The organism is Enterococcus crotali (assembly GCF_000633635.1).
In the GTDB taxonomy this organism is placed as follows: domain Bacteria; phylum Bacillota; class Bacilli; order Lactobacillales; family Enterococcaceae; genus Enterococcus_L; species Enterococcus_L crotali.
In genome coordinates this window covers 1-57671 of the sequence record NZ_AYPQ01000009.1, presented here as the reverse complement: position 1 = coordinate 57671, position 57671 = coordinate 1, and the positions used below count along the sequence as shown (strand labels likewise).

48 protein-coding genes, 8 tRNA genes, 2 rRNA genes and 1 pseudogene (1 of these 59 running past the window's edge) are annotated in these 57671 nt (G+C 38.5%); 18 read left to right on the top strand and 41 right to left on the bottom strand.

From position 1 onward, the window contains the following. The 3 genes in view from V192_RS0117395 to V192_RS0117385 are tightly spaced (at most 52 nt apart) and all read left to right on the top strand, a layout consistent with a single transcriptional unit that may run on beyond the window. Window positions 1-495 carry the 3' portion of a DUF72 domain-containing protein gene (locus V192_RS0117395; protein ID WP_025873554.1) on the top strand. The gene continues 339 nt to the left of window position 1, outside the view, so the window shows 495 of its 834 coding nt (coding positions 340-834); its start codon lies off the left edge, out of view; its stop codon occupies window positions 493-495. Window positions 496-532: 37 nt separating this feature from the next. Beyond that, a complete protein-coding gene (locus V192_RS0117390) occupies window positions 533-1372 on the top strand; it encodes a Cof-type HAD-IIB family hydrolase (RefSeq protein WP_025873553.1) in 840 nt (279 codons plus the stop codon). Window positions 1373-1424: 52 nt separating this feature from the next. Beyond that, window positions 1425-1952, top strand: a complete 528-nt coding sequence (locus tag V192_RS0117385) for a pyrophosphohydrolase domain-containing protein (RefSeq protein ID WP_082266066.1) — start codon at window positions 1425-1427, stop codon at window positions 1950-1952. Window positions 1953-2308: 356 nt separating this feature from the next. Here V192_RS0117385 and V192_RS0117380 read toward each other — a convergent pair whose 3' ends face one another. Genes V192_RS0117380 through V192_RS0117370 form a run of 3 tightly spaced genes read right to left on the bottom strand, consistent with a single transcriptional unit; the run spans window position 2309 to window position 4426 of the window. Continuing rightward, window positions 2309-2875, bottom strand: a complete 567-nt coding sequence (locus V192_RS0117380; RefSeq protein ID WP_025873551.1) for an NADPH-dependent FMN reductase — start codon at window positions 2873-2875, stop codon at window positions 2309-2311. A gap of 11 nt (window positions 2876-2886) precedes the next feature. Beyond that, the gene (locus V192_RS0117375; RefSeq protein ID WP_029948329.1) at window positions 2887-3966 is read right to left on the bottom strand and encodes an LLM class flavin-dependent oxidoreductase; all 1080 of its coding nucleotides are present in this window, start codon (window positions 3964-3966) and stop codon (window positions 2887-2889) included. Further along, on the bottom strand, window positions 3959-4426 hold the full coding sequence (locus V192_RS0117370; protein WP_025873549.1) for a MarR family winged helix-turn-helix transcriptional regulator: 468 nt from the start codon (window positions 4424-4426) through the stop codon (window positions 3959-3961). The genes V192_RS0117375 and V192_RS0117370 overlap by 8 nt, the downstream gene beginning before the upstream one ends. A gap of 224 nt (window positions 4427-4650) precedes the next feature. Here V192_RS0117370 and V192_RS0117365 point away from each other — a divergent pair, with 224 nt between their 5' ends. Continuing rightward, the gene (locus V192_RS0117365; RefSeq protein ID WP_025873548.1) at window positions 4651-5628 is read left to right on the top strand and encodes a tRNA dihydrouridine synthase; all 978 of its coding nucleotides are present in this window, start codon (window positions 4651-4653) and stop codon (window positions 5626-5628) included. 76 nt (window positions 5629-5704) lie between these two features. Here V192_RS0117365 and V192_RS0117360 read toward each other — a convergent pair whose 3' ends face one another. From V192_RS0117360 to V192_RS0117325, 9 genes are all read right to left on the bottom strand, one after another. Next, window positions 5705-6064: a winged helix-turn-helix transcriptional regulator gene (locus V192_RS0117360; RefSeq protein ID WP_025873547.1), complete on the bottom strand. Its 360-nt coding sequence runs from the start codon at window positions 6062-6064 to the stop codon at window positions 5705-5707. 84 nt (window positions 6065-6148) lie between these two features. Further along, the gene (locus tag V192_RS0117355) at window positions 6149-6790 is read right to left on the bottom strand and encodes a YbhB/YbcL family Raf kinase inhibitor-like protein (RefSeq protein WP_239644729.1); all 642 of its coding nucleotides are present in this window, start codon (window positions 6788-6790) and stop codon (window positions 6149-6151) included. A 421-nt stretch (window positions 6791-7211) separates the two neighbouring features. After that, a complete protein-coding gene (locus tag V192_RS20595; protein WP_275574558.1) occupies window positions 7212-7940 on the bottom strand; it encodes an ADP-ribosylglycohydrolase family protein in 729 nt (242 codons plus the stop codon). Then, window positions 7871-8194 (bottom strand): ADP-ribosylglycohydrolase family protein, encoded by a 324-nt coding sequence (locus V192_RS22675; RefSeq protein ID WP_275574557.1) that lies wholly within the window; start codon window positions 8192-8194, stop codon window positions 7871-7873. Before V192_RS22675 ends, V192_RS20595 begins: the two co-directional genes overlap by 70 nt. A gap of 1 nt (window position 8195) precedes the next feature. Beyond that, window positions 8196-10124 carry a beta-glucoside-specific PTS transporter subunit IIABC gene (locus tag V192_RS0117345; protein WP_025873545.1) on the bottom strand — a complete coding sequence of 643 codons (1929 nt, stop codon included), beginning with the start codon at window positions 10122-10124 and terminating at the stop codon, window positions 8196-8198. A 104-nt stretch (window positions 10125-10228) separates the two neighbouring features. Then, window positions 10229-11059, bottom strand: a complete 831-nt coding sequence (gene licT / locus V192_RS0117340) for a BglG family transcription antiterminator LicT (RefSeq protein ID WP_025873544.1) — start codon at window positions 11057-11059, stop codon at window positions 10229-10231. Between the two features lie 476 nt (window positions 11060-11535). Further along, on the bottom strand, window positions 11536-12255 hold the full coding sequence (locus V192_RS21695; RefSeq protein ID WP_239644735.1) for a DUF6287 domain-containing protein: 720 nt from the start codon (window positions 12253-12255) through the stop codon (window positions 11536-11538). Between the two features lie 144 nt (window positions 12256-12399). Beyond that, window positions 12400-13509, bottom strand: a complete 1110-nt coding sequence (locus V192_RS0117330) for an alpha/beta hydrolase (protein ID WP_025873542.1) — start codon at window positions 13507-13509, stop codon at window positions 12400-12402. A 26-nt stretch (window positions 13510-13535) separates the two neighbouring features. Beyond that, a complete protein-coding gene (locus V192_RS0117325) occupies window positions 13536-14453 on the bottom strand; it encodes an ROK family protein (protein ID WP_025873541.1) in 918 nt (305 codons plus the stop codon). 125 nt (window positions 14454-14578) lie between these two features. Here V192_RS0117325 and V192_RS0117320 point away from each other — a divergent pair, with 125 nt between their 5' ends. Next, window positions 14579-15679, top strand: a complete 1101-nt coding sequence (locus V192_RS0117320; RefSeq protein ID WP_025873540.1) for a helix-turn-helix domain-containing protein — start codon at window positions 14579-14581, stop codon at window positions 15677-15679. Between the two features lie 207 nt (window positions 15680-15886). Here the strand turns inward: V192_RS0117320 and rpsI are convergent, their stop codons facing one another. Further along, window positions 15887-16279 carry a 30S ribosomal protein S9 gene (gene rpsI, locus V192_RS0117315; protein ID WP_010762225.1) on the bottom strand — a complete coding sequence of 131 codons (393 nt, stop codon included), beginning with the start codon at window positions 16277-16279 and terminating at the stop codon, window positions 15887-15889. Between the two features lie 13 nt (window positions 16280-16292). Then, entirely contained in the window at window positions 16293-16739 is a 447-nt protein-coding gene (gene rplM, locus V192_RS0117310) for a 50S ribosomal protein L13 (protein ID WP_303393681.1), read from the bottom strand. Between the two features lie 363 nt (window positions 16740-17102). Here rplM and V192_RS0117305 point away from each other — a divergent pair, with 363 nt between their 5' ends. Next, on the top strand, window positions 17103-18305 hold the full coding sequence (locus V192_RS0117305) for an argininosuccinate synthase (RefSeq protein WP_025873539.1): 1203 nt from the start codon (window positions 17103-17105) through the stop codon (window positions 18303-18305). A gap of 295 nt (window positions 18306-18600) precedes the next feature. Further along, a complete protein-coding gene (argH, locus tag V192_RS0117300) occupies window positions 18601-19986 on the top strand; it encodes an argininosuccinate lyase (protein WP_025873538.1) in 1386 nt (461 codons plus the stop codon). Window positions 19987-20038: 52 nt separating this feature from the next. Here argH and V192_RS0117295 read toward each other — a convergent pair whose 3' ends face one another. From V192_RS0117295 to V192_RS0117285, 3 genes are all read right to left on the bottom strand, one after another. Further along, window positions 20039-20527 carry a Dps family protein gene (locus tag V192_RS0117295; protein WP_025873537.1) on the bottom strand — a complete coding sequence of 163 codons (489 nt, stop codon included), beginning with the start codon at window positions 20525-20527 and terminating at the stop codon, window positions 20039-20041. 121 nt (window positions 20528-20648) lie between these two features. Then, the gene (locus V192_RS0117290; protein ID WP_025873536.1) at window positions 20649-21386 is read right to left on the bottom strand and encodes a DUF5105 domain-containing protein; all 738 of its coding nucleotides are present in this window, start codon (window positions 21384-21386) and stop codon (window positions 20649-20651) included. A gap of 61 nt (window positions 21387-21447) precedes the next feature. Continuing rightward, window positions 21448-22977, bottom strand: coding sequence for a gluconokinase (locus tag V192_RS0117285; protein WP_025873535.1), 1530 nt, complete (start codon window positions 22975-22977; stop codon window positions 21448-21450). A 101-nt stretch (window positions 22978-23078) separates the two neighbouring features. Here V192_RS0117285 and V192_RS0117280 point away from each other — a divergent pair, with 101 nt between their 5' ends. Then, window positions 23079-23765, top strand: coding sequence for a prepilin peptidase (locus V192_RS0117280; protein WP_025873534.1), 687 nt, complete (start codon window positions 23079-23081; stop codon window positions 23763-23765). A gap of 45 nt (window positions 23766-23810) precedes the next feature. Here V192_RS0117280 and msrA read toward each other — a convergent pair whose 3' ends face one another. After that, window positions 23811-24344, bottom strand: a complete 534-nt coding sequence (gene msrA, locus V192_RS0117275) for a peptide-methionine (S)-S-oxide reductase MsrA (RefSeq protein ID WP_025873533.1) — start codon at window positions 24342-24344, stop codon at window positions 23811-23813. Between the two features lie 136 nt (window positions 24345-24480). Here msrA and V192_RS0117270 point away from each other — a divergent pair, with 136 nt between their 5' ends. Continuing rightward, window positions 24481-25200 carry a glucosamine-6-phosphate deaminase gene (locus tag V192_RS0117270; protein WP_025873532.1) on the top strand — a complete coding sequence of 240 codons (720 nt, stop codon included), beginning with the start codon at window positions 24481-24483 and terminating at the stop codon, window positions 25198-25200. Between the two features lie 49 nt (window positions 25201-25249). On the opposite strand, the gene rpoC is transcribed toward V192_RS0117270, so the two are convergent. The 4 genes from rpoC to V192_RS0117250 form a co-directional block, all read right to left on the bottom strand. Then, complete coding sequence (rpoC, locus tag V192_RS0117265; RefSeq protein WP_025873531.1) at window positions 25250-28903, bottom strand: DNA-directed RNA polymerase subunit beta'; 3654 nt, start codon at window positions 28901-28903, stop codon at window positions 25250-25252. 138 nt (window positions 28904-29041) lie between these two features. Then, entirely contained in the window at window positions 29042-32659 is a 3618-nt protein-coding gene (rpoB, locus tag V192_RS0117260) for a DNA-directed RNA polymerase subunit beta (RefSeq protein ID WP_035011569.1), read from the bottom strand. A gap of 345 nt (window positions 32660-33004) precedes the next feature. Beyond that, complete coding sequence (locus tag V192_RS21025) at window positions 33005-33982, bottom strand: S16 family serine protease (protein ID WP_025873529.1); 978 nt, start codon at window positions 33980-33982, stop codon at window positions 33005-33007. A gap of 99 nt (window positions 33983-34081) precedes the next feature. Then, complete coding sequence (locus V192_RS0117250; RefSeq protein ID WP_025873528.1) at window positions 34082-34654, bottom strand: hypothetical protein; 573 nt, start codon at window positions 34652-34654, stop codon at window positions 34082-34084. A gap of 515 nt (window positions 34655-35169) precedes the next feature. Here V192_RS0117250 and V192_RS0117245 point away from each other — a divergent pair. From V192_RS0117245 to V192_RS20580, 3 genes and pseudogenes are all read left to right on the top strand, one after another. Next, entirely contained in the window at window positions 35170-36147 is a 978-nt protein-coding gene (locus V192_RS0117245; protein WP_025873527.1) for an ABC transporter substrate-binding protein, read from the top strand. Window positions 36148-36218: 71 nt separating this feature from the next. Then, window positions 36219-37169, top strand: a complete 951-nt coding sequence (locus V192_RS0117240; RefSeq protein WP_035011567.1) for an ABC transporter permease — start codon at window positions 36219-36221, stop codon at window positions 37167-37169. Continuing rightward, window positions 37169-37971: pseudogene (locus V192_RS20580) on the top strand (ABC transporter ATP-binding protein). Before V192_RS0117240 ends, V192_RS20580 begins: the two are co-directional and overlap by 1 nt. A gap of 63 nt (window positions 37972-38034) precedes the next feature. Here the strand turns inward: V192_RS20580 and V192_RS0117230 are convergent. Continuing rightward, complete coding sequence (locus V192_RS0117230) at window positions 38035-38247, bottom strand: zinc ribbon domain-containing protein (protein WP_025873525.1); 213 nt, start codon at window positions 38245-38247, stop codon at window positions 38035-38037. Window positions 38248-38424: 177 nt separating this feature from the next. Here V192_RS0117230 and V192_RS0117225 point away from each other — a divergent pair, with 177 nt between their 5' ends. Both V192_RS0117225 and V192_RS0117220 read left to right on the top strand, forming a co-directional pair. Then, a complete protein-coding gene (locus V192_RS0117225) occupies window positions 38425-39411 on the top strand; it encodes a biotin--[acetyl-CoA-carboxylase] ligase (RefSeq protein ID WP_025873524.1) in 987 nt (328 codons plus the stop codon). Window positions 39412-39543: 132 nt separating this feature from the next. Continuing rightward, on the top strand, window positions 39544-40530 hold the full coding sequence (locus V192_RS0117220) for an LPXTG cell wall anchor domain-containing protein (RefSeq protein WP_025873523.1): 987 nt from the start codon (window positions 39544-39546) through the stop codon (window positions 40528-40530). Between the two features lie 83 nt (window positions 40531-40613). On the opposite strand, the gene menA is transcribed toward V192_RS0117220, so the two are convergent. From menA to pplA, 3 genes are all read right to left on the bottom strand, one after another. Continuing rightward, on the bottom strand, window positions 40614-41567 hold the full coding sequence (gene menA, locus V192_RS0117215; protein WP_025873522.1) for a 1,4-dihydroxy-2-naphthoate polyprenyltransferase: 954 nt from the start codon (window positions 41565-41567) through the stop codon (window positions 40614-40616). A gap of 11 nt (window positions 41568-41578) precedes the next feature. Then, entirely contained in the window at window positions 41579-42652 is a 1074-nt protein-coding gene (locus V192_RS0117210; protein ID WP_025873521.1) for an FAD:protein FMN transferase, read from the bottom strand. Between the two features lie 172 nt (window positions 42653-42824). Further along, the gene (gene pplA / locus V192_RS0117205; protein WP_025873520.1) at window positions 42825-43754 is read right to left on the bottom strand and encodes an extracellular electron transfer flavoprotein PplA; all 930 of its coding nucleotides are present in this window, start codon (window positions 43752-43754) and stop codon (window positions 42825-42827) included. Between the two features lie 266 nt (window positions 43755-44020). Between pplA and V192_RS0117200 the strand changes: the two genes are divergently transcribed. The 4 genes from V192_RS0117200 to V192_RS0117185 all read left to right on the top strand — a co-directional run bounded on the left by V192_RS0117200 (window position 44021) and on the right by V192_RS0117185 (window position 48061). Beyond that, a complete protein-coding gene (locus V192_RS0117200) occupies window positions 44021-45928 on the top strand; it encodes an NAD(P)/FAD-dependent oxidoreductase (RefSeq protein WP_025873519.1) in 1908 nt (635 codons plus the stop codon). A 108-nt stretch (window positions 45929-46036) separates the two neighbouring features. Continuing rightward, a complete protein-coding gene (locus V192_RS0117195) occupies window positions 46037-46459 on the top strand; it encodes a NusG domain II-containing protein (RefSeq protein WP_025873518.1) in 423 nt (140 codons plus the stop codon). A gap of 48 nt (window positions 46460-46507) precedes the next feature. Beyond that, window positions 46508-47035 carry a Gx transporter family protein gene (locus V192_RS0117190; RefSeq protein WP_029948326.1) on the top strand — a complete coding sequence of 176 codons (528 nt, stop codon included), beginning with the start codon at window positions 46508-46510 and terminating at the stop codon, window positions 47033-47035. Between the two features lie 39 nt (window positions 47036-47074). After that, window positions 47075-48061, top strand: coding sequence for a polyprenyl synthetase family protein (locus V192_RS0117185; protein WP_025873516.1), 987 nt, complete (start codon window positions 47075-47077; stop codon window positions 48059-48061). Between the two features lie 42 nt (window positions 48062-48103). Here the strand turns inward: V192_RS0117185 and gor are convergent, their stop codons facing one another. The 15 genes from gor to V192_RS0117110 form a co-directional block, all read right to left on the bottom strand. After that, on the bottom strand, window positions 48104-49456 hold the full coding sequence (gene gor / locus V192_RS0117180; protein WP_025873515.1) for a glutathione-disulfide reductase: 1353 nt from the start codon (window positions 49454-49456) through the stop codon (window positions 48104-48106). A 65-nt stretch (window positions 49457-49521) separates the two neighbouring features. After that, window positions 49522-50763 (bottom strand): peptidase U32 family protein, encoded by a 1242-nt coding sequence (locus V192_RS0117175; protein WP_025873514.1) that lies wholly within the window; start codon window positions 50761-50763, stop codon window positions 49522-49524. Between the two features lie 13 nt (window positions 50764-50776). Continuing rightward, window positions 50777-51697 carry a peptidase U32 family protein gene (locus tag V192_RS0117170; RefSeq protein WP_025873513.1) on the bottom strand — a complete coding sequence of 307 codons (921 nt, stop codon included), beginning with the start codon at window positions 51695-51697 and terminating at the stop codon, window positions 50777-50779. A gap of 240 nt (window positions 51698-51937) precedes the next feature. Further along, entirely contained in the window at window positions 51938-54427 is a 2490-nt protein-coding gene (locus V192_RS0117165; protein ID WP_025873512.1) for an ATP-dependent Clp protease ATP-binding subunit, read from the bottom strand. Between the two features lie 4 nt (window positions 54428-54431). Then, window positions 54432-54899, bottom strand: coding sequence for a CtsR family transcriptional regulator (locus V192_RS0117160; protein ID WP_025873511.1), 468 nt, complete (start codon window positions 54897-54899; stop codon window positions 54432-54434). A gap of 160 nt (window positions 54900-55059) precedes the next feature. Beyond that, window positions 55060-55133: transfer RNA gene (locus tag V192_RS0117155), tRNA-Pro, on the bottom strand. A gap of 85 nt (window positions 55134-55218) precedes the next feature. Then, window positions 55219-55292 (bottom strand) — tRNA-Arg (locus tag V192_RS0117150). Window positions 55293-55390: 98 nt separating this feature from the next. After that, a tRNA-Leu gene (locus tag V192_RS0117145) sits at window positions 55391-55476 on the bottom strand. A gap of 14 nt (window positions 55477-55490) precedes the next feature. After that, window positions 55491-55561 (bottom strand) — tRNA-Gly (locus tag V192_RS0117140). 8 nt (window positions 55562-55569) lie between these two features. Next, window positions 55570-55642 (bottom strand) — tRNA-Thr (locus V192_RS0117135). 33 nt (window positions 55643-55675) lie between these two features. Beyond that, window positions 55676-55757 (bottom strand) — tRNA-Leu (locus tag V192_RS0117130). A gap of 12 nt (window positions 55758-55769) precedes the next feature. After that, window positions 55770-55842 (bottom strand) — tRNA-Lys (locus tag V192_RS0117125). Window positions 55843-55848: 6 nt separating this feature from the next. After that, a tRNA-Val gene (locus V192_RS0117120) sits at window positions 55849-55921 on the bottom strand. A gap of 15 nt (window positions 55922-55936) precedes the next feature. Then, a 5S ribosomal RNA gene (gene rrf, locus V192_RS0117115) occupies window positions 55937-56052 on the bottom strand. Window positions 56053-56148: 96 nt separating this feature from the next. Continuing rightward, a 23S ribosomal RNA gene (locus tag V192_RS0117110) occupies window positions 56149-57671 on the bottom strand; the annotation flags it as partial.

Sequence of the window (57671 nt, the reverse complement as noted above, 5' to 3'; positions counted from 1 at the left end):
AGCTGCACAAAGGAGAATGTACAGTATCTAGAAAAGATTCGTCGGTGGTTTCCTGGACTTCCAATCGCGATAGAATTGCGCAATGGCTCATGGTATACAGCGAAATATATTAAGCAAACGGTATCATTTATGAAACACAACGAATTTTCACTTGTTGCAGTGGATGAACCGCAAATTCCTACCAATCCAGTCCCATTCTTCCCCTATGTAACAAATGATCGATTTGCGTTGTTCCGTTTCCATGGACGAAATGCTGCGGGCTGGATGGCAAATGATAAAGATTGGCGTAAAAAACGTACTTTATATCGTTATAATGCTGAAGAAATCGCAGAGTTAAGTGAAGCCGTAGAAAAAGTTGCTCGTGAAGCAAAAGAAGTTGGTGTGATTTTTAACAACAATTCTGGCGGTGATGCGGCAGGGAATCTACTTGAAATGAAATCAGCGCTTAAACTGGAATACGACAATCTAAATCCTAAACAAATGGATTTGTTTTAAATAGACTAAGATAAAATGAAACAAGGAAAGGGAAACGATGATAAAAGCTATTTTCTTTGATATCGATGGCACGCTAGTCAACAAAAACGCTAAAGCTCTAGAAACAACCAAACGAGCAATCAAATTAGCGCAAGCACAAGGCATCATTTGCGGTGTTGCAACGGGTCGAGGGCCTGTTCATTTAAGTCAACAGATCGATGAATTGAACTTGGATGTCTTTGTAACGTATAATGGTCAGTTCGTTTATACGAAAGACGAAACGATTCGAGCGGTCCTTTTCTCTGATGATGTGTTGAGAAATATTGTGAGATTTTCTGATACGCATCATCGCCAAATCATGTTTGGTTCTAAGGACAATTTCGAAGGCAGCTCGTTGATGCGTTTTGGGCAAAAAAAATGGGCCAAAAAGCTGACACGATTTTTACCTAAACGATTTCCTGTGGCACTTGCCAAAAATCTGATCAGTCGATTTTCGCTACACCGAAAAAATCAGCGGTACCATGATTTAGCCATTTTGCAAGAACCGATCTATCAGTGTGTTTTATTGAGCGCAAAATCAGAAGAACGTTTTTTAAAGGAACAGCTTCCTGATTGTCATTTGACACGTTCTAACCCATATACTGTAGATATTATTCCAATTGGTGGGTCAAAGCTAGTTGGAATTCAACAGTGTATTGACCATTTTGATATTTTATTAGAAGAAGTCATGGCCTTTGGTGATAGCTGGAATGATTTGGAAATGTTAAGCCATGTTGGTGTTGGTGTCGCAATGGGCAATGCGGAAGAAGAAATTAAAGAAGCTGCTAAGTATGTGACGAAAAGCAACGAGGAAGATGGCATTTATCATGCTTTGAGGCATTATGGCGTGATTAACTAGTTAGCAAACTGAAAAGTCGTATGAATACTTTATTAACAAGAGGAGACGTATTATGAAAATTGATAATCCATTTGAAAAAACGGAAGCCTTTCATAAAAAATTTGATAATAGAAAACCTGCAATTCCCACACCGTTTTCTGCTAAGCAAGCGTCAGATCGAGCTGGGTTTAAAGTAGAAGAATTAGTTGAATTTTTATATGGATCAGCAAATAATGATCCAGTAGTTTTTAAAGAATTAGTGGACCAACTGAAAGGATCAGTGGATCAAGCCGAAGAAAAAGTGCTTAGCAAACAAAAGGAAGTAACAGACCCTTTGGTAGAACAAGTGGATGCATTGATCGATCTATTGTATTTTACATATGGTTCATTTTCTTTATTGGGCGTTGATCCAACCGAAGTTTTTTCGATCGTGCATGAAGCCAACATGGGAAAAATATTCCCAGATGGAACGCCGCACTATCATCCAGTCACACATAAGGTGATGAAGCCAGATAATTGGGAGGCTGATTTTGCCCCAGAGCCTAAGATCAAAGCAGAGTTGGAACGTCAGAAAAAAGCGGCTGAAACAAACGAATCATGAGCATCAAAATAACGAGGCCGAGACAAAAGTGTTTAGCTCCGAGAACCAAGTAGGTACTGTGCAACATCAACTCGTACCTCGTTGTGTTTTACAGCAATAAGAGGGAATGTACGAAAATTGCCAAGAATCACAGTGATTTTACGAACTGATGATGATTGGTACCTACTTGGTGCTCTTCAAATTTTTGTGACCAAGTAGGTACTGTTTTACATCAGCTCATGCTTCGCTGTGTTTCATAGCAATTCCAGCTTATTTCCGAAGGAGCTGCTTTTTTCTCGCCGTTTATTCGGTTTTAGAGTGCATACCAAAACTGATTTTTAGTTTTGGTGTGCACTCATAAGTTCTATTATTACCTCTTAAAAATCATATTCCGCTTCTTTTTGCTGAATCATTGTTTGATAGGTATCCAACAATAAGAAGAAATCATCCACGAATCGATCTAAGCGAAATTCAATATCAGGATTCTTGATTTCTTGCCGAATAATATCCTGATCCGTAATAAACACATAATTCGGTACTAAATTAGCCTTCATATAACTTAAAACAGGACGGATTTGTTGTTCAGGGATCAAAAAGTGTTTTTCTGATCCGGCCGTAACGATCATCCCTGCCACCTTATTTCGAAAAGCATTGACTGGCAGCATATCAAACAAATTCTTCAGCGTTCCAGGCATCGATGCTTGGAAAATCGGTGTACCAATAATCAAGCCATCTGCCTCCATGATTTTTTTCAAGGCTACACCGACTTCACCTTCGTGTTGAAGATATTCCCGTCCATCTGCAAATGGAAATTGTATTTCAGAAAAATCAATCACGTCTACTTCAGCATCTTCTCGTACTTCTTTTATTTTATTGATCGTATAATTGACAGCCACTCTTGATTTACTACCAAAAGCTGACCCGATTATCGCAACTATTTTCATAAGGCACTATCCTATTCTTTGGTGTATTTTTTAACTTCCGGCATCACTTTTGTCGCAATCAATTCAATGTTTTTCTTCACCAAATCAAGTGGCACACCACCAAAATCGATTTGCGCCATAAAACGTTGATGTCCATATAATTCATATTGGTAAAGCATCTTCTCGATAATTTCATTGACGCCTCCGACCATTAGCGTATCTCTGGTATCTTGTGATTGAGCAAAATGTTGTTTTGGATATGTTCCACCGCGAATCGCCGACCAACCAGCATTTAAGAATGGATACATTTCTTTGCGCGCTTGACTGCCTGTCTCTGCAACATAAAATAAACTTGTTGTCGCAAGTGGAAATTCTTTTTCATCATAGCCTGCTTCTGTCAACGATAACCGATACGCATCCACTGCCCGTTTGAAAATAGGAGCCGGTCCTGCTAACGTTGTCAACATCATGGCAATTCCATCTAATCCAGCTTTGATCGCACTATCTGCTGGTCCGCCCACTGCTCGCCACACAGGTAGATGCCCCCGAACGGGCTGAGGCAAGATTTCTGCATTTTGTAGCGGTGCACGGAATATACCTTCCCAGTTCATTCGTTCATTTGGCGCAGCTTCATTTAATAATTTTAACAAGTGCATTTTTTCTTCAAATAATTCTTCATAATCTTTTAAATCAAATCCAAGTAGTTCATACACACCCACACGGGAACCTCGACCTGCAACGATCTCAGCACGGCCATTTGAAATTAAATCTAATGTAGCATACTCTTCATAAACACGGACTGGATCATTGGTGCTTAAAACGGTGACTGAACTAGAAATTTTGATATCTTTTGTTTGAGCTGCGATTGCTGATAGAATCACTTGGTTGGCTTGTCCGATAAAATGACTTTGGTGGCTTTCACCAACACCAAACACATCGATTCCTGCTTCATCGGCAAATTTTGCCGCTTCGATAATATCATTGATTCGTTGTTGCTCACTGATTAGCTTCCCTGTCATCGGATTTTTCACGTGATCTCCTAGTGAATATAACCCGATTTCCATGCCTTTTGAAGAATTGATACCGAATTTTTCATTCATTTTTTTATTCATTTTCCTGCACTCCTTTTTCATTTTCTATATATTGTTGTGAGTTCATGAGTTTTTTACTGATTTTAGCTAATTGAAGGACTTCTTGTTTCGTCAAATTATCAAAAGCTGAAGCTTGCAATTTACTTTGTGCAACAAAGCAATTATCTAGCTGCTGTTGTCCCATAGCTGTCAGGGAAATATATTTTTCCTTCCATTCTTGCTGGCGTGTGATCCAGCCATCCGATTCAAATTGTTTGATCATTTGAGAAACGCCACCTTTAGAGATAAGCAACTTTTCGCCCAGCTCTTTTTGGGTAATCGGTTGATTTTCTTGAATCCGATGAAGCATATCAAATTTTGAAACGTTTAAGTCGTATTGCTTTAGAAATTCATTGGACTGAATATTACTTTTTTGAACAAACTGCAAAATAGACAGCCAACAACTTAATTTTACTTTTTCTGTAAGTGATAACTTCTCCATTAGTTAAACCTCCTCTTTAGTTTAGAACTAAACTGATAACGCTAGTATAATATACTTACTAAAAATAAGCAAACTATTTTTACTTACCGCTCATAACTTATATTGCTACTAACAATAAGTTTATCCGAGGTACAAATCTTCCCTTTGATTCTTTTTAGTATTATTAGTATAATGAGTATGATTTTTTAGAAACTAACAAAGAACACTAGAGTGGAGATTATATAATGAGTAATAATTTTTGGGCAGAATTACCGAAGCCTTTTTTTATTTTAGCACCAATGGAAGATGTGACAGACGTAGTTTTTCGCCATGTTGTCAAAGAAGCAGGCGCACCTGATGTCTTTTTTACTGAATTTACAAATTCAGATAGTTATTGCCACCCCGATGGTATAGAAAGTGTGCGCGGCCGTTTAATGTTTACGGAAGATGAACAGCCAATAGTCGCTCATATTTGGGGCGATAAGCCAGAATTTTTCAGGAAAATGAGTCTTGGATTAGCCGAAATGGGCTTTAAAGGCATCGATATCAATATGGGGTGTCCCGTTCCAAATGTTGCAGGTCGCGGAAAAGGGAGTGGTCTTATTTTACGACCGGACGTAGCAGCTGAATTGATTGAAGCGGCCAAAGCTGGTGGTTTACCAGTCAGTGTTAAAACACGGATCGGGTATGCAGAAATTGCTGAACTGGAAAACTGGATCACGCACTTATTGAAACAAGATATTGCTAACCTTTCTGTTCACTTGCGCACACGAAATGAAATGAGTAAAGTCGATGCCCATTGGGACCTGATTCCCCAAATCATGGAAATCCGAGATCGCGTTGCACCGCAAACACTGATTACGATCAATGGCGATATTCCTGATCGTCAAATGGGTTTGAAGCTCGCGGAACAATATGGGGTAGATGGGATTATGATCGGTCGCGGCATTTTTAAGAACCCTTATGCGTTTGAAAAAGAGCCAAAAGAGCATTCTACTCAAGAGTTGCTTGGTTTATTAGAGATGCAGCTTGATTTACAAGATCAGTATGCTGAAATGGTGCCACGCTCAATCGTTGGTTTACATCGTTTCTTTAAGATTTATGTAAAGGGATTCCCCGGTGCCAGTGATTTACGTGTACAATTAATGCAAACAAAATCAACGGATGAAGTCAGACAAATTTTAGCTAAATTTGATGAAAATCAAGGGATGATCGCAGACTAAACGCTTTATAAAACCATCAAAAAAGGTGATGCAACTACTTACGCATCACCTTTTTCTCTATGTTAAATCAAACTGATTAGATAATCCCTTTTTCTTTTAAAATATGCTCATTTCCAGCATTTTTCATATGATCAATCCCAATTTGTTGCATGATTTCAAGCGCCGCAATGATTTTGTGCCCTTTAGGATAACTCAGAAAATACTCTACTTTCAATGGATAGCCTGTATATTCTTTTTTTTCCACAAAGCCAAATGCAATCAATTCTTTTAACTGAGATAACAGCATTTTTTGAGTGATTCCTTCAATTCTTCGCTCAAGATTTGCAAGCGAAATAGGCCCCGTTCTTAAGAGCCACAAAATAATTGGCTTCCATTTTCCTTTTATCATATCATGAGTCAATTCAACAGGACAGGTGAATTCTTCCCTCAACTTCATTTTGGTTTGATCCTCCATTTCTTTATACGTAACAGGCAAATGACAACCTAAGCATAAAAATCCGTGAGTGATCGTCAAAACTGTTTATTTTTTTTCGTTTGCATATGATCCTTTTAGGGTATAAGAATCTAAGATATGCCCTTCCATTTTCCAATATAAATCATTCAATGTAAAGCCGTTATCTAATGCTAATTCTTTATCTAATGCAAAAACATGTAATTCGTAGGTATGAGGCTTATCCGGTGGTGCCATTCCGCCGTAAAAACTTGAAAGCTCTCTACTTTGCTGTCCCCCTTCAAGTGTCATCCAGCTATTTGCTCCTTGAACAAAATCGGTCGCAGACTTACTTTCATTTTCAAGTACTTCATCTTTTGTAATATTTGCCGCCAGCCAATGCGTCCAGGTGATCCCATTTGTAACTGTATACGCATCTTTATCTTCCAATATAATAGCATACGATTTAGTCTTTTCAGGTGCATCTTCTATTTTAAAAGGAATCGAATAATTCGGCACCTTATTTTCATTAAATTGCGTTCCTCGCATCCCATATTTATCCTGCCACACACCATCTACTAAGCCTGTACTGCTAACAGACATTTCTTTTGTTTCTTGCTTTTTTTCTTCCTCTTTACCATTTTGGTTATCTGCCTTTGGTGCACAAGCAGTACCAACTATTAGCAACGCACCCAAGATCATTGTAAGCCACCATTTCTTTTGTTTCTTCATTTCCTCACTCCTTATCCTTATTACTAACGATTATAGGACATAATAATAGCTAAAAAAAGTACCCACTTTTTTGTGGGTACTGAATGACTGACTGTGATTGCTTTCACTCAAGCTTTTGATGACACTGATTTTTACGGCCTTGATTTTCCTCTAATTTGAATGCCCTCTCAAATAGATCCTTACGAGACTTTGACTTTTTCTTTCAACATTATTTTCTCAAATTGATTTTCTAAATCATCTGTACAAGTTGAAAAATCGTCTAACAATTTGAGTATGGTTGTCCATGATTAGAGTTGTTGAATTGTCACTTTAAAAAATCCGCCAAAACTCTTACAACAGAATTTTGACGGAAAGTCATATGATTTTATTCTCTATCCATTCAACACACAAGCATTTATCCCATTACTGCTTATTCATGTATTTACTTAACAAATGGCAAAATGTCTTCTGTTAATTGATTGAAATCTAGCTGATTAACTGCTTCAATTTGTGCAATCATTTCTTTTGGTAATACAGGATTCATGCCGCCACAGATGGCACCGCTAATGGCACCAATTGTATCTGTATCCCAGCCAATTGAGGCGCTTAATTGAACTGCCTTAAGCGTATCTCCTTTCGCCAAGTCAACGATTGCAAATGCGCTTGGTATTGTCTCTATCGTTTCCATACCCGTACCGATTTCTTCATATAAACGTTGTAAAATAATTTGTTCGTCAGACTCTTCTTGCAGAATTTTTCTTGCTTGATTCATTCTAAAAGCTAACGAGGCCGCAGGAAAATCATAGCCATAAGCTTTTGCCGCTTCGATCGTTGCAAAAGCTAATTGCCAAATCTCCTCAATTGATTGCCCTCCTCTAACTGTATAACTTACTGCTGCTGCCACAGCACTAGCGCCAGCAATGGCGATTTTCGTATTATGAGTAGGTAAGCAAATCTCCGCTACATTTCCAATTAATTCAGGCAGGTTGTGATAATCACTAATCAAACCGATAGGAGCAATTTTCATTGAAGCGCCATTCGTCGTCCCAGTCACTCCTGTTTCTTCAATCGGTACACCTTGCGCAATTTTATCTAACGCTTTTAAGGTCGACGGTCCTGAAACAAAAGCTGATACAGGTGAATTTTCATTCCACTCTCGTAATTCTGCCACGTAGTCTGATACTTGGATTCGTCCCTTATTTTTTTGATCATTGATAAAATCATCAAGACATTGATCGTATCATCTGTTATTGATCCAGCAGCTAATTTTCTACCAAAGACATCTGCTTCATTTGAAGCAATTAAGGTTGTCACACCATTAGGAAATTGCTGTCTAATTTTCTCCTGTGACCAACACTCCGTTGGCATACCTAGCGCATCACCTAATGCGCCACCTGCTAAAACTCCCCAAATTCTTTCTCTCATTCTAATTTACCTCCACTAAATTTTCTATTTCTGTTTGATTATTAAAAGGAATCACTGTTAAAATTTTCTCTTTACGTTTGATCTTTCCTTCTGGTTCACAAATTACATCTAAGAAGTGAGCGGTATTCGTTACAACAACAATCGACTCCGTTGAATACCCTGCTGCTTTGACTTGCTCTAAATCAACTTCTGCTATCTTTTCCCCTTGAACCACTGACTGCCCTTTTTTCACTAAAGGAGTAAACCCTTTTCCTTCCAGTTCAACCGTATCAATACCAATATGGATCAAGATTTCGATCCCTGTATCGCTGATAATTCCAATGGCATGTCCACTAGGAAAGACTGTTTCAACCACACCACTCACTGGTGAGATGACCTCCCCATTTTCGGGTATGATCACAATTCCGTTTCCTAACGCTTTTGAAGCAAAAGTAGCATCTGAAGAACATTCGATTGGTTTCAACTGACCTTTAAGTGGTGAGACAAGCACTTCGGCTTTCACTAATTCCTTTTCATTTACATCCACCACATCTTCTTCTTGCTTAAACGTTATATAGGTCAAAATAAACGCAACTAATGAAGTGGCAATAGTTGCCACGATCGCAACGATCAGCCCTTTCATACTGCCTGTTTCCGGATCAATAAATGCAGCAAATCCTAAAATACCAAAAGACATTGCATACATTTTCGTAGAGAACAACGCTAAGATCAATGAACCCACTGCTCCACCGATCATAGAAAAGGCAAACCGTTTTTTCACTGGTAAACTAAATCCGTAAATTGCTGGTTCAATAATACAAAATAGACCGGAAACAATTGCTGGAATTGCCAAGGCTTTTTGATCCTTAGAACGTGTGCGGAAGAAAACGGCTAAAACAATTGCTGTTTGAGCAAAGCTTGCGGTAAAGGACATAGGAAAAATATAATCTACGCCTGATTGTGCTAAATTAGTGATCCCGATCGCTGAAATCGGCCAATGCAACCCAAAAATCACTAAAGGTTGGTAGAGCAAAGCTACCGCAACAGAGGTAACGATCGGTGAAATCGTGTAAAGGCCTGATACACCTGCACTGATCAATGAGCTCAGTACATTCGTTACTGGTCCAATAGCTAGAATAGCTACAGGAACTGTGATCAAAATGGTTAAAAATGAATTTACATTATGCGCAATAACGCTTGGTACCACTCTTTTCAGCCATTTTTCTACTTTTGAACCAACATAGACGATAAATATAATCGGAATCACAGTATATTGATAACCTGTAGCTGGAAATAGGATCGGAATACCAAAGAATGTATTATAAACAGGCGTTTGGAATAGGGTACCTTTGAATAACGTGTATAAAATATCCCCACTTGTTAAACCACTCATCAGCTCCGGAATAACAAGTGTCGCGCCCAACATCATCCCGACAAAAGGATTCATTTTGAACGCTTTGGCGCTAGTATAACCTAACGTTACTGGTAAGAAGTAAAAAACGGTCTGTCCCATAGCGTGCAAAATAATATACGCACCATCATCTACTGACAAAACTTTCGTCGCCGTTAGTAATGCCAAAATCCCTTGCAGTAAACCAGAAGCGGTTAATATCCCTAAAACTGGGGTAATTACTTTGGTAATGGTATCGATCAAAGTACTCACTAAGCCTTTTTTCTCATCTGCAACCGTCACAGATGTTCTACTACCTAAATTCTCTTGAACCACTTGAAAAATATCTGCAACCTGCGTGCCGACAACGACTTGAAAACGACCACTCGCAAACTGGGCACTCATAACATCTGGTGATTTTACAATTTCCTCTTTTTGAACCAAAGAATCATCCTTTAAAGTAAATCGTAATCTCGTCATACAATGTGTCACACTTAACACATTTTCTTTGCCTCCTACATTTTTCAAAATGAATTCTACAAGCGCTTGGTATTTTCCCACTTTTCCTCATCCTTTCTTTTTTATGCATAAAAAGGCAACACTCAAACAAGAGAGTCGATCATCTCTTGTTTGGGTGTTGCCTGCTTAATCAGTTACAATCCCGTTTATTTAATTAACCGTTGAATATGTAAAATTAAATACATTTCCTCTTCCGGATAAATCTGACAATGTAATTTACCTTGTAGATAATTCACTATAATACCGACACATTCTGCTGCTTTTGGATAAAATTGTACTACCTGTTCAAACATCTCAGGTACAGCTTCTTTTCTCGGCTCGTTAATTATGACACGTTGAATAAAAAACTTCAAGTGAGTAATGAATCTAAGATAATTTAACGATTCTTCATCTAACTCGATCCCTAAACAATCTTCAACGATCAAGACAACTTTTTGCAGCATTTCAGCGGTCAGCAATGTTTGTCCCGCATCATTTCCTAAGCTGCCGTTAATGAAGTGGAAGGAAATAAAACCTGCTTCATCCTCATTTAAATCAATACCTTCATAATAAGAAATGGTTTCCAGTGCATGTAATCCTGCCGCATACTCTCTTGGATAGAATTTCTTGATTTCCAGCAACAAAGCGTTTCTAATGGTTTCCCCTTTTCTAAAACGATTCACAGCATAATTGATATGGTCAGCTAAGCCGATATAAGTATTCTCATCAAAATTCTTTTTCAACTCAACTTCTGCGTTCTTGATAATCAAGGTCACCATTTCCAAGCGATTAATCGGCACTTCTTCTATCAACTGTACAAAACGGTCCGCAATATTAGGTGAATCGACAACGAATGTCTTTTCAATCTTCTCTTTTTGGACGATATCTCCAATTTTTTTCCCGAAAGCCACGCCTCTTCCAATCAAGATGCGTTCTAAACCCTTTGAATCAATCACTAACACAACATTGTTATTGAAAATCTTTTTTATCCTAAGCAAATCACATCACTCATTTCCGGTCGCGCTTTCATAAGTCATAGTACACGCTATTTTATTTTCTGTCAAGATAGCCCTAGCCGAAAATTTTGTCTATCATTTATCAAACATATGAAAAATATTAAGCGGAGTGATTGCTTCTTACTTTCAGACTTTCCATGTTTTGATCAAGAAATAGATGAGATTTAAAGCTCCACCTAAAACTCTTTCTGCTCTCACTTCAACGCTTGTATTTTTCCGTTTCTTGAATCAAAATAATCATTGCTTATCGATGAATGCATAAAGTTCCTCAATCAATTGTTGGTAGTCGTCAATTCTAGCTAGTTTTTTACATTTGTGTTATCAAGCAATCATTCGATCAAGTGTTCAAATATAATTCCAAAGGCTTTTCTTTCTTCTTGTGCTGTACCGATTAGAATTACGAAGTCATTGAGTGTGGTTTGCAGCCATACTTTCTCGTTCAAATACGAAGCACAAATTTAGTCGACTTTGTAATAGACGTATTCTGCTCGAACAGATGTGGCGGTGTTTTGTGTACCTACTGCGACAATTTTATCTTTGTTGACATCACCTTCTAATAGATCACCCATTATCCCTTTGGGTAAAAATGATACATAGATTACTGCGCTTGGAAGATTGCTTCTTAAAGAAATAAAGCCTTGGTTCTCTTCAATCCCTAATTGCTGTTCATACGATTGAACTTTGTTAGTATCTCCCATAAAAGATACTAACTCAGGTGTCCCTTCAGGTGAATTCAAAGTGGGAATATTTACGTTTAACCCATTTATTTCCGCTGCTTGATTCTGGTTAGAAATGTCTGTAAAACTCATGGTAGTATTTCCCACAAAAATTGTATTACCTAGTCCATTTTCCCAAACTCCATTTAAGCTTGAATACTCTCCTTGTTGAATTTGAGAAAGATCCATTGATGCAATTACTTGCTCTTCTGATGCTTCTTTTTCTTGTTCACTTGAGCTAGCAGTTTCTTTTGTTTCCTGAACGGTGCTTGATTGTTCCGTAGTTTGTTCTGTGGTTTCTTTGGTCTCATTCGTTTCTTTACTACTAGTGATTAATTCTGTAGTTTCTTTACTACTAGATGATGGTTTAGCTGTATCATCACTTGATTTAGTAGGTTTATTACATCCCACTAAAACGCCCAAAATTACCATGCATAAACCTAACAAAATAGTCTTTTTCATTTTTTTCACGATAACTCCTCCAAGTCTTTCGTATATCCTTTAAAATATACATGTAACTCTCATGGTAATATACATTACAGATTCCGTCTACATTAAAAGTACAGATGAGTAGTATGCAAAAATATTTTTGTTGATGTTCACCTTCTATCGCCTATTTTTCTTAACAAATTCACTAATATCTCGCATACAATCTTCTGCCTGTGGATAATTTCCTACGTGATCAATATACGCATGTCCCATTCCTCTGTATAAAGTAAATGTCGTATCTATCCCTAAATCAATTAACTTTTTAGCATACGCCAAGCTTTCAACCGTCAAGAAGTCATGCTCTCCTGAAGTAATCATCGTTGTCGGTGTTTTTTCACTTACTGATACATAAGGTGTTAGGTATTTATTTAAAACGTCTTTTGTTCCCAAAATATCAGATAAACTAGTCGTCATTTCACTAAAAATCTCAATACCAGGACGAATCACACTTGCTTGTTTCTCATAAATCGCCACATCTTGATCAATATCAAATTCAGTATATTTATCCTTGATCCCGCCCATATTAAGTGTCGGATAAAGTAAAATTTGCCCACATACATCCTCACGATTTTCTTCAATATTCCGATTACTACAATAAGCCGTTAAGTTCCCACCAGCACTGTCTCCAGCAACAAAGATACTGTGTTGATCAGCTCCCCATTCTTCCACATGATCGGCTAACCATCTTAAGCCAGTGTAACAATCCGTATGTCCTATCGGGAAAGGATTCTCAGGCGCTAAACGATAATCGATACTGACCGCAATCATATTGGTTTGACTAACAAATAACTTCAATGCTTCTCTGACAACATCCGTACTCCCCGCAAAAAAACCACCACCATGAATAAAATAGAGAACAGGGGAATGAGCCACCGTTTTTTCAGATTGGAAACGAGTCATTGGAATATCAAAACCATCTTCAGCTTTGATCGTAAAAGTCGTTTCTTTAATATCTTCTTCAACCATAGACGTCGAATCAATACTGTTAAACATTTTACGCAAACGTTTGATTGATTTTGGGCTAGCATCCATTTTCAGCATACTTTTGGGAATAAATTTCATCATCAGACTCATTTTTTTTGCCCCTTTATAGACACGCGGATCCATTGCACCATCAATATCACAATCTGGAATTGGCTTCACAATGACCGACACATCACGACGCATTTCTGTATATTGTTTATTTCGGATTGCTTCTACTAATTTTATATCGTACTCTCGTGCCATTCTGATTCCTCCTAAAAGTTAAATAATCAATTTTCTTCTATTTCTTCAAGTAAATGATACAATACACCCAACAGCCCAGCTTCATTTCTAAAATGACAGGAAACAATTTCAACTGGCGTCAGCATTGTCTCTAACAACGGGGCAGAAGCAAGTAGCTGTTGATACTGTCTCTTTATTTCATCCACAAGAATCGGTTGCGCACTAATGCCGCCGCCAATCGCGATTCGTTGTAAATCAACGACTGACTGAACATTCATGATGACAATCACCACATTGCGACAGAATTCTTCAAATAATGGATAAATCATTTCATTTTTCTTTTCTAATGCTTCAAACACTTTCTTACCGTCTAACGGGTTCTCTAACTTTAATAGGTTCGATGCTTGTTGAATGAACTTTACTGCAGAACCTTTCGCCCCTGCCACAGTCTCTAAACTGATCGGAACATCAGTTGAAAGTAGCATGAAGCTTAATTCTCCTGCTTGGAAATGACTGCCTGAGTGAAGTGATTTATTTAAAACAAGACCGCCGCCAATTCCTGTACCAAGTGTCATCACAGCACCATTTTCGATGTCCTTTAATTGCCCTAACCACAGTTCAGCAAGTGCAGCTGATTTACCGTCATTCATTATGGCACATCGTAAGTTCATATAAGATTCAATAAATTCTTTCAAATGGAATTGATGTAGATAAGACAATGCTCCCCCATAATAGACAACCCCTTCTTTTGAATCGATTTTGCCAGGACAACTAACAGCTACCGCTTTCACTTGTCCTTTATATTGATCAAGAATACCTGTTAGACAGCTTTTAAAGTCTTTTATATTCCTTGGTGTTCCTTCTTTTTTCACAAAAATAATTTGACCGCTTCGATTGATCAGCGCATGCTTAATATAAGTTCCTCCAATATCGATACTAAGAAAATGAGTGGTTAATTCAGTCATATAGATTTCCTCCTATTATTTCTCGTTATGAAAAAACGCTTACAAATCTATTATAATCATTCCAGAAGGGAATAATAGTATAATTTGATTATTAATGGTATTTTTATATCAAAGGAGCTGAAAAAATGATAGCGCTTATAAATTTTTTGAATCATCTATCAGATCTCGCTATTTTTTCTTACATTATTGTGGATAAAACTGATGGACAGATCAGTCATCAGAAGAACCTGACAAATCATCAGTTAACAGCTAAACAGATTCAACGACTAATCACGCAATCCAGTGTCATTCATAATTATTACTTCAAAGAGCAGAAATTATTACTATTCGCTTACAATGCAGACGAGCTAAATCAATTGATCTGTTTATTCATTGATGATGAAGTCGGCAATTTTGTTTCTCATAATGACCGGTTACTAAAAATTTCTGAAACTATACATTTATTTATGAAGGAAAAAAAGTTCACAGCCAAAGAAGTTCAGTCTCTCAACCAAAACATTCTCTATCTAAGAGAAACAATTATTGAAAAAATACTAAGTGAGCAAATTGAGCAGCAGCTTTATCATCACGACTTTGAAAGCGAAGAGGCTATGTTTATTGAATTAATGAATGGTAATGAAGAAGGATTAAAAAGATACTATTACACTTTTCAAAAGGATAGCCGAACAGGTACCCTTTCAACTGAATCAGAATTACGAAATCAAAAAAACATTTTAATTGTGGCCGTAGCCGTTTCCACAAGATATGCGATTAAAGGCGGCGTGCCATATGAACGAGCGTATACGTTGAGTGACAACTTAATTCAAGAGATCGAACGAAAAAATCACTTTCATGGAACACAACCGCCCGAATTGGAAATACTACTATTATTTTGTAACGAGGTCAGGAAATACAATTATATCGATTATTCTACCACGGTCAAAAAAACGTGTGAGTTTATTCATAAAAATATCTATTCGAATTTATCTGTCCCAATGATTGCGGCTTATACTAATTATTCTGTGCCTCATTTATCTAAGTTGTTTAAAAAAGAAGTCGGGATTTCTCTTAATCAATACGTGATGAAACAAAAAATAGAAGAAAGCAAACGGCTATTGGAATTTGAGCAGTACGATTTAAACACGATCAGCTCCTTACTTCACTTTAACGATGCGAGTTATTTTATTAAAGTATTCAAAAAATATGAACATATGACCCCGAAAAGTTACTGGCATGAAAAAAATTGAGGAGGAGTAATATGGTTTTTGAGCATGAATTCATTGAATATACACACGAATTGACGACTGTTAATACGTTAAAGTATGTTTTATTTTAAAGGTCGTAACATTTTCGATCCTAAAGAAAAAAGGCACTTTCCAAAATTTGGAAAGTGCCTTGAACTGTTGAAATTGAATAGTACTCGTAAGCGAATAAATTCGCAACGACTCCAATAATTAACGTTTTGAGAATTGTGAAGCTTTACGGGCTTTCTTAAGACCTGGTTTTTTACGTTCTACCATACGGGCATCACGAGTAAGAAGTCCAGCGCGTTTTAAAGCAGCACGGAAATCAGGATCTACTTCTAATAATGCACGAGCGATTCCGTGACGGATCGCACCTGATTGACCAGAGTAGCCTCCACCATTAACGTTTACCATTACATCATAAGCGCCTTTAGTTTCAGTTACACCAAATGGTTGGTTAATAACTTCACGCAAGTCAGCGTGTGGAATATATTCTTCAACGTCTTTTTTATTTACAGTAATTTTACCAGTACCAGGTACTAAACGTACGCGGGCAACTGCATTTTTACGACGGCCAGTGCCGATATATTGTACTTGAGCCAATGAATTTCCCTCCTTAAATTAGGTTAGTAATATCTAATACTTCTGGTTGTTGTGCAGCATGTGGATGTTCCGCTCCACCGTATACGTTCAACTTAGTAAATTGTTTACGGCCTAAAGTGTTTTTAGGAAGCATACCTTTTACAGAAGTTTCGATTAAACGACGAGAGTTTTTATCGCGTAATTCACCAGCAGTAACAGATTTCAACCCACCTGGGTATTGGCTGTGACGGTAGTAAATTTTATCACTTGCTTTGTTACCAGTTAATTTGATTTTATCAGCATTAATTACAATTACGAAATCTCCAGTATCCACATGTGGTGTGAATGTTGGTTTATTTTTTCCACGTAAGATAGAAGCAACTACAGTTGACAGACGTCCCATTGGGATATCTGTTGCATCTACTACATACCATTTACGTTCTACTTCGCCAGATTTGGCCATATATGTTGTACGCACGATTCTTTCCTCCAATTTTCTATTCGATGTTTGACATTCACTTGAGTTTCCGGGGCTCATTGTGGGGCAAACAATACCATTTAACATGATACCTTCTATCGCTAGTAAAGTCAATGAATTTCTGAGGTTTTCCTATATTTTTCTTACTAGTTCCTCCCTATTTAAAAAATATTCTTCATTAGGAAATGGAACACCGTATGAATTGCGTAATAGATATTATGCAACCTCCAAAAATAAAAATGTATATTATTTCCTAAATATTTAATTTTATGTATATTTATTTATAAAACGTGTTGATTTTTGTATTTTCAAGTGATATGATGAGAACAATCAAAAAAGAGAATTAAAAAATAAGGAGTGTTACTTATGAAAGAAAAAGTAGTCTTAGCTTATTCTGGAGGATTAGATACCTCTGTTGCTGTTAAATGGTTAGTGGACGAAGGATATGATGTGATCGCTTGTTGTTTAGATGTCGGTGAAAAGAAAGATTTAGATTTCATCAAAAATAAAGCATTAGAAGTCGGAGCCTCTGCTTCATATACCATTGATGCTAAGGAAGAATTTGCGCAGGAATTTGCTTTGATTGCGCTACAAGGCCATACCTTTTATGAACAATCTTATCCCTTAGTATCGGCTTTATCCCGCCCGCTGATTGCTAAGAAATTAGTCGAATTAGCGCACGAAACTGGTGCAACCACAATCGCTCATGGCTGTACAGGAAAAGGGAATGATCAAGTACGTTTTGAAGTTGCGATCAACGCCCTTGCACCTGAGCTAAATGTGATTGCTCCAGTTCGTGAATGGAAATGGTCACGTGAAGAAGAAATCAATTATGCCAAAGAAAAAGGTGTACCCGTCCCTGCTGATTTAGACAATCCTTATTCTGTCGATCAAAACCTTTGGGGGCGTGCCAATGAATGTGGGATTTTAGAAGATCCATGGGCAACACCTCCAGAAGGTGCTTATGAATTAACTGCTAGCTTAGAAAATGCACCTGATCAAGCTGATATCATCGAACTAACTTTTGTTGAAGGAGTGCCTACAGCAATCAATGGAAAAGAAATGCTGTTATCCGATTTAATTTTGGACTTGAATGATCTAGCTGGTAAACATGGCATCGGCCGGATCGATCATGTGGAAAATCGTTTGGTTGGAATCAAATCGCGTGAAGTCTATGAGTGTCCAGCAGCGATCACACTGATGACTGCGCATAAAGAGTTGGAAGACTTGACTTTTGTTCGTGAAGTAGCTCATTTCAAACCTATCATCGAAAATCAATTGTCACAAATTATTTATGACGGATTATGGTTCAACCCGTTAACGGATGCCTTGATTGCTTTCTTAAAATCTACTCAAAAATATGTAAATGGCATAGTGCGGGTAAAACTCTTCAAAGGACACGCCATCGTTGAAGGTCGTAAGTCTGATAACAGCTTATACAACGAAAATTTGGCGACTTACACTTCTGCGGATACCTTTGATCAAGACGCTGCTGTTGGTTTTATCAAACTCTGGGGGCTTCCAACCAAAGTCAACGCAGAAGTTCAGGCATCTTTACACAAAAAATAATCAGCGATACTCTTGTTTTTTCTAGGTTGAATTTATACGTGAGTTAACTTTTACATGGTTGTAAATAAGGTTATCCGATTCACCTATTTTAAATGACTTATCCACGGAGAATTTCTTTTTGATCTGCGGATCGAAATAAAGGAATCGATAAGTCTTCATATCAAGAACTTTTAGTCTCAACAAATGGTTGGCACAGAGATCACTCCTTCTTACTTTCTCGGAGTAAAATACTTCTGTTCCAACCTTATTTCTTATCACAATGAATATTAATACATAAATGAATGAGGTGTGCATCATGGAAAAATTATGGGGTGGACGTTTTGAAGGAAAAAGCGAAGCATGGATCGATGCATTCGGCGCTTCGATTCCTTTTGATCAAAAGTTAGCCAAACAAGATATTATTGGAAGTTTAGCCCATGTACAAATGTTAGCTAAGACAGGGATTTTAACAGATGATGAGGCGAAACAAATCAGTTTGGGCCTTACAACAATTCAAGAGAAACTACTTGCTGGTGAACTTACTTTCAGTATAGAAAACGAAGATGTTCATTTGAATATCGAAAAACTGTTACATGATGAAATTGGCTCTGTTGCTGGAAAATTACATACAGGCCGTAGTAGAAATGATCAAGTCGCTACAGATATGCATCTCTATTTAAAAGAGATCGTTCAAGAAGTAATTAGCAAGATCCACCTATTTCGCCAAGTGCTAGTTCATAAAGCCGAAGAAAATATCGATACCATCATGCCTGGCTACACCCATTTACAACATGCACAACCAATCTCGTTTGCTCACCATATGATGGCTTATTACGGTATGTTGACACGGGATCAAGAACGTTTTTCCGAAAGCTTGAAGCGAATCGATATTTCGCCCTTAGGCTGTGCAGCCCTTGCCGGTACGACATTTCCTATCGATCGTGCTTACTCAGCTGAGTTACTAGGTTTTTCTTCCATCTATGAAAATAGCTTAGATGGCGTGAGTGACCGGGATTTCATCTTAGAGTTCCTTAGCAATAGTTCTATTTTAATGATGCATCTTTCCAGATTTTGCGAAGAAATCATTTTATGGTGCAGTCATGAGTTTCAATTTATTGAATTAACAGATACCTTTTCTACAGGCAGCTCGATTATGCCACAGAAGAAGAATCCTGACATGGCAGAATTGATTCGAGGAAAGTCTGGTCGCGTATATGGTAATTTATTCAGCCTTCTAACGGTTTTAAAAGGATTGCCGCTAGCTTACAACAAAGACCTTCAAGAGGACAAGGAGGGCATGTTTGATACGTCTCACACGATTTTAACTAGTTTAGAGATCATGGCAGGTATGGTAGAGACGATGAAACTGAATCAAGAAATCATGGAAAAGTCCACTGAAAAAGATTTTTCAAATGCAACAGAGCTAGCAGATTATCTAGCAAGCAAAGGGATGCCCTTTAGACAGGCTCATGAAGTTGTTGGAAAGTTAGTTTTAGATTGTACAAAACAAGGGATTTATTTACAAGATGTGCCCTTAGAACAGTATCAAGTGATCACACCTTTGATTCAATCAGATATCTACCAAACCCTATCATCAAAAACAGCCATTGAACGTCGGCATTCGTATGGCGGCACTGGATTTGATCAAGTAAAAGCTGCAATTGAACGTAGCAAGCAAAAACTAGAAAGCGAAAAAAACTAAAAAAGGTGATGAAAGATAGCATGTATCTTTCATCACCTTTTAACTTTTTTGATTAACGAGTTTTTGCACGTGTATCTGCATCGATACCAGGTGCTTTACCTAATTTTGCTTGCAGCATCCAGATATTTTTCTCAATGTCTGTTTTGTTTGCAATAAAGATATCTTGTGTAGAATCATCGCCTTCTTCGCCAGAAACTTCAATTCCTTTTTGATATAAATCAGCTAAATAACGGTAGCCTTCGACTAATTTTTCCATGCGCTCTGGAATTGTACGTTCGTATGTGCCGATTTCATCTTCGATACCTGTATGATCAGCAAATTCTTGTAAAGTTGAGTAAGGAGCACCATCTAGAGTAATTAAGCGTTCAGAAATAACGTCTAATTGGTCATTGATTTGATCCATATATTCGTCCATTTTAGGGTGCAATGTCAAGAATTCTGGGCCACGCATATACCAGTGAGTTTGGTGAATCACTACTGAAAACTGGCTTAGATCTGCAACTAGTTGGTTTAATACTTCTTTTGTTTGTTCAAATTTCATTATACATCATCCTCCTAAATTTTTATCTACACTAATATTGTAGTACGAAACAGAAAAAAAGTACACTAAAATCTTCATTATTATATCATTTCTCATTTAATAATAATTATAAACTAAAGAATTAATTATTGCTAGGTATTGGCAATGTATCCAATGAATCAACAATTTCTTTGGCTACTTCATTCATTGCCTCTTCTAACTCTTTATTCATCGCTTCTGTATTTTCAGAACCTGAAATAAATGCCATGAACAAGTTAGATACGGCCTCTTTTTGATTTTTGGGTACAAACCATTTTCCTTTTTCTTTTTCTAAACGCAACTCAAGTTCAACAGGATCTGTTTTGATTTTAATTGATTTGACCCGCTCTTCCAAGATAGAAAAAGTTGCTTCTAGCGCTTTTTGATCATCTTTTGCTATTTCTGGATCAGCCAAAGTTTCTTTTACCAGCTGTCTGGTCATTTCCTGCATGGCACTCACTAGATCTAACCCCGTCACATAATAAGAGATCACGGCGCCAGTTTTTGTTTCATCTATTTTAATAATCCTATAGGATGTTTTCTCTTTTGCCTGTTGCAAGAGTTCCTTTGTTAGTTGACTTGCTTCTTTTTCCGGGACTTGTGCACCGGTGGCGGATAAGCCTTTCGCAAAGTTTTGCTCGAACGCTTTGCTATTTTCATCCAGCTCTTCGCCTGCTTGTTTCCCATCGCGAAATCCCTTAGCAAATTCATTTTCCCTTTTTTGATACACCAGACGATCAACAAATAATTCGCCAGCATCTTCTGCAGAAATTCCTTTTGAGCCGCAACTTGTTAGGAAAAGCCCTACTAAAAGCAAAGAAGCGATCCATAATTTTTTCATTTCCTTTCCTCCGTTCTCTTACTACTAGTAAAACAAGTTCAGTGATGTTTGTCAAAAAAAGTTAGTCCAAATCTGCTCTTAGTTTTGCTAATTGGTGATAGCTCGAAGATAATTGTTGTTGTGTCATAATAAATAACGGATACATTTGTTGATAAATTTGATTATTTTCACTGTTAGGCTCTACGGTTTCATAAATTTCTACTTGTTCACTAACTGTCTTTAAATCAGTAATTTTCCCTATACTTTGCCAACCCAATAAAACAGCACCTAATGCCGATGCTTCAACACTTTCCGTCAATGAAAGTTGATAGCCTAAAACATCCGCCATCACATGTTTGAACACTTGCGAATCTGCAAAACCACCTGTAGCACGGATTTCTTTCACTGGTCCGCCTAACTCCTCCAACTCTGTTAAAACACGCTTTAAATTCAAACAAATCCCCTCAATCACCGCACGCATCATCAATTTGTCATCATGATTTCGTTTTAAACCCACAAAACTGCCTGTCGCTTCTGCATCCCACAATGGTGCCCGTTCGCCGAGCAAATAAGGATGAAACATCAATCCTTTAGCTCCTGCTGGCGTTTCTTTTACAAGATCCATCACAGCGTCATACGAATTTTCCCCAACTGCACGAGCTTCCGTTTGAACTTCCTTTAATAAATTTTCACAAGCCCAATCGAAAATCCCAGCGCCATTACTTGTGGCCCCTCCAATTACCCAATGATTTTCATCTAACACACAACAGAACGTCTCCGCCTGTGGGTGTGTTTGAGGTTGTTCAACAATATAACGCAAAGCACCACTCGTTCCAACAGTTAACGTAGCTGTTCCTTTTGTCACCGCACCTAATCCCAGATTTGATAAAGGCCCATCGGCTCCTCCTAACACAAAAACCGTTTGTGCCGTCAAGCCTAACTGCTCTGCCCATTCATCATTTAAGCCAGTTATCTGATGGGTCGGTGTTACTAACAATGGTAGTTGATCCGCTGCGATCCCCATCTCAGTTAAAGCTAACTGATCCCAATCCAACTCATGAATATTTAGAAATCCAGTTCCAGAGGCAGTACTTATATCCGTAATGTATTGATTGAATAGACGATAAAAGATGTATTCTTTCATCCCGATAAACATCTCTGCCCGCTCGTAGATTTCACTGAATTCTTCTTTTAACCAACGGATTTTGTGAAACGGTGTCATTGGATGCATCGGCAATCCTGTATTTTGGTAAAGCGTCTTTCCTAATACGGTATCCTTCAGCTCTTCCGCATACTTTTCCGCACGATTATCTGCCCATGTGATCACACGCGTCAGAGCCTGATGATTTTTATCCATGACAATCAATCCATGCATCGCAGTAGAAAAAGATACCACTGAGATTTCAAAAGGTTGGACTTTAGTGACTACTTTTTTGATACACGTCACTACTGCTTGAAAAATCTGATTTACATCTTGTTCTGCCATACCCTCTGTTTCCTGAATGAGTGGGTAACGAACATAAGCTGATGCCTGAACGGATCCATTCTCCCTAAAAGCGACAGCCTTTGTTTGTGTTGTACCAATATCTACACCAATTGCTATTTTTTCCATCTTCTCGCCTCATTTCTCACCTTCATTATTCCTAATAAAAAAAGAATTGTCTAGTTAAAAAAGTTTTTATTTGCGTACTTATTTATGAAAGGAGATTTTAGATGTTCATTCTTTATTTTATTTGTGGTTGTGTGATTGGTTCATTTCTTTGTTTGACTGCAGAACGAGTACCCATTGGTAAATCTATTTTATTTCCTGCTTCTCACTGCTCATATTGTCAGACTAAATTAAAAATGATTGAATTGATTCCGATTATTTCAATTCTATTTTTGCGTTTTCGTTGTCGTTACTGTAAACGTAAATTATCGTGTATTTATTTTTTTAGTGAATTGATTTGTGGATTACTTTGTCTTTTTGTGTCATTTAAGGCTATCTATCCTCTTTACTCCCTTTTCTTTTTACTTATGGGAGTCGTCTTATCTTTGACAGATATTTTTTATTTAATTGTTGAACCTAAGATTTTTTATTTGTTCGCCATCTTCTTATGTATTTGGCATATTTATTTAGCACTGCCAGTCTATCTTTTTACGAGCCTTATTGTTTTTCTATGCTTGCTCAGCTTACGTTATATCCTTAAAGATTCTATTGGCGGCGGAGATATCTTTATCTTAACATTATGGGGAGCACTTTTAGGTGCTGAATCGCTGATTTTTTTATTGTTCATTGCAAGCAGCAGCGGCCTATGCTTTCTTTTATTTTATCGATTGATCTTAAAGAAAAAAATGCAGCAACTTCCTTTTGTTCCTTTTTTAAGTATTGGATTATTTGTTATCTTCTTATGTAAATAGCTAACGAGATAAAAGTCAAAATCCCTTTTATCTCGTTCTATCAAGTTACTTATCTTTCCAATTTTTCCGAATAAAACCAGCTCGTCCAGAACCTTCTTTATATAGGTTGTAATGAACGCTGTGCTTTTTATAATAATCTTGATGGTAGTCTTCAGCTGGATAAAAAGGTTGCGCAGGTTCTATTTTTGTAACAATTGGCTGAGTAAAGCGACCACTCGCTTGTAATGCCGCTTTCGATCTTTCTGCAATTTCTTTTTGCGCTTCATTGGCATAGAAAATGACAGGCCGATAAGAATCGCCACGGTCAGCAAATTGTCCTAATGCATCTGTCGGATCTGTTTGTTGCCAATACGTTTCCACTAGTTTTTCGTAGGGAATGATTGCTGGGTCATAAGTTATTTCAACTGCTTCTGTATGACCTGTTGTTCCTGTTGTGACCTGTTCATAGGTCGGGTTTTCGATATGCCCACCTGTATAACCAGCCACAACTGAAATAATGCCTGGTTGTGTATCAAACGGTTTGACCATACACCAAAAACAGCCACCAGCAAAAATTGCTTTTTCGTAATTATGTTCCATGATTCCTTCACCTCTTCTTTTTACTTATCATAAGCCGAATAAAAGAATAATGATATTGTTTTGCCTATAAAAAATCTATTGACATGGGATGGTTCCCATATGATAAATTAAACAAAAAGAAGGAGCTGTTTAAAAAATGAAAATCATCATTGAAGAAAACTACGAAAAAATGAGTCGTGTTGCCGCAAACATTCTACTAGGTAAAATGTACCAACAAAAACGAGTGAACTTAGCAATAACTGCTGGATCAACACCAATCAAGATGTATGAATACTTAGTTTCAGATGTAAAAAACAAATCTTATCTTGATAATGTTCATTATTACAACTTCGATGAAATCCCGTTCAAACAGAAAAAAGGCTATGGTGTAACAATGACAAATCTCAATAATCTCTTCTTCAAACCAGCAGAAATTCCTGAGAGCCAGATTCATCCCTTAGATGAAAATAACTACAAAACGCAAGATAAGAGGATTCAACAAGATGGCGGATTAGACTTGATTTTGTTAGGTATCGGAGCAGATGGTCATTATTGCGGAAATCTTCCAGGAACAACTAAATTTGAGGATTTAACTTCTTATGTAGGAGAGGACGCCACTAAGAACATGAAAGAGATCTTATTGAGTGAAGTTGGCGGCGATGAAAGTGAGCGTCCAAACTTCTACGTTACAATGGGGCCCAAGAGCGTGATGCATGCAAAAGAAATTGTGCTCTTTGCTACAGGTAAGAAAAAAGCCGCTATCATCAAACGCGCTTTCTTCGGCCCAATCACAAATGAAGTACCAGCTTCTTTATTACAAACACACCCTAATTTAACGATTGTTTTAGATCAAGATGCAGCGTCAGAACTTGATTAAACAAAAAAAAGGCTTGAAATCAATTGATTTCAAGCCTTTTTATTATCTATTATTTATTCAACTCATTCAAAGCATCTTCAGCAGCCATTTGAGCTTCAATATCAGAGATACTGTAGACATTTTCGCTTGCTACGCCAACTTCTTTTGGTTCCATGTTACGGTAACGAGCCATACCAGTACCAGCTGGAATGATCTTACCGATGATAACATTTTCTTTCAAACCAAGTAATGGGTCTTTTTTACCACGGATCGCAGCATCTGTTAACACACGAGTTGTTTCTTGGAATGACGCAGCAGATAAGAAACTGTTTGTTTCTAATGATGCTTTTGTGATTCCTAGTAAGACTGGACGGCTTGTTGCAGGAACGCCGCCGGCTACTAATGTGTCGTAGTTACGATCTTTAAATTCAGCGATATCTAGTAATGTACCTGGTAAGATTTCAGTGTCACCTGGATCCATGACACGAACTTTACGAAGCATTTGACGAACCATTACCTCGATATGTTTATCGCCGATTTCCACCCCTTGCATACGATACACACGTTGTACTTCACGCAATAGGTAGTTTTCAACAGATAAAACATCACGAACTTGTAACAATTGTTTAGGATCGATCGAACCTTCTGTCAATGGCTCACCACGATGGATCGTATCGCCTTCAGCAACTTTCATACGAGCTGTATAAGGAACTGTATACGTACGAGTATCTGTTTTCCCTTTGATCGTTACTTCTTTTTGACGTGTTGCAGGATCTTCAGAAATATCGATCACTTCACCGGTAACTTCTGTGATGACTGCTTGTCCTTTAGGATTACGTGCTTCAAAGATTTCTTGGACACGAGGTAGACCTTGAGTAATATCATCTCCGGCAACCCCACCTGTATGGAACGTACGCATTGTTAACTGAGTACCAGGTTCACCGATTGATTGAGCGGCAATTGTACCAACTGCTTCCCCAACTTCAACACCAGAACCAGTTGCTAAGTTACGGCCGTAACAGTGTTTACATACACCATGTTTGGTATTACATGTAAATACGGAACGAATCGTTACTGTTTCAACACCAGCATCCACGATTTCTCTAGCTAGATCTTCTGAAATCAGTTGATCTTCGCCGATAATCATTTTGCCAGTTTCAGGATGCATCACTGACTTACGAGTATAACGTCCAAGTAGACGTTCTTCTAAAGGTTCAATGATTTCATTCCCTTCACGAATAGATTGGATCACTAGACCACGGTCAGTTCCACAATCGTCTTCACGAATAATAACATCTTGGGCAACGTCAACTAAACGACGAGTCAAGTAACCTGAATCGGCTGTCTTCAAGGCTGTATCGGTCATCCCTTTACGAGCACCATGGGTAGAGATAAACATCTCTAAGACAGAAAGTCCTTCACGGAAGTTCGAGATGATTGGAAGTTCCATGATACGTCCGTTTGGAGCCGCCATCAAACCACGCATACCAGCAAGCTGAGTAAAGTTGGAGATGTTACCACGGGCTCCAGAATCTGACATCATGAAGATTGGATTTTTCGCATCCATACTTTCGATCAGTTTTTGTTGGATCTCATCTTTAGCTTTGTTCCAAACCGCAATAACACGTTCATAACGTTCGTCATCTGTAATCAGACCACGACGGAATTGTTTTGTAATATTTTCGACTTGTTTATGAGCATCATCGATGATTTCTTGTTTCTCATGCAATACCATGATATCAGCGATACCAACGGTCATACCAGCATGAGTCGAATGTTTATACCCTAAGTCTTTCATTCTATCAAGCATCTTAGAAGTTTCAGTGATATGGAATCTCTTGAAGACTTCAGCGATGATATTCCCTAAGTTTTTCTTCTTGAATGGTAAGACTAATTCTTGTTCTTTAATGTGAGCAGGAATATCTGTACCAGCTTCTACAAAATACTTGTCAGGTGTTTGCACCGTTAAGTTGTAATCTGTTGGTTCATTCAAATAAGGGAATTCTACAGGCATGATTTCATTAAAAATGATCTTACCTACAGTTGTGATCAAAAGACGTTCTTTTTGCCAATCCGTAAATGGTTTGTCGCCAAGTAAAGTTGTTTGAACACCGATACGTGAATGTAAATGCACATATCCATTACGCCATGCTAACACAGCTTCGTTCATGTCGCGGAAGATCATGCCTTCCCCTTCACGGTTCTCTTCTTCCATTGTTAGGTAGTAGTTACCTAAGACCATATCTTGAGAAGGTGTTACAACTGGTTTACCATCTTTTGGATTCAAAATGTTTTGAGCAGCTAACATCAGCATACGTGCTTCTGCTTGTGCTTCTTCGTTCAACGGAACGTGAACGGCCATTTGGTCTCCATCGAAATCGGCATTGTAGGCTTCACAAACTAATGGGTGAAGACGGATTGCACGACCTTCAACTAGCACTGGTTCAAAGGCTTGGATACCAAGTCTGTGTAGTGTAGGTGCTCGGTTAAGCAATACTGGATGCTCTTGAATAACTTCTTCTAAGATATCCCAAACTTCATCTTCTCCGCGTTCGATTTTACGTTTTGCGTTTTTGATGTTTGTTGCGATTTCGCGTTGAACTAGCTCACGCATTACAAATGGTTTGAATAATTCAATCGCCATTTCTTTTGGCAAACCACATTGGTACATCTTCAAGTTAGGTCCTACGACGATAACTGAACGACCAGAGTAATCTACACGTTTACCTAGTAAGTTTTGACGGAAACGACCTTGTTTCCCTTTTAACATATGAGAAAGAGATTTCAACGGACGGTTACCTGGTCCTGTAACAGGACGGCCACGACGACCATTATCGATCAACGCATCGACTGCTTCTTGCAGCATACGTTTTTCATTTTGAACAATGATGTTTGGCGCATTTAAATCTAATAAACGTTTCAAACGATTGTTACGGTTGATTACACGACGGTATAAATCGTTCAAGTCAGAAGTCGCAAAACGACCACCTTCTAATTGAACCATCGGACGTAAATCTGGTGGAATTACAGGAATAACATCCATAACCATCCAGCTTGGTAAGTTTCCAGAAGCACGGAATGCTTCTAAAATATCCAAACGACGGATCGCACGTGTTCTTTTTTGACCTTGGGCAGATTTCAACTCTTCTTTTAGTTGAGCTACTTCGCCATCTAAATCAACATTGTCTAATAATTGTTTAACAGCTTCTGCACCCATTGCGGCAGAAAAACCTTGACCATATTGATCACGTTTATCACGGTACTCACGTTCTGTTAATAATTGTTTTTTCTCTAAAGAAGTATCTCCGGCATCAATTACCACGTATGACGCAAAGTAAATGATCTCTTCCAATGCACGAGGACTCATATCTAAGACAAGACCCATACGAGATGGAATACCTTTGAAATACCAGATATGTGAAACAGGTGCTGCTAACTCGATATGTCCCATGCGTTCACGACGAACTTTAGAGCGAGTTACTTCTACACCACAACGGTCACAAACGATACCTTTATAACGAATACGTTTATATTTTCCACACGCACATTCCCAGTCTTTAGTTGGACCGAAAATACGTTCACAGAACAAACCTTCACGTTCAGGTTTTAGCGTACGGTAGTTAATCGTTTCGGGTTTCTTTACTTCACCGTAAGACCAGCTTCTGATCTTTTCTGGAGAAGCTAAACCTATTTGCATACTTTCGAATTTATTTACATCGATCAAAAGGGATTCCCTCCATTCAATTAGTTAGAAAAGCTGAATGAGCTATTCACCGTAGTTTGGAACTAGAAGCAATCATAGTGATCGTTCTAGCCCATAACTAACGGATTTCATTGGCACTTTATACAAAATGTAAAACAATTAGTCTTTTGTATCTTCAGCAGTTTCTATTTCTTGTTCAAGCACTGCATCAGCTGCTTCCTTTGCTTCCGCTGCTTCTTTTTCTAATTGTTTCGCTGATTGTTGTTCTGCGAATTTTGTTAGGGCATCAACGGTGATCAAGTCATCATCATCATCGTCCATATCACGCAATTCGATTTCTTGTTCTTCAATGTCCAATACGCGCATATCTAATCCAAGTGATTGTAATTCTTTTACCAATACGCGGAATGATTCTGGTACGCCTGGTTTTGGAATTGGTTCACCTTTGACGATCGCTTCGTATGTTTTCACACGACCAACCACGTCATCAGATTTGTACGTTAAGATTTCTTGTAATGTGTAAGCAGCACCATATGCTTCCAGTGCCCATACTTCCATTTCCCCAAAACGTTGTCCACCAAATTGAGCTTTACCTCCAAGTGGTTGTTGGGTAACAAGTGAGTATGGTCCAATAGAACGGGCATGCAATTTATCATCGACCATGTGGGCCAATTTGATCATGTACATCACACCAACAGAGATACGGTTATCAAATGGTTCACCTGTACGTCCGTCGTATAGAACTGTTTTCGCATCGCTAGCCATACCAGCTTCACGAACAGTTTCCCAAACGTCATCATCATTTGCACCATCAAATACTGGTGTTGCAATGTGGATACCTAACTGACGAGCAGCCATACCCAAGTGCAATTCTAGTACTTGTCCGATGTTCATACGTGATGGCACCCCTAGTGGATTCAACATGATATCGATCGGTGTACCATCTGGCAAGAATGGCATATCTTCTTCCGGCATAATACGGGATACGACCCCTTTATTACCGTGACGTCCGGCCATTTTATCGCCTTCGTTGATTTTACGTTTTTGAACGATATACACACGAACTAACATGTTTACACCTGGAGATAATTCGTCTCCAGCTTCACGAGTAAAGATTTTCACATCATGAACGATCCCGCCGCCACCGTGAGGTACACGTAGAGATGTATCACGAACTTCACGGGCTTTTTCACCAAAGATTGCATGTAGTAAACGTTCTTCCGCAGATAACTCAGTTACCCCTTTAGGCGTTACTTTACCTACTAATAGGTCACCATCTTTGACTTCAGCACCGATACGAATGATACCCATCTCATCAAGGTCTTTTAATGCATCTTCCCCGACGTTTGGAATTTCACGCGTGATTTCTTCAGGGCCTAATTTTGTATCACGAGCTTCTGATTCATATTCTTCAATATGGATAGAAGTATAGACATCATCTTTCACCAAACGACGGCTCATGATGATCGCATCCTCGTAGTTGTACCCTTCCCATGTCATGAATCCGACAAGGACGTTTTGTCCTAAAGCCATTTCGCCTTCTTCCATAGAAGGTCCATCAGCTAATGTATCGCCTTTTTCAACTTTTTCGCCTAAAAGAACGATTGGACGTTGGTTGTAACTTGTTCCTGAATTTGAACGACGGAATTTTGTTACCATATATTTGTCTAATGCGCCATTGTCACGGCGAACGCGTACTTCTGATGCATCCACATATTCAACGACACCATCATGTTTACATAGTAAAGCGGCACCCGAGTCATGTGCTGACTTGTATTCCATACCAGTTCCCACAAGTGGTGAACGAGGTTGGATCAAAGGCACTGCTTGACGTTGCATGTTGGCACCCATCAAGGCACGGTTGGAGTCATCGTTTTCCAAGAAAGGAATACATGCTGTCGCAACTGCTACTACCTGTTTAGGTGAAACGTCCATGTAATCGACTCTATCGATCGTCACTTCAAGGTTTTCACTTTGCAGACGAGCCATTACTAATTCTTCAGCGAATGTTCCATCTTCATTTAAGCGTGAGTTTGCTTGCGCTACGATATAGTGATCCTCTGTGTCAGCAGTTAGGTAATCTACTTTGTCGGTTACTTTTCCTGTAGCACGATCCACACGACGATACGGTGTTTCGATAAATCCAAATTTATTGACTTTAGCATAACTTGACAAGCTATTGATCAATCCGATATTCGGGCCCTCAGGCGTTTCGATCGGACACATACGTCCATAGTGGGAATAGTGAACGTCTCGAACTTCATAGCCGGCACGGTCACGAGTCAAACCACCAGGTCCTAAGGCAGATAGACGACGTTTGTGTGTCAACTCACCTAGAGGATTTGTTTGATCCATGAATTGTGATAACTGAGAAGAACCAAAGAATTCTTTGATACTTGCCACTACTGGACGGATATTGATCAATTGTTGTGGTGTCAATGTTTCAGTGTCTTGAATAGACATTCTTTCACGAACCACACGCTCCATACGAGCTAAACCAATACGGAATTGGTTTTGTAGTAATTCACCAACTGAACGAATACGACGGTTTCCTAAGTGATCGATATCATCTACGTTACCGATATCTTCTTGTAAGTTAAAGAAATAACTCATTGAAGCTACGATATCTGCTGGACGAACAGTCTTCACACTTGTATCAGGGTAACCATTACCGATTACGTTAACGATACGTTCTGGATCTTTTGGAGAAAGAACTTTGATGACTTGAACTGTCATTGGTTCAGTAACTACACCATCTTCGCTTGGGTAATAGGTTACGCTGTTTAAGCCGTTATCGATATGTTCACCTAAAGTTTCCATTACTTGGTGCGTCAATACTGTTCCTTTTTCAACAATGATTTCGCCAGTTTCAGCATCGATCAATGTTTCACCTAAAGTCAGGTTCAATAAACGAGTTTTTAAGTCTAATTTTTTGTTGACTTTGTAACGACCAACGTTCGCTAAGTCATAACGTTTTGGATCGAAGAAGCGAGCGTTCAGTAAGTTACGAGAACTGTCAGCCGTTTTCGGCTCCCCAGGTCGAAGACGCTCATAGATGTCTTTTAACCCTTCTTCGGTACGAGAATCGCTAGCATTTTTGTGTAAATCTTTTTCGATCGTATTACGTAAGCTTAAGGTTTCACCGAAAATTTCAAAAATCGTATCATCAGAGCCAAAACCTAAAGCACGAACTAATACAGTCAAAGGAATTTTACGTGTACGGTCGATACGTACGTAAGAGATGTCTTTTGCATCAGTTTCCATTTCTAACCATGCACCACGGTTAGGGATCACTGTTGAGCCAAAGCCTTCTTTACCATTTTTATCTACTTTTCCATGGAAATAAACACCAGGTGAACGTACTAATTGAGAAACGATAACACGTTCTGCACCATTGATGATAAATGTTCCCATTTCAGTCATTAGAGGGAAATCACCGAAGAATACTTCTTGTGATTTGATTTCTCCAGATTCACGGTTTGTCAATCGTAGAGTAACGTGTAACGGTGCAGAATAGTTTGCGTCATGTGCACGCGCTTCTTCTACCGTATACTTAGGTTCTTTTAATTCATAATCCACAAATTCCAAAGATAAGTTTCCTTGAAAATCATCGATCGGTAAAATGTCCTCAAACATTTCTCTTAGTCCTTCATCTAAAAACCATTGGTAAGAGTCTGTTTGAATCTCGATCAAGTTGGGTAATTCCAACACTTCACTGATCCGGGCGAAACTTCTACGTTCGCGGTGTTTTCCGTATTTTACTACGTGTCCAGCCAAGCTCTTCACTCCTCTAATTAAAAGTCTATCAAAACACTAACCGAAAATATTTCTTTAATATTACAAATATTAAATATCTGTAATATTGAGCATTTTTTGCAGTTTTTAGGCAAAAAAAACCAAAAATAGAATGTGCTCTTGAAAATTTCTCGTGCGTTTCTACTTTTGTTTCCCTATTAAAAACCGGAACGGACAATATTTCGCTCCTGCTTTGTCATTTTTCAGATAGTTTTTGCATCTACACAGTATACTTTCTTCTATAGTAAAAGTCAAGGGTTTTCGCAAGCATTTATCCTGCTTATAAAACTATGATCAGAGTAGAAATACTTGAATTTTTTATACTGTTTACTTTTTTAAATAATTCAAAATATCATCCATATTTTTTACTGGAACTATCGCCATTTTGGTTCGCAATCGTTCTTTCGTTTTTAGCGCTTCTGCATAATTACTAACGATCGCTTCTGATCCGCTGACATCATCATTTGGTACAAAGAACACATCCATGTTTTCATTATGGGCGGCAAATACTTTTTGTGCAATTCCACCAACTCTTCCAACCGTACCACTAGAAGTAATCGTTCCAGTTCCTGCAATTTTCCTCCCTTGTAACAACTGTTGTCCAGTCAATAAATCATAAATACGTAATGTTAACATCGCACCTCCAGAAGGGCCGCCTACGCCACCAAGATCCATACGAATTTGTTCTTCTCTTTGTTGAACAGCTGGCAGCGCAACTAAGCTATCTTGTGTTAAATTGGTGAAATTGATACTCACATCGTGTTCTTTGTTAGACCTTAGTACCGTTACCGCTGTTTGACCATTTAGCTGTTCTTGATTCGTAAATACTTTTTGATTTACTTTAGTAATGATATCTCCTGGCAACAACGGATCTAATTCACTTTGATCCCGATCAATGAAAATCAAACGTCCGCCGATCATCACCAAATCTGCTTCTTTCCCTGCCAAGCGAAACGCCTGAACGACCGAAGTTTGCTGAGAATTCGCCATATGAGCTTGCTGTACTAAGCGCATGTCCTGTCTTTCAACGTCACTTGTTTCAGGGTTGACCTTCTCAATATCTGCATAAGGGCTCAAAGAGGCCTGTAAAGCACCAAAAAAAGTGGCCTGCCGTCTGGAAACGGTCGTCACAAAAATTGATTCCTCTTTTCTGTTTGAAGTATTAGTCAATGTAACTGCTTTATTCAAAGTTACCAAAGGCCCTGCGGTCATCGTATACAAATTAGGGAGCGGAATAGTAATTGCCACCACGATTAAACCAACTATGATCAAAAGGTAAATCCAACTTTTTTTCAAAAATTTCATTTATTGCACCTCCATTTTTTAGCTTTGACTTTTGCTGATTTGTAAAAAAAGCACTCAACAAAAGTTGAGCACCTTTTTTATTTATCTAAAGAGCAAGTTTTATTGAACAGTGATATCTCCAGTTACTTCAGCATCTTCTTTATCTAAAGTAGCAGAAGTTTTGTATTCTTCTTTTTCAAAAGTTACGTTTCCTTCAACTTTTGTTCCATTTAAAACAAAGCCGTTTGCTTTAACCAAGATATCTCCTTTAACAGTCCCGTTCACAATATTGAAGTTTTCTGTTTCAACGATCAATTGAGGAACCGTTACTGTATACTCAGCTGTCACTTTTTTATCTGAATCTTGCGCGTATAATGCTAATTTTCTATAAATATCGCCTGATTCTTCCCCTTTATCATGGAACTCACCTGCAACAGTTACATCTTTATCAAATGTCAAATCTGCTGTCGCTGCAACGATCCAGTTTCCATCTTTACTTAACGCTTTTTCGATTACTTCTGGTTTATCACTGATTGACGCACCACTGACTGCATCCACACTTGAACTCATTGACGTTTCTGTTTTACTATCAGAAGAACTATCTTTAGACGCTTTATTGTCACTATTACATGCTCCCAATACCAATACTGTTGCCGCCAATGTTCCTAATGTGATCAATTTTTTCGAAATCATACTACATCCTCCTAATTATTGACTATTTATTTAACTAAATAGTAGCATGAACGAGCAAAAATTCACAAAGATATCTCCTTTTATCTGTTTTATTGGAATTAATTTAAAAAATTCACAAAGATCTTTATAGCATGAATTCGTTTTTCCACAAAGTTATTATATGAATTTTCAGAAAATTTAAAATAATCTGTTGACAGCAAGCTCCTCTTTCCTTTATACTAAACACAATTCAAATTGCGGAGGGATTTTTTATGACACACACAATCAACCCACAACTGAATAAAGCTTACTTTAGCTACTTTAGATAGTTTTGTATTCATGCAATCGTGGGTACAAACAGCAAAAACCTGTTTTTGTATCTATGATGGCTAGAGCGCTTTGTACTGAACAAACAGCCACGTAGACAATCCTAAGTGGCGAATAAAGAAGTGTTTACCTACGACTTTTATCAATCCATTTAGGCATATTGTCTGAATGGATTTTTTGTTTTAACAAATTATATTGGAGGAATCAAGATGAAAAAGAAACTTTTAGGACTGAGTATTATATCGGCAGTAGCACTACTGACTCTTGGCGCATGTGGAGATGGTAAAAAAGCGGATAGTGGAACAAACAGCGAGAATAAAAAGATCGGTGTTTTACAACCCGTTGAGCATGGTTCATTGGATGCTGCATTTGAAGGATTTAAAGAAGGATTAGCTGATAATGGCTTTAAAGAGGGTGATAATTTGACGATTGACTATAGCAATGCTCAAAACGATCAAGCGCAATTAAAGAGTATGAGCGAAAAATTAGTCAAAGAAAAACCAGATCTATTATTAGGAATCGCAACGCCTGCAGCTCAATCATTGTTGAACGAAACAACGGATATCCCAATTCTAGTCACAGCTGTTACTGACTTAGTTAGCGCTAAATTAGTCAAATCAGATGAAAAACCAGGCGGAAATGTCACTGGTACAACCGATATCGTCCCAATCGATAAACAGATTGCTTTGCTATTGAACATCGTGCCTGACGCTAAAACTGTCGGTATTATGTACAATGCTGGTGAAGCAAATTCTAAGATTCAAGCTGACATGGCTGAAAAAGCCTTAAAAGATGCCGGAATCAAATCGAAAGTTCTAACGGCTAACTCTACAAACGATGTCCAGCAAGTAACGACCAGTTTGGCAAAAGATGTTGACGCGATTTACATTCCAACTGACAACACCTTTGCTTCAGCCGCTGCCGTTATCGGCGAAGTAGCCAAAGAACACAAAACACCTGTCATCGCAGGTTCGATCGAACAAGTTGAAGAAGGTGGCTTGGCAACCGTCGGAATCGACTACAAATCACTCGGCAAACAAACAGGTGTTATGGCCGCAAAAATTCTCAAAGGCGAAGCAAAACCTGAGGACATGCCTGTTGAAAAAGCGAAAGACTTAGAACTTTTCGTAAATAAAGATATGGCTAAAGCCTTAGATATCGATCCAGATACTATTAAAGCGCCTTAATTGAACTTTTCCCGCACTTCAATCAAGAGCTGCGGGAAATACATAAATATTATTGAAAGAAGCTGATTTTATTGTTAGACATACTACTTTCCTCAACCTCACAAGGTCTTCTGTGGTCTTTACTCGCCATTGGAGTCTTTCTAACTTACCGTATTTTAGACATTGCTGATTTAACGACAGAAGGAAGTTTTCCTTTAGGTGGCGCTGTCGCTGCAGTTATTTTAGCTAAAGATCCAACGACTTGGCCGGCGCCGATCCAGTCTTTATTTGATAGTCATTATATGATAGCGCCGATTATTGCATTGATCATTGCTTTTATTGCTGGCATGTTGGCAGGTTTGGTTTCTGGACTTTTACACACAAAATTAAAAATCCCCGCTTTGTTAGCAGGGATCATTACAATGACTGGACTTTACAGTATCAACTCTAGAATCATGGGTGCCCCAAATATTTCCTTGATTGGAACAGATTCAATTTTCTCACATGCTCAGTCACTAGGTTTTTCTAAAGTTAACAGTGCGATAGCTGTCGGTACGATCATTGTACTGATTGTAATTGTTCTACTTGTCTTATTTTTCAAAACAGAAATTGGTTTAGCGACCCGTGCAACGGGTGACAATATCGATATGAGTGAAGCAAATGGAATCAAAACAGATAACATGAAAATCATCGGTTATATGCTCTCAAATGGTTGCATCGCTTTAGCAGGTGCTTTACTCGTACAAAATAATAACTTTGCTGATTTGAATTCCGGTATTGGAACAATCGTTATCGGACTTGCTTCGATCATCATTGCTGAAGTGCTCTTTAAAAATAAATCACTTGGTTTGCGTTTGATTACGATTGTGATCGGTGCAATCTTATACCGCTTTATTCTTGCTTGCGTTTTAGAGTTGCGCGTTGATCCAGCTGATTTAAAATTATTCTCAGCGATCATTCTGGTCATCTGTCTCTCTTCACCTCTGATTCAAAAAAAATTAGGCTTTTCTAAACTTGGAAAACGTAAAGGAGGCACAAATTAATGCAACCTGTATTAACAATCAAAAACTTACACCAATATTTTGAACGCGGAACAGTTAATGAAAACCACGTATTAAAAGGAATCGATTTAACGATCAATCCAGGTGAATTCATTACGATCATCGGCGGAAACGGTGCCGGTAAGTCAACGTTACTAAACAGCATCGCAGGAACTTTACCTATTGAAGAAGGTCAACTTACACTAAATGGCAAAGACATCACAAAACAACGTGTTGTTGCTCGCTCAAAACAAATCAGCCGCGTGTTTCAAGATCCTAAAATGGGGACCGCTGTTCGTTTAACTGTAGAAGAAAACATGGCACTTGCTATGAAACGTGGAAAAAAACGCGGTTTGGGAAATGGTGTTCGCAAAAATGACCGCCATTTCTTCAAAGAACAATTAGCCAGCTTGAATTTAGGCCTAGAGAATCGTCTAGGTGCAGAAATTGGTTTATTATCTGGTGGACAACGTCAAGCGATTACTTTACTCATGGCTACCTTGATTCGCCAGAATTGATTTTACTAGATGAACATACCGCAGCCCTTGATCCTAAAACATCGATCACTGTCATGGAGCTGACTGAAAAGTTGATTCAAGAACAACATTTAACTGCATTTATGGTGACACACGATATGGAAGATGCGATTTGCTACGGCAACCGCCTGATCATGCTTCATCAAGGCCAAGTCGTGGTCGATGTACCTGAGGAGCAGAAAAAAGATTTGACTGTTAATGAATTGATGGACATGTTCCACAAAAATAGCGGCACTGAATTAAAAGACGACCAATTATTATTGGTTTAGACAAAAAAGGAACTCGAGTGAATCGTGCACTCAAGTTCCTTTTTCTATTTATTGGATTGGCTATTAGCCACCCATTAAAAAGTCTAGAACATTCCAACCATCTGATGTTTGCCCACGGTATAATTCCGTAAACCCACATTTCGTACAACTAACCGTAATAAACTTTTTATTTTGTATATCAAAGATCTTCGAAAAGTTTCCTCCTGTTGCTTGAAACTGATCTGACACATAATGCGTGTTGCCGCACTTATCACAAACATATTGTTGCTTTTCCATTTTTTCCCCACTCCATCTCTATAATCATCTTTCGTTCCTACCACACAAGTATAGCAAGTCCTGCAAAAGAAATCATACATCTTAAGAAGGATTTTCCTCTCCTCTTTCAGCCGTATTGTGGTTGACCCTCGCTGTACCCATCAGCTACAATGAAATTACTATAAAGGAGCGGATGTTATGTCTACAAAAAGCCAGGTGTTAACTCTATTAATGAAACAAGCCCCAGCATTTATTTCTGGTGAAGAGATGGCTCAAGAACTTTCCTTGTCTCGAACTGCCATCTGGAAAGCAATCAATGAATTGAAAAAAGAAGGACATCTTATCACTAGCAGCCGCAACAAAGGCTACTCCTATGATAAATCAGATGTTTTATCTATAGAAGGGATTCGTCTAACTTTAGAACCTACAACGCCCGATCTTTCAATCACTGTTTTAAACGCCTCGGAGTCCACAATGAAAGATGCTAAGCTAGCCGCAATCAACGGCGAACCAAATAATACATTGATCGTAGCAGATATCCAAGAAGCACCCAAAGGACGCTTTGGTCGACCGTTCTTTTCAAAGGCTGGCAGTGGCATCTACATGAGTATGCTGCTAAGGCCTAATCAAAATTTCGAAGAAATGGCGCAATATACTGTGATTATGGCCGTCGCAATCGCACGTGCGATGGATACTTTGGTCAAAGTTAAAACAGAGATCAAGTGGGTCAACGACATCTATATCAATGGGAAAAAGGTCTGTGGTATTTTATCAGAAGCCATGAGCGATGTTGAATCTGGGCAAATCTCGAATGTCATTATCGGTATGGGTATCAATTTTTCTTTGAAACAAAATGAATTTCCAAAAGACCTAAGAGAAAAAGCAACCTCCCTATTTCCAGAAAATGAACCAACTATCACAAGAAACGAATTGATCGGAGCAATCTGGAATCAATTTTACGCCATACTAAATCGACTACCAGAACAAGGTTTCTTAGAAGAATACCGCCAAAAATCTTTTGTCCTTGGCAAAACAGTTTCATTTACACAAGCCGGAGTCGACTATGAAGGGATCGCTACAGCAATCAACGATCATGGTGAATTGGTTGTTCAACTTCATGATAAAACAGAAAAAGTACTTTCTTCTGGAGAAATCAGTCTTAATAAAATAAACCCGACGATTTAAACCACTTGCCAAACAAAAACATTAAGAATTTCTTAAGAAAAAAGATTCTTTTCTTACAACTATTTGCTATATATTTCACTTATGTTACATTTGTATTGCGAATGATACGAATATTACAAAGGGAGAATGATTATGAAAAAATTGGTTTTTTGTTTGGTTGCATTATCGTTTGCGCTTCCAATCACAAGTTTTGCAGAGGAAACAACATCTACATCTGAACCTTCACAAATTGAAAGCTCTTCGGAAGTAGCAGCTTCAACACAAAACATAGAAAAAAATGATGAGAAAACAGTTGATAGTAGCGTTTCTTCCACAGTAGATTCAAGTGCTACAGAAACATCCAGTACGATTCAAAATATGTATGACGGCGTTAATCTTCTTTCCACAACAGTAGTTGTCTTTCCAGGAGAAAAAGTGACCGCTGAATTGCTTTCCAAAGATGCTGGGTTTCATGGTACTGCATATAGGGATCTTAAACTGTTAGAAGAGGCTTCAACAGAAAAATTAGGAAAAAATTCAGTCAAAGTGAGCTTCATGCTGTATCCATTGGAAGAAAATCAAGGAGAAAAACAAGAAGTTAAGCTAAATATGCAGTATTTAGTAGCGAAATCTACCCCTACTTTTGATATTCAATTCGTCTCTTATGACTCGGATAACAATCAAATTAAGGGAAAAATTGTGGCTACAGATGGTGCTTCAACAAGTAACGTTGCTGTTTACGGTGGGATGATTGACAGTCTGCCTACAAATATAAAAGAGTTCTATCCGTATACAAATTGGGATGTTCACGCTCCCATTTTGACGGACGCGGAAGGTTATTTTACCCTTCCGTATAAAGATAATTTCACTTTTACAGTTTTTTCTCCAGAAACAGGAGATTATTCACCTATATGCACATTGAATGACAAAACCTTTGCCGGAGCAGCAGTTGGTACAGCAGATAGTTCTACACCAGTTAAAAGCACCGAGTCATCAACTGCTAAAAAAGAAGAACAGAAAAAAGGCCTGTTCCCAAATACTGGAGAAAAGAAAACTGTTTACTATTCAATTGTAGGTATCGCTATTATTTTATTAGCTGTGCTATTTCTATTTATTAAAAGTAAAAAGAATAAAAAGTAGTTTTAAAAAAAAGGGTTGTTAAAATAGATCGTAAAAAAGAAGAAAGCAGAGTCGTTGTTGGTTACTGCTTTCTTCTTTTTTATTTATATTTTTTCTAAAACAATCGTCAACAATAACCCTACTAAATAACTTCCGTTAAACGCCATCAAATTTTTTATCGAATAACCAAAGCTTTTAGGGTGGGGTAATTCTTTTTTGAATAGCTGAAGATTTTTCCAAACAACTGGCAACGATACAAAGACGGTCAAAATCGGCCAGTGATATACGCCAAACGGTAATCCAAGCAAAACAACTGCATAACACGCTAGCATCAACGCTTGGAATAAAACCACCCCATGCTCCCGACCAACGTAGTAAACCAACGTATAACGATGATTTTCAATATCTGTATCTAAATCTCTCAAGTTATTTGCCAGCATGATATTTGCAATCGTAAACACCATCGGTAAAGAGGCCCAAATAATGGCGAGTACTGCCCACAAATTCCCCGTCAAAGCAAATGTTCCTCGATGCCAGTCTAACAATAAATAAAATGGACGATTTTCTTGAACATTCAAATAAATCGTCATCGCAAAAATACCCAATCCCATTGTAAAACCGCTAAATACTTCACCTAAAGGCATTCGCGAAAGCGGAATCGGTCCAAATGTGTAAAATATACCAATAAAACAACATATGCCGCCCATCACTAAGAATAGCCAACCCGTTTTGACCGTTAAAAAGAGACCGATTACTGCTGAAAAAGCAATCATCCCAAAAATCATATTTCTAACGAGCGTTGGTGCAATTCCAGAACTACCTATAATATTTTCTTCATATTTATACACTTCAGACTTCGCTTTCTTGAAATCCATATAGTTATTGATTGCTGTCGTTGCCATATCAAAGACAACCATTCCAATAAAAAACAATACTGTATATCCTACTTGTAACTGACCAAAGTAAGCAATAGAAAATAATACCCCAACTGCAAAAGGAAACAGACTCGCTAATTTCGTCTGAATTTCCACTACCTGCAAAAATACTTTCAACGACATATCCGTTCTCCTTATTTCAGGTCTTTACGATCACCCATCGTGTAACCTGAATCTTTTCCTAACTCAAAAACTTTTTCAATATCTTTACTTACGAATACCTTGTCATCTTTAGTAACAAAAATCACATCGACATCTTTCAGTCCTTCAGCATATTCTAAGCCTTTTTTGACGCCCATAGCAAAGACTGCTGTTGATAATCCATCTCCATCGATCGATTTATTTGTGATTACCGTTACACCGGCAATATCATTGTCAAAAGGATAACCCGTTTTTGGATCGAATAAATGATGGTAGCTTTTTCCATCTACTTCTAAAAAGCGCTCATAGATTCCAGAGGTTACCAACGTTTTATTACTCTCTTGAACAGTTCCAACTACTGTATTACGTGCCTTGTTAGGATCTTGGATTCCAACATTCCAATCCATATCCTTGCCACGAGGACTATGTCCAAGCACATAAACATTTCCGCCTAAATCAACGATTGCAGTTGTTACACCGTTGTCTTTTAACACTTTGACCACTTCATCTGTAATAAATCCTTTTGCGATTGCACCTAAATCAAGCTGCATACCTTTTTCTTCAAGGTAGACTGTCTTATCTTCATCATTTAATTTCACTTTATGATAATCAACTAATTTTAACGCTTGGTCGATCTCTTCTTGTGAAGGTTTGCGCGCATCGTCAAAGCCAATATGCCATAATTGTGTGATCGGTCCGATCGCCATATCAAAACCGCCAGCAGAATCCTCGCTGTATTCATAGGCACGTTTCAATAACGGATAAATATCATCAGAAACTTTGACTGGTTTGATACCAGCTTGTTCATTGATTTCATCTATTTCAGAGCCTTTTTCGTTTACAGTAATTTTATCGCCCAATTCTTTTACTCGGTCAAATGCCTTTTCCAAAACATCTTCTTTTCCATCATCGTAGATTCTTACTTGGACATATGTTCCTAACAATGATTGTTGATCTGAATAAGGTTCTTTATTGATTTTTGACTGCGTGTCTTTGGAGTTACATCCTGCTAAAACAACTAAAAATAATGCTATTACTATAGTGATTAGTGTTTTTTTGTTCTTCATCATATCCCTCTTTCTAAATAGAAAATTGTCTTGTTTATAGTAGCGCTTTTTTTCGTGAATGGGAAGGATTTTCTATCTACTATTTATGTATTTTGATAAAAATAAAAGCAGAATTCAGAGTCATACCTGAATTCTGCCACATATATATTTTTTAGTTCACTTGTGTAAAAAATTATTTTTTCATTACGATGTTGTCTACAACGATTTCATCAGTATTGCCTTTTTCAGCAGCATTCACTAATTGTTCTGCATAGATTACGAATGAGTGAGAGCTGTGAGTTGCGCCTGTTACTACTTCCACGTTTGCAGCTGAGCCGTCTTCTTCATTCATTGCTTTAACTAATTCTTCGTTCAATGTTTTGATGTATTCAGCTGGGCCTACGCCTGATTTGTCTTTCATGTTTTTGTTGTAGTCAGCGTCATCTTTTTTAGATTTGCCTTCATCATTAACATTATCGTAGTTAGATTCTGTTACTTTACCATCTTTAACAACGATTGAAAATTCAGTGTGGTAGCCATTTGAATTATTTTTTTCTTTCAATGCATACGTACCGTCTTTAAGGTCAGCACCATTATCGATTTCGATTGTTTTAGTATCTCCTGCTTGAGCTGCTTGGATCAATTGTTGTGCATAGTTTTGGAATGATTCACTAGAGTGAGTCGCTCCTGTTACTACTTCTACGCCATCAGCGCTTTGTGCTTTAACAAAAGACTCGTTTAATTCTTTGATGTATTCATCTGGACCTACACCTGATTTGTCTTTCATATTTTTGTTGTAGTCTTTATCATCTGCTTTTGATTTGCCATCAGCATTGATATTGTCATATTTAGATTCAGTGATTTTACCATCTTTAACAGTCATTTCAAATGTTGCACGGTAACCATTAGATTCATTTTTTTCTTCTAATTTATACGTACCATCTTGTAAATCTGCACCAGCTTCTTTTTCTGCTACTGTAGAAGATTCAGCTGTTTTTGATGTTGCAGTAGTTGATTCAGAAGATTTCGCTGTGTCTTTCTTTTGATCTGATCCACATGCTGCTAATAAAAGAGATGAAAGTGCGATAGCTGTGAAGCCCTTTACAATTTTGTTCATTTTCATTTTTGTTCACCTTTTCCTTTTCTTATGCATTCACAAATTTTGTTTGTGATATAATTTACATTCTATAGAATTTTCCAATTATGTCAATTAAAGTTATAAAAGAAAGACAAAATTTTACCCGTTTTTCACGACTTTTTAATAAAAAAAAATTATTTCCTATATTTAAGAATTGTTATTAGACAAAACCTAAAAATGGCTTTATAATGAATTCGATTGTGTAATTATTATCATTTTTCATTTCATTTATTTTAAGGAGCGGATTATCAATGACAAAGCAAAAAATTGTCGTTGTGGGAGCTGGTTATGCTGGAGTTTCAGCTACTAAATTTTTAGCCAAAAAATTGAAAAAAGATTCTGACGTTGAGATTACTTTAATTGATCGTCATTCTTACCACACCATGATGACTGAGCTGCACGAAGTAGCCGGAGGACGCGTTGAGCCTTCAGCGATTCAGTACGATCTACAACGTTTATTCTCACGTAAAAAGAATGTTACTCTTGTAACAGACACTGTAACTGGTATCGATAAAGACAAAAAAGTTGTTCAAACAAAGTTAGGTTCTTATGAATTTGACCAATTGATCATCGGTATGGGTGGCGAACCAAATGATTTTGGTACCCCTGGAGTTAAAGAACATGGTTTTACTCTATGGTCTTTTGAAAACTCTCTGAAAATTCGTGAACATATCTTGGAAACAGTTGAAAAAGCAGCTATCGAACCAGATCCAGAAGTTCGTAAAGCAATGCTGACATTTGTTGTCTGTGGTTCAGGATTTACGGGTATTGAAATGGTCGGCGAACTGATCGACTGGAAAGATCGTCTTGCCAAAGACTTTAAACTTGACCCTAATGAATTTACATTAATGGTCGTTGAAGCAATGCCGACAATCTTAAACATGTTATCTCGTAATGATGCTGCAAAAGCTGAACGTTACTTAGAGAAGAAAAATGTAAAATTGTTGCTTAACGCACCAATCGTTGAAGTCGCTGCAGATCACATCAAATTAAAAGATGGTTCTACAGTTCCTACGCACACATTGATCTGGACTGCTGGTGTCAAAGCAACTTCTGATGCTGCTGACTTCGGTTTAGAATCTGCTCGTGGAAATCGTTTGATCGCAAATGAATTTATGCAAGCTAAAGGTTATGAAGACAAAAACATTTATATTGTTGGTGACTTGGTTTATTACGAAGAATTTCCTGAAACACCAACACCACAAATCGTTCAAGCTGCTGAACAAACAGGTCACACTGCTGCAGCAAATATCGTAGCTGATATTAAAGGTAGCGAAAAACACAAATTCAAAGGAAATTATCAAGGATTCATGGTTTCTGTCGGCGCTAAATGGGGTGTTGCGAACTTATTTGATAAAATTCACCTTAGCGGTTTCTTAGCAATCATCATGAAACACATCGTTAACTTGAAATATTTCTTTGATATTCGTTCTGGTTATTACATGTTCCAATATATCATGCACGAGTTCTTCCATATTAAAGATGATCGTAATGTAACACGCGGACATTCTTCACGTTATGGTAATGTTTTATGGAGTGTTCCATTACGTGTATTCTATGGTATGGTTTGGTTAGTCGAATCTATGAAGAAAATTGTCGGAACTGGTGATTACTTGAAACCAAGTACTTGGTTTGGTGACGGTTCATGGTTTACAGATAAAGTTGCATTCCCATTCCCATGGTTACAAGAACAAGTAACGACTGGTGCATCTGCTGCAGGTGGCGGTGCTGAGGCAACTGAAACAACAGCTAAAGCTGCTCAATTTGGTTTAAGCTATGCATATGGTGAAGAACCAATGCAAGTCTTTGATCACATGCCTAAATGGTTTGAAAGTGTGATGAAGTTCATGATGCCAAACCAAGAAGTTGCTTTATTCATGCAAAAATTCATGACGATCGTTGAAGTGTTGATCGCTTTAGCATTGATCGCTGGATTATTCACATGGTTAAGTAGTGCTGCTACAATTGGTTTAACTATTGCATTCTGTCTATCAGGCATGTTCTACTGGGTAAATATTTGGTTTATCTTTGTAGCTTTTGCTTTGATGAATGGATCTGGACGTTCACTTGGTTTAGACCGCTGGGTCATCCCTTGGGTACAACGTACATTAGGTAAATGGTGGTACGGAACACCTAAATCTAGATACGGCAGCAAATAATTACTTTTATAGTAAAAATCTAAGAGAGTTCTAGGTTTACTCCTAGAACTTTCTTTTCTCATTATGATAGAATATATTAAACTAAAAACTACAAAGGAGAGGAAAGAGTTGGATTTTAAAGAATTTATTCAAAAAAGTTATATACGTCCTTGGGATATTGTCATTATTTTACTTCTAACGATCAGTTCTTTCTTGCCCCTTGTTGTTTTTGGCATACAAAACACAGCACAAGATGATGCCACGAAACAGGCAGTACTAAAAGTAGACGGTGAAGTTATCAAGGTCTTCGACTTAAAAGAAGATGGCCCTACTTATACATACAGATACGAAGCCACTGATGGTGATTACAATGTGATTGAAGTTAGTGGAGATAAAATCCGTATGGCAGAAACAAATTGCGGAGATCAAATTTGCGTACAACGAGGCTGGATATCTAAAGCTGGAGAAACACCGATTGCGTGTTTGCCCCATAATTTATTCATCACAGTTGAAGCTTCTGACGGGAGTGAGGATGGCAGTTTGATATACTAAACATTGCCAACATTTTATGAGTAAATTACAAAAAACATCTATATTTCCATGTTAGTCGCTCAGGGTGTGATCATTGGTTTGATTGAAAATATGATTCCTTATCCCTTTGCTTTCGCTCCTGGTGCAAAGCTTGGACTGGCTAACTTGATTACGATCATTGCTATTTTCACAATGCGAAAAAGAGACAGTTTCTTTTTAGTTTGCATGCGTCTAATTTTGACGACTTTACTTGGCGGAACGATCTCGACCTTCTTTTACAGCGCTAGTGGCGCTCTACTTAGTTATTTTGGTATGTTGCTCATCATGCAATTAGGACCAAAACGCGTCAGCATTATCGGTATTAGTGCTGCAGGTGGATTTTTGCATAACGTTGGGCAGCTATTGACCACTTGTTTCTTTGCGCAATCGTGGGCTCCAATGCTTTATCTACCGTTTCTTTCATTTATCGGCTTATTATCTGGGATCGCCATAGGTATTGCAGCCAACTACTTACTTCGTCATGTTCAAACCTTGCGACAATTTCAATTGAATTATGAATCAACAACCAAGCATAAATGGAGTCAATATTTCCAATAACATCTTAGTCTGATCGAGTACAATCAAAGGAGTCATTTTATGAACATTCACCCAATGTGGAAAAAATATCCTGAACTAGCAAAAGAATTAAACAGCACACTAAAGCTGATGGAAAATAGTGTTAATTTGAAAAACAAAGAAGTCGAAAATGCCGTTATGTCGATGATTCATTCTGGTGGAAAGTTACTTCGACCAGCTTATCAACTTCTATTTTCTCAATTTGGAGAGAATAGAGAGTCGAAAAAAACAGTTGCTCTTGCCGCCGCTATTGAATTACTGCATACTGCAACATTGATTCATGATGATATTGTAGATGATGCAGATATAAGACGCGGCTTACCAACTATTCGGTCTCAATTTGGCAATAGCACAGCCGTTTACGCTGGTGATTATCTATTTGTCAGTTGTTTCAAATTGTTGGCTGACTACTCTTCTTCATTAAAGAGCATCCAGTTAAATTCCCGAAGCATGGAAAAAATACTAAGCGGTGAATTAGGCCAAATGGACAATCGCTATAACCTTGAGATGACGATCGATCAATATCTTGAAAACATTTCTGGTAAAACTGCTGAGCTTTTTTCACTAAGTTGTTTTGTTGGAGCTTACGAAAGTGGAACTTCGGAACGATTTGCTAAAAATTGCGGAAAGATCGGGGAAAACATTGGTATTGCTTTTCAAATTATTGATGACGTTTTAGACTATACGCAAAGTCCTGAACAAATTGGGAAACCTGTCTTAGAAGATGTCCGTCAAGGTGTTTATTCGCTTCCTTTATTATACGCTTTAGAAGAAGGAAAAGAAGTTTTACTTCCCTATCTAGAAAAAGGGGAAGCATTGACTGATGCTGAAACCAATAAAATCTACGAACTGGTTCATTCATTTGACGGTGTTGCTAAGGCACAAAAACTTGCAGAAAAATATACACAACAAGCCTTAAAAGGCATCACTAAACTGCCTGATACATCAGCTGACGCTAAAGGTAAACTCTTAACTATTACACAAGCAATTCTTGCAAGAACAAATTAAGAAAAAAAGGACAAGGCGATTTTTTCCGCCCTGTCTTTTTTCTTACCTCATCGTTACAAATTCTTCTGAACCTGTTGGGTGAATTGCGACTGTATTGTCAAAATCTTTTTTCGTCGCCCCCATCTTAATAGCTACTGCAAAACCTTGCAGCATTTCATCTACACCTAAACCTATTCCGTGCAACCCAACGATTTTTTCCTCGTCACCCACACAAACTAGTTTCATATCACATTTTTGGCGATACTCTCCTAGCGCAAAATACATCGGCGTAAAAGTGGATTGATAGATTTTGATATTTTCATCACCGTATTTTTCTTCAGCTTCGATTTCAGTTAGACCAACTGTCGCAATCGGTGGATGAGTAAAGACAACGGTCGGAATCGTTTCGTAGTCTAAATATTCATTTTCTTTCCCATTAAATAAACGTTCTGATAATCTTCTTCCTGCCGCAATAGCAACAGGTGTTAAATCGATTTTACCAATGACATCTCCAACGGCATATACACCTGATTGAGTCGTATTTTGGAATTTGTCGACTTTTACATAGCCTTTATCTGTCAACTCAATATGTGTATTCTCTAAACCTAGCGTATCTGTATTTGGTTGACGTCCTGTACCAAATACAATGCTATCAGCTGTGATTTTAGTCCCATTTTCAAAGGTAATCATCAATTCTCCAGATTCAAACTTCTCAATTGAACGAGGTGTTGAATGAGGATAAATATGCATCCCATCTTCAAGATAGTGCTCAACCACTTTTTCAGAAAGCATCTCATCGAATTCCCGCAACGGACGTTCTTTTCTAAATGCCCAATGAGTTTCCGCACCCAAACCATGGATCGTTCCAGCAAGTTCAGCGGCTATATAACCTGCTCCCACAAACACGACTCGTTTTGGCAGTTCTTCTAAGGCAAAAAAACCATTAGAATCTATTGCGTATTCTTCACCAGGAATCCCTAACTTTTTAGGACGACCGCCAGTGGCAATCAAGATATTGGGCGCTGTATATGTTTCATCCCCCGCCTTGATTGTATGATCATCAACAAATGTTGCATATTCAGATAAAACTTCTACTTTATTACTATCTAATCCACGATGATACGCCGCATGTAAATTATCAATGTAGGCTTCACGATTTTGAACAAGCTTTTTAAAACTAAAATCTTTTACATCTACGTCAAAGCCATATCCTTCTGTATCACGCTTCATCATTTCCATCATTGAACTTGCTTGCCACATCACTTTTTTAGGTACACAACCAACATTGACGCATGTTCCGCCGATGTCACCTGCTTCGATTAATAAAACCTTAGCACCATGCATACCTGCACGATTAGCAGAAGCAATTCCGCCGCTTCCACCACCAATTACGATGTAATCATATTGTTTTGCCATTGTTTACCTATCCTCTCTGCAATGAAAGGGACAAGCTGTAACAGCCAATCCCTCACTTAATTTATTTATTTCTTCTTACGAATCATATCGCCAACTGCTACTGTTTCTACAACCGGCATTGTTAAAATCATCATTGGATTTGGTGCCCGATCGATCGACTCGTTCTCTTCATTATACATAACTTCTACCGTTTGATGGAAGTGATTGAACCCAGGACCGTAAAATTCAATTTCATCGCCAACACTGAAATGGTTTCTCTGACGAATCGTTGCAACTTTTGTCTCAGCATCATATGCCATAACTTCACCGATAAATTTATATTGAGGAATCTTGCGTCGCTCTCCAAATAATTGTTCTTCATCAGTCGGAACATGATAATAAAAACCTGTTGAAAGCTCTCTTTGAGCGACTTTCCATAGTTCATCGATCCATTCTTGTTTACATTCATAATTTTCCGGATCTTCCATATACGTATCAACAGCTTTTTTATACACATTCGCTACAGTTGAAACATAGTGGATTGATTTCATACGACCTTCAATTTTAAAACTATCCACACCATTTTGAATCAGTTCAGGAATATGTTGGATCATTGCCATATCCACCGCACTCATTGAAAATTCTTCTTCCACTTCACCTTTATCAGTTAAACTTGTACGCTCAGCACCAAAAGGCATATCGTAAAGCTCATATTTCCAGCGGCAAGATTGTGAACAACCGCCTCGGTTAGCATCTCGCATTGACATATGGTTAGACAACGTACATCTACCTGAATAAGAAATACACATTGCCCCATGGATAAATGCTTCTATTTCCACATCTGTGTTTTTACGGATTTCAGCTACTTCATCCATCGATACTTCACGCGCCAATACAACACGTTCAAGTCCTTCGTTTTTCCAGAATTCTAATGTTTCATAATTCGTAGCTGACGCTTGTGTAGACAAATGGATCGGCAAACCTGGAGCTTCTGCTGCACAAATTTCAATCAAAGCTGGATCAGATACGATTACAGCAGAAATACCAACATCGCGGATTTCTCTGAAAAAGTCCCCTGCACCTTCTTGATTTCCTTCATGAGTAACCATATTTGCTGCTACATAAACTTTTGCTCCATGTTCTTTGGCGAATGCTACGCCTTCGATCATATCTTCTTTTGTGAAATTACCTGCACGGCTACGTAAACCATAAGCATTTCCGCCAATGTATACCGCATCTGCTCCATAATGAATGGCTGTTTTTAGTTTTTCTAGCGTCCCTGCTGGTGCTAAGACCTCAGGACGCTTCAATGTTCGCTCGTTTGTCATGTGTTTTTTCTCCTTATTTTATCTCGTCTGGATCTAAATCAAAGAATCCAATATCTAACCCACGGTTTTCTGGATGTAAAGCTTCGATTTGATCAATTGCTTCTTGAGCTTGTTCACTCGACCAAAGACCTGTCTCGATTTTTTCTTTTGCGTCTACGAATAGTTTTGCTACTTCTACAAAGTTTTCTCCTGGCGCATAGATCCCATCAAGTTTCCACTTTGTGTAATTATATTCATGAAGCCTGTCTAATTCACCAATTAAATTTACGTCATTATCTGCAAATATATGTGTGCCATGACTATCTTCATAAATCGAGTAGTGTGTTTCTTCTTTTTTTGGTTCAGATATAAACAATCCACGATCTTTGCTAGCAGATTCATCGTTTTTAGTAAAATTGTAATAATTTTGCAGCAATGGACGTTTAGACTGATGGATACATGTAGCTCCATAAACAAGGACTTCTGCTGGAACCATCAAGTTTTCCTTCATCGCTTTCATTTCTTCAAAAGGAACTTCGCGCGCCAATATCGCACCAATTGCTCCTCGTTTAGCCCAAAAGTTGATTTGGCGTGAACTAGTCACTAAAGTCTCCCCGTCATAGATATAGGGAATATCGATTCCATCACGTTGCATCACAAATACGACTCCTGGATCACCCACTGTTACTTGATCTACTTTGATTTCTTGTAAAAATGCCAAATATTCTGGCACTTTTTTCATTTTTTCAGGATGCATAATGCCATTTAATGCAATCGTTACTTTTTTACCAACTTCGTGCGCTTTTTCTGTAATAGTCCGCTGTTCCTCACGAGAAAATGACGTTGGTAAGCGCAATCCAAACATCTCTTCTCCAATGTATAACGTGTCTACTCCTACTGCTAACAAAGCCTCTGCTTGTTCAATCGACTCAGCAGTCGCAATAAGTTCAATCATTTTGTATCCTCCTTTAAAAGCTGAGTGGATTCGTTCAGCCCTAAAAAAATGTCTTTTTACTTTTTTCCATAGTCTTCTAACAACTGTTTTATAGTAGCACAGGTTCACAAACTTTCCAATAGCCTCTCTTTATTTTAACGTACATTTTTCACAAAATAAATGCTATAGTTTTACTTTTATTAAAATAAAAAAGCTGTACAAAACGGATTCGTTTTGCACAGCGAATTATTGATTTTTTTATTAAATTGTTTGTAATACTTGTTCAGGTTTAGGGGATTTGACGTTCAAGGTTATCTTGCCCTTACTTGCACCAATGGTTACTTTATCACCTAGATGGATTTGACCGGAAAGTAATGCTTCACTTAAACGATCCTCCACCTCTTTTTGTAACGCACGTCTAATCGGTCGTGCGCCATATTCTGGATCAAAACCAACTTTTCCAATCACTTCGATGGCTGCAGCTGTGATCTTCACATTGACGTCTTGCTCTCTCAAACGCTGAACGATAGATTTGCTCATGATTTTCACGATTTCATGGATTTCTTCTTGGTCCAATGAACGGAAGACAACTGTCTCATCCACACGGTTTAAGAACTCTGGACGGAATGCTTTTTTCAGTTCTTCCATAATTCGTTTTTGCATCGCATCGTAATCTTTTGTCAGATCTTTTACATTGAAACCAACATTTTTTTCTTCACGAATCGCTGTTGCTCCAATATTTGATGTCATGATCAAAATTGTATTTCTAAAGTCCACTTTACGTCCTTTTGAATCAGTTAAATGGCCATCATCTAATACTTGCAATAGAATATTGAAGACATCTGGATGCGCTTTTTCCACTTCATCCAATAAAATGACGGAATATGGTTTTTGACGGATTTTTTCAGTTAACTGGCCGCCTTCTTCATACCCCACATAACCTGGAGGAGAACCAATCAAACGACTAGTGCTATATTTTTCCATAAATTCAGACATGTCCACTCGAACAAGGGCATCTTCACTACCAAACATTGTTTCAGCTAGTGCTTTGGCAAGCTCTGTTTTACCGACACCTGTTGGGCCTAAGAACATGAATGAACCAATTGGTCTGTCTGGGTCTTTCAAGCCACTACGGGCTCTACGAATCGCACGTGACACCGCTTGAACAGCTTCATCTTGACCAACTACTCGATGATGAAGTATACTCTCTAGTTCAAGTAAACGTTCACTTTCTTTTTTCTCTAACTGCTGCAACGGCACACCTGTCCATTGTGAAACAACATTTGCAACATCTTGTTCTGTCACTTGATTCGCGTAACCAGAAGCTTCTTTTTGTTCTAGTAATAAAATATTTTCCAATTTACGTGCTAGTTTTTTCTCTTTTTGGCGCAATCTTGCTGCACTTTCAAATGACTGGGACTGAATCGCTTCTTCTTTTTCTTGAACTAAACGAGCGATTTCTACACGTAAATTATTGATTTCAGAAGGTTCATCTGCTAAATCTAAACGAACTTTAGCTGAAGACTCATCCATCAAGTCAATGGCTTTATCTGGTAATTGGCGTGAATTGATGTAACGTACAGATAATTGAACTGCTGCATGCAGAGCTTCATCCGTGATTTCTACACCATGATGTTCTTCATAACGAGAACGAAGGCCTTTTAAAATTTCTTCGGCTTCTTCTGGCGTTGGCTCATCAACCTGCACACGAGCAAACCGACGTTCCAAAGCAGAATCTTTTTCGATATATTTTTGGTATTCATCCAAAGTTGTTGCACCGATTGTCTGCAATTCTCCTCTTGCAAGTGCTGGTTTTAAAATATTTGATGCATCGATCGCACCTTCAGCACCACCTGCACCAATTAAAGTATGCAATTCATCGATAAACAAAATCACTTCACCGTCTTGATAAATTTCATCAATGACTTTTTTTAATCGATCTTCAAATTCTCCACGATACTTAGTACCAGCTACCAAAGCGCCCATATCTAACATCATCAAACGTTTTTCCTGCATATCTTCAGGTACTTCACCGTTCACAATTTTTTGTGCTAAACCCTCAGCGATTGCGGTCTTACCAACACCTGGTTCACCAACTAAAACTGGATTATTTTTTGTACGACGACTCAGAATTTGAATCAAGCGTCTAACCTCTTGTGAACGACCAACAACTGGATCAAGATCTTTTTCGCGCGCTAATTTCGTTAAATCACGTGCTAATGAATCTAAAGTCGGTGTTCCTTTAGGTGCTGCTTTCTGTGCTTGATTATTTCTACGACGACCAACATTACCACTCATTTGCGGATCAGTAACTCCGATTTTTTTCATTAATAACTGACGCATTTTAGATAAACTTAATCCTAAATTCAACAAAATACGTGAAGCTAATATATCTTCATCTCTTAATAAACCTAATAAGATATGTTCAGTTCCAATGTTTGGTGCGCCCAAACGTTTTGCCTCATCACCTGCATAAGTAAATATTTGTTTTGCACGAGGAGAATAAGGTAAATAAACACCTTTAGGATAGGCCTTAACAGTTCCATAGCCTGTTAAGTGCTCGATTTCTTCGCGAATATCATTTTTATCTGCATTCAACTGACGTAATGATTTTCCTGCAATACCATTTGGTTCTAAAACTAATGCTAATAGTAAGTGTTCTGAGCCAACAGATTGATGCCTAAAATATTTTGCTTCTTCTTGTGCAATAGCTAATACCGCTTTGGCACTTTCTGTAAATAATTCGTCCATTTTATCATTCCTCCTCGTAACTCAAACGTTCTAAAAATGAATGCATCAATTGAGCACGTAAATAATCTTCATTTGATCCTGCTTTGCCTAAAACTTGCTTTCCAAGAACAGACAACATCAGATTTCCTTCTCTTTTAGTGATAACCTCTTCTTCATACAACTTCTGTACAAAAATCAACGCATCTTTTTCTGAGAGTTCATTTCCCGTAAATTGGGCGATTTGTTTTAATAATTGATCACTATCAGAAATTTGTACTTTAGCGATTCTGATATAACCACCACCGCCTCGTTTACTTTCAACAGAATAACCACGTTGAATCGTGAAACGTGTATTGATGACATAATTAATCTGGGAAGGAACACAATTGAATAAATGAGCCATTTCAGCTCTGCGAATCTCAATTTTACTGCTTTCTTCAAGAATCTTCTTTAAATATGCTTCTATTAAATCCGAAGTATTTTGATTACTCATCACACTCATCCTTTTCCCTTGACTAATACTGACCTTAATTATACATAACTTCAACTGTTTAATAAAGGAGAATGCCTAATTTGATAAAAAAAGATAAATATTTTTCTATATTTAAATAGTAGAACAAAAAAAGAACAGAGTATTTACTCTGTTCTTAAAATCGGGAAGACAGGATTCGAACCTGCGACCCCTTGGTCCCAAACCAAGTGCTCTACCAAGCTGAGCTACTTCCCGTAGCTATAATAATAAAAAAAGACTAAACGTTTAAAAGGAACTAATACTTCATTACCTTCTAAAGTGCAGCCAAACATTTCAACTATGCACCCAAAGGGAGTCGAACCCCTAACCTCTTGATTCGTAGTCAAGCACTCTATCCAGTTGAGCTATGGGTGCTAAAACAAGGAACAAAGTCAGATGYATTCATCTGCTTCGTACTTGTCAACATCTATTCTGTCAATTTTRGAATTGCCATTCATAGTGTTTCAAAGCAATGCCGAGGACCGGAATCGAACCGGTACGGTGATCACTCACCGCAGGATTTTAAGTCCTGTGCGTCTGCCAGTTCCGCCACCCCGGCGTTAGAACAAGCTAAGCGGAAAACGGGTTCGAACCCGCGACCCCCACCTTGGCAAGGTGGTGCTCTACCACTGAGCTATTTCCGCAGTCTGGATGCCGGCTAAAGGATTTGAACCCTCGACCCTCTGATTACAAATCAGATGCTCTACCAACTGAGCTAAGCCGGCGTATGTTCGCCTTGTCAAAAACGAGACTTAAAATGCGGGTGAAGGGACTTGAACCCCCACGCCGTAAGGCGCTAGATCCTAAATCTAGTGCGTCTGCCAATTCCGCCACACCCGCAAAATATTTCTATGAGCCGTGCAGGGCTCGAACCTGCGACCCTCTGATTAAAAGTCAGATGCTCTACCAACTGAGCTAACGGCTCAAAAAATGGAGGTTGACGGGATCGAACCGCCGACCCCCTGCTTGTAAGGCAGGTGCTCTCCCAGCTGAGCTAAACCTCCAATACAACACGTTTAGCGTGGCGACGTCCTACTCTCACAAAGGGAAACCCTTCACTACAATCGGCGCTAAGAAGCTTAACTTCTGTGTTCGGCATGGGAACAGGTGTATCCTTCTCGCTATCGCCACCACACTGGGTGTTGTAACTATTAAGTTGAGTGATTATTCACTCAAAACTGGATTGAAGTAGGTAATCAAATTCCGAAAAAACCTTTTTTATTTCGTTTCTTTGGTTAAGTCCTCGACCGATTAGTATTGGTCCGCTCCGTACATCACTGCACTTCCACTTCCAACCTATCTACCTGATCATCTCTCAGGGGTCTTACTTTCTTAAAGAAATGGGAAATCTCATCTTGAGGTGGGCTTCACACTTAGATGCTTTCAGCGTTTATCCCTTCCCTACATAGCTACCCAGCAATGCCCTTGGCAGAACAACTGGTACACCAGCGGTAAGTCCATCCCGGTCCTCTCGTACTAAGGACAGCTCCTCTCAAATTTCCAACGCCCGCGACGGATAGGGACCGAACTGTCTCACGACGTTCTGAACCCAGCTCGCGTGCCGCTTTAATGGGCGAACAGCCCAACCCTTGGGACCGACTACAGCCCCAGGATGCGACGAGCGACATCGAGGTGCCAAACCTCCCGTCGATGTGGACTCTTGGGGGAGATAAGCCTGTTATCCCAGGGTAGCTTTTATCCGTTGAGCGATGGCCCTTCCATGCGGAACCACCGGATCACTAAGCCCGACTTTCGTCCCTGCTCGACTTGTAAGTCTCGCAGTCAAGCTCCCTTCTGCCTTTACACTCTGCGAATGATTTCCAACCATTCTGAGGGAACCTTTGGGCGCCTCCGTTACTCTTTAGGAGGCGACCGCCCCAGTCAAACTGCCCACCTGACACTGTCTCCCACCACGATAAGTGGTGCGGGTTAGAGGGTTCATAACACAAGGGTAGTATCCCACCAGCGCCTCCACCGAACTAGCGTTCCGGGTTCATCGGCTCCTACCTATCCTGTACATGTGGTACAAACACTCAATATCAAGCTACAGTAAAGCTCCATGGGGTCTTTCCGTCCTGTCGCGGGTAACCTGCATCTTCACAGGTACTAAAATTTCACCGAGTCTCTCGTTGAGACAGTGCCAAATCGTTACGCCTTTCGTGCGGGTCGGAACTTACCCGACAAGGAATTTCGCTACCTTAGGACCGTTATAGTTACGGCCGCCGTTTACTGGGGCTTCAATTCTGAGCTTCGCCGAAGCTAACCCATCCTCTTAACCTTCCAGCACCGGGCAGGCGTCAGCCCCTATACTTCATCTTTCGATTTTGCAGAGACCTGTGTTTTTGATAAACAGTCGCTTGGGCCTATTCACTGCGGCTGACCGAAGTCAGCACCCCTTCTCCCGAAGTTACGGGGTCATTTTGCCGAGTTCCTTAACGAGAGTTCGCTCGCTCACCTTAGGATACTCTCCTCGACTACCTGTGTCGGTTTACGGTACGGGCAGTTGTTTTCTCACTAGAAGCTTTTCTTGACAGTGTGACATCAGGAACTTCGGTACTATTATTTCCCTCCCCATCACAGCTTGTCCGTATAGAGTAAAGCATTTGACTCTACTCAAGACTTACTGCTTGGACATGCACTTCCAGTCGCATGCATTCCTTAGCCTCCTGCGTCCCTCCATTGCTCAAACAAAAACAACTGGTACAGGAATATCAACCTGTTGTCCATCGCCTACGCTATCGGCCTCGGCTTAGG

Coding starts and splice junctions, on each gene's coding strand:
- V192_RS0117220 (WP_025873523.1), top strand. CDS start 39,544: ATGAAAAAATTGGTTTTTTGTTTGGTTGCATTATCGTTTGCGCTTCCA.
- V192_RS0117270 (WP_025873532.1), top strand. CDS start 24,481: ATGAAAATCATCATTGAAGAAAACTACGAAAAAATGAGTCGTGTTGCC.
- V192_RS0117175 (WP_025873514.1), bottom strand. CDS start 50,763: ATGACAAACGAGCGAACATTGAAGCGTCCTGAGGTCTTAGCACCAGCA.
- V192_RS21025 (WP_025873529.1), bottom strand. CDS start 33,982: ATGAAATTTTTGAAAAAAAGTTGGATTTACCTTTTGATCATAGTTGGT.
- V192_RS0117160 (WP_025873511.1), bottom strand. CDS start 54,899: ATGAGTAATCAAAATACTTCGGATTTAATAGAAGCATATTTAAAGAAG.
- V192_RS21695 (WP_239644735.1), bottom strand. CDS start 12,255: ATGAAAAAGACTATTTTGTTAGGTTTATGCATGGTAATTTTGGGCGTT.
- V192_RS0117380 (WP_025873551.1), bottom strand. CDS start 2,875: ATGAAAATAGTTGCGATAATCGGGTCAGCTTTTGGTAGTAAATCAAGA.
- V192_RS0117200 (WP_025873519.1), top strand. CDS start 44,021: ATGACAAAGCAAAAAATTGTCGTTGTGGGAGCTGGTTATGCTGGAGTT.
- V192_RS0117390 (WP_025873553.1), top strand. CDS start 533: ATGATAAAAGCTATTTTCTTTGATATCGATGGCACGCTAGTCAACAAA.
- V192_RS0117185 (WP_025873516.1), top strand. CDS start 47,075: ATGAACATTCACCCAATGTGGAAAAAATATCCTGAACTAGCAAAAGAA.
- V192_RS0117190 (WP_029948326.1), top strand. CDS start 46,508: ATGTTAGTCGCTCAGGGTGTGATCATTGGTTTGATTGAAAATATGATT.
- msrA (WP_025873533.1), bottom strand. CDS start 24,344: ATGGAACATAATTACGAAAAAGCAATTTTTGCTGGTGGCTGTTTTTGG.
- V192_RS22675 (WP_275574557.1), bottom strand. CDS start 8,194: ATGAGAGAAAGAATTTGGGGAGTTTTAGCAGGTGGCGCATTAGGTGAT.
- V192_RS0117295 (WP_025873537.1), bottom strand. CDS start 20,527: ATGAAATTTGAACAAACAAAAGAAGTATTAAACCAACTAGTTGCAGAT.
- V192_RS0117375 (WP_029948329.1), bottom strand. CDS start 3,966: ATGAATAAAAAAATGAATGAAAAATTCGGTATCAATTCTTCAAAAGGC.
- V192_RS0117245 (WP_025873527.1), top strand. CDS start 35,170: ATGAAAAAGAAACTTTTAGGACTGAGTATTATATCGGCAGTAGCACTA.
- V192_RS0117210 (WP_025873521.1), bottom strand. CDS start 42,652: ATGAAGAACAAAAAAACACTAATCACTATAGTAATAGCATTATTTTTA.
- V192_RS0117280 (WP_025873534.1), top strand. CDS start 23,079: ATGTTCATTCTTTATTTTATTTGTGGTTGTGTGATTGGTTCATTTCTT.
- menA (WP_025873522.1), bottom strand. CDS start 41,567: ATGTCGTTGAAAGTATTTTTGCAGGTAGTGGAAATTCAGACGAAATTA.
- V192_RS0117355 (WP_239644729.1), bottom strand. CDS start 6,790: ATGAAGAAACAAAAGAAATGGTGGCTTACAATGATCTTGGGTGCGTTG.
- gor (WP_025873515.1), bottom strand. CDS start 49,456: ATGGCAAAACAATATGATTACATCGTAATTGGTGGTGGAAGCGGCGGA.
- V192_RS0117360 (WP_025873547.1), bottom strand. CDS start 6,064: ATGAAGTTGAGGGAAGAATTCACCTGTCCTGTTGAATTGACTCATGAT.
- V192_RS0117365 (WP_025873548.1), top strand. CDS start 4,651: ATGAGTAATAATTTTTGGGCAGAATTACCGAAGCCTTTTTTTATTTTA.
- V192_RS0117165 (WP_025873512.1), bottom strand. CDS start 54,427: ATGGACGAATTATTTACAGAAAGTGCCAAAGCGGTATTAGCTATTGCA.
- V192_RS0117325 (WP_025873541.1), bottom strand. CDS start 14,453: ATGACTGAATTAACCACTCATTTTCTTAGTATCGATATTGGAGGAACT.
- V192_RS0117285 (WP_025873535.1), bottom strand. CDS start 22,977: ATGGAAAAAATAGCAATTGGTGTAGATATTGGTACAACACAAACAAAG.
- V192_RS0117320 (WP_025873540.1), top strand. CDS start 14,579: ATGATAGCGCTTATAAATTTTTTGAATCATCTATCAGATCTCGCTATT.
- V192_RS0117230 (WP_025873525.1), bottom strand. CDS start 38,247: ATGGAAAAGCAACAATATGTTTGTGATAAGTGCGGCAACACGCATTAT.
- argH (WP_025873538.1), top strand. CDS start 18,601: ATGGAAAAATTATGGGGTGGACGTTTTGAAGGAAAAAGCGAAGCATGG.
- pplA (WP_025873520.1), bottom strand. CDS start 43,754: ATGAAAATGAACAAAATTGTAAAGGGCTTCACAGCTATCGCACTTTCA.
- V192_RS0117330 (WP_025873542.1), bottom strand. CDS start 13,509: ATGGCACGAGAGTACGATATAAAATTAGTAGAAGCAATCCGAAATAAA.
- V192_RS0117225 (WP_025873524.1), top strand. CDS start 38,425: ATGTCTACAAAAAGCCAGGTGTTAACTCTATTAATGAAACAAGCCCCA.
- V192_RS0117250 (WP_025873528.1), bottom strand. CDS start 34,654: ATGATTTCGAAAAAATTGATCACATTAGGAACATTGGCGGCAACAGTA.
- V192_RS0117170 (WP_025873513.1), bottom strand. CDS start 51,697: ATGATTGAACTTATTGCGACTGCTGAGTCGATTGAACAAGCAGAGGCT.
- V192_RS0117370 (WP_025873549.1), bottom strand. CDS start 4,426: ATGGAGAAGTTATCACTTACAGAAAAAGTAAAATTAAGTTGTTGGCTG.
- V192_RS0117290 (WP_025873536.1), bottom strand. CDS start 21,386: ATGAAAAAATTATGGATCGCTTCTTTGCTTTTAGTAGGGCTTTTCCTA.
- V192_RS0117385 (WP_082266066.1), top strand. CDS start 1,425: ATGAAAATTGATAATCCATTTGAAAAAACGGAAGCCTTTCATAAAAAA.
- V192_RS0117305 (WP_025873539.1), top strand. CDS start 17,103: ATGAAAGAAAAAGTAGTCTTAGCTTATTCTGGAGGATTAGATACCTCT.